Source organism: Actinomadura sp. 9N215 (genome assembly GCF_044326345.1).
Taxonomy (GTDB): domain Bacteria; phylum Actinomycetota; class Actinomycetes; order Streptosporangiales; family Streptosporangiaceae; genus Spirillospora.
Map to the genome: position 1 here is coordinate 1 of NZ_JBIRBA010000017.1, position 53,608 is coordinate 53,608.

66 protein-coding genes and 1 pseudogene (1 of these 67 cut by a window edge) are annotated in these 53,608 nt (G+C 70.3%); 13 read left to right on the forward strand and 54 right to left on the reverse strand.

Features of this window, described 5'->3' with window-relative positions:
* Positions 1-1,539: NAD(P)H-hydrate dehydratase (locus ACH34T_RS25905; protein ID WP_396023521.1), on the reverse strand; the 1,539-nt coding region annotated here is incomplete at its 3' end.
* 184 nt (positions 1,540-1,723) lie between these two features.
* On the opposite strand from ACH34T_RS25905, the gene ACH34T_RS25910 reads away from it, so the two are divergent.
* From ACH34T_RS25910 to ACH34T_RS25920, 3 genes are all read left to right on the forward strand, one after another.
* Entirely contained in the window at positions 1,724-2,626 is a 903-nt protein-coding gene (locus ACH34T_RS25910) for a helix-turn-helix domain-containing protein (protein ID WP_396023522.1), read from the forward strand.
* A complete protein-coding gene (locus ACH34T_RS25915; protein ID WP_396023523.1) occupies positions 2,517-2,888 on the forward strand; it encodes a DUF397 domain-containing protein in 372 nt (123 codons plus the stop codon). Before ACH34T_RS25910 ends, ACH34T_RS25915 begins: the two co-directional genes overlap by 110 nt.
* Positions 2,889-3,134: 246 nt before the next feature.
* A complete protein-coding gene (locus ACH34T_RS25920) occupies positions 3,135-3,341 on the forward strand; it encodes a DUF397 domain-containing protein (protein ID WP_396023524.1) in 207 nt (68 codons plus the stop codon).
* An 80-nt stretch (positions 3,342-3,421) separates the two neighbouring features.
* On the opposite strand, the gene ACH34T_RS25925 is transcribed toward ACH34T_RS25920, so the two are convergent.
* From ACH34T_RS25925 to glmS, 3 genes are all read right to left on the reverse strand, one after another.
* On the reverse strand, positions 3,422-4,447 hold the full coding sequence (locus ACH34T_RS25925; RefSeq protein WP_396023525.1) for an ABC transporter permease: 1,026 nt from the start codon (positions 4,445-4,447) through the stop codon (positions 3,422-3,424).
* 5 nt (positions 4,448-4,452) lie between these two features.
* Positions 4,453-5,460, reverse strand: coding sequence for an ABC transporter ATP-binding protein (locus ACH34T_RS25930; protein WP_396023526.1), 1,008 nt, complete (start codon positions 5,458-5,460; stop codon positions 4,453-4,455).
* Positions 5,461-5,548: 88 nt separating this feature from the next.
* Entirely contained in the window at positions 5,549-7,393 is a 1,845-nt protein-coding gene (gene glmS / locus ACH34T_RS25935; protein WP_396023527.1) for a glutamine--fructose-6-phosphate transaminase (isomerizing), read from the reverse strand.
* A gap of 122 nt (positions 7,394-7,515) precedes the next feature.
* Between glmS and coaA the strand changes: the two genes are divergently transcribed.
* Positions 7,516-8,457, forward strand: a complete 942-nt coding sequence (coaA, locus tag ACH34T_RS25940) for a type I pantothenate kinase (RefSeq protein ID WP_396023528.1) — start codon at positions 7,516-7,518, stop codon at positions 8,455-8,457.
* A gap of 6 nt (positions 8,458-8,463) precedes the next feature.
* On the opposite strand, the gene ACH34T_RS25945 is transcribed toward coaA, so the two are convergent.
* The 6 genes from ACH34T_RS25945 to ACH34T_RS25970 form a co-directional block, all read right to left on the reverse strand.
* Positions 8,464-9,840, reverse strand: a complete 1,377-nt coding sequence (locus ACH34T_RS25945; protein WP_396023529.1) for an alkaline phosphatase PhoX — start codon at positions 9,838-9,840, stop codon at positions 8,464-8,466.
* A 102-nt stretch (positions 9,841-9,942) separates the two neighbouring features.
* Entirely contained in the window at positions 9,943-10,659 is a 717-nt protein-coding gene (locus tag ACH34T_RS25950) for an ABC transporter permease (RefSeq protein WP_396023530.1), read from the reverse strand.
* Positions 10,656-11,567 carry an ABC transporter ATP-binding protein gene (locus ACH34T_RS25955; RefSeq protein ID WP_396023531.1) on the reverse strand — a complete coding sequence of 304 codons (912 nt, stop codon included), beginning with the start codon at positions 11,565-11,567 and terminating at the stop codon, positions 10,656-10,658. Before ACH34T_RS25955 ends, ACH34T_RS25950 begins: the two co-directional genes overlap by 4 nt.
* 52 nt (positions 11,568-11,619) lie before the next feature.
* Complete coding sequence (locus ACH34T_RS25960) at positions 11,620-12,498, reverse strand: ABC transporter permease (RefSeq protein ID WP_396023532.1); 879 nt, start codon at positions 12,496-12,498, stop codon at positions 11,620-11,622.
* Entirely contained in the window at positions 12,495-13,472 is a 978-nt protein-coding gene (locus ACH34T_RS25965; protein ID WP_396023533.1) for an ABC transporter ATP-binding protein, read from the reverse strand. The genes ACH34T_RS25960 and ACH34T_RS25965 overlap by 4 nt, the downstream gene beginning before the upstream one ends.
* Positions 13,473-13,558: 86 nt before the next feature.
* A complete protein-coding gene (locus ACH34T_RS25970; RefSeq protein WP_396023534.1) occupies positions 13,559-14,524 on the reverse strand; it encodes a DUF389 domain-containing protein in 966 nt (321 codons plus the stop codon).
* Positions 14,525-14,627: 103 nt separating this feature from the next.
* Here ACH34T_RS25970 and ACH34T_RS25975 point away from each other — a divergent pair, with 103 nt between their 5' ends.
* Complete coding sequence (locus tag ACH34T_RS25975) at positions 14,628-15,314, forward strand: HNH endonuclease family protein (protein ID WP_396023535.1); 687 nt, start codon at positions 14,628-14,630, stop codon at positions 15,312-15,314.
* Here ACH34T_RS25975 and glmM read toward each other — a convergent pair.
* The 4 genes from glmM to ACH34T_RS25995 form a co-directional block, all read right to left on the reverse strand.
* The gene (gene glmM / locus ACH34T_RS25980; protein ID WP_396023536.1) at positions 15,311-16,654 is read right to left on the reverse strand and encodes a phosphoglucosamine mutase; all 1,344 of its coding nucleotides are present in this window, start codon (positions 16,652-16,654) and stop codon (positions 15,311-15,313) included. The two genes, ACH34T_RS25975 and glmM, sit on opposite strands and share 4 nt — an antisense overlap.
* Before the next feature lie 496 nt (positions 16,655-17,150).
* Positions 17,151-17,654 (reverse strand): 30S ribosomal protein S9, encoded by a 504-nt coding sequence (gene rpsI, locus ACH34T_RS25985; protein WP_396023537.1) that lies wholly within the window; start codon positions 17,652-17,654, stop codon positions 17,151-17,153.
* 109 nt (positions 17,655-17,763) lie between these two features.
* Positions 17,764-18,216, reverse strand: a complete 453-nt coding sequence (rplM, locus tag ACH34T_RS25990; RefSeq protein ID WP_396023538.1) for a 50S ribosomal protein L13 — start codon at positions 18,214-18,216, stop codon at positions 17,764-17,766.
* Positions 18,217-18,602: 386 nt separating this feature from the next.
* On the reverse strand, positions 18,603-19,013 hold the full coding sequence (locus ACH34T_RS25995) for a hypothetical protein (protein ID WP_396023539.1): 411 nt from the start codon (positions 19,011-19,013) through the stop codon (positions 18,603-18,605).
* Between the two features lie 54 nt (positions 19,014-19,067).
* Here ACH34T_RS25995 and ACH34T_RS26000 point away from each other — a divergent pair, with 54 nt between their 5' ends.
* From ACH34T_RS26000 to ACH34T_RS26010, 3 genes are all read left to right on the forward strand, one after another.
* Positions 19,068-19,823 carry a CAP domain-containing protein gene (locus ACH34T_RS26000; protein ID WP_396023540.1) on the forward strand — a complete coding sequence of 252 codons (756 nt, stop codon included), beginning with the start codon at positions 19,068-19,070 and terminating at the stop codon, positions 19,821-19,823.
* Between the two features lie 128 nt (positions 19,824-19,951).
* Positions 19,952-21,154: a hypothetical protein gene (locus tag ACH34T_RS26005; protein ID WP_396023541.1), complete on the forward strand. Its 1,203-nt coding sequence runs from the start codon at positions 19,952-19,954 to the stop codon at positions 21,152-21,154.
* A 462-nt stretch (positions 21,155-21,616) separates the two neighbouring features.
* Positions 21,617-22,975, forward strand: a complete 1,359-nt coding sequence (locus ACH34T_RS26010) for a hypothetical protein (RefSeq protein WP_396023542.1) — start codon at positions 21,617-21,619, stop codon at positions 22,973-22,975.
* Between the two features lie 80 nt (positions 22,976-23,055).
* On the opposite strand, the gene truA is transcribed toward ACH34T_RS26010, so the two are convergent.
* The 8 genes from truA to infA all read right to left on the reverse strand — a co-directional run bounded on the left by truA (position 23,056) and on the right by infA (position 28,053).
* The gene (gene truA, locus ACH34T_RS26015; protein WP_396023543.1) at positions 23,056-23,994 is read right to left on the reverse strand and encodes a tRNA pseudouridine(38-40) synthase TruA; all 939 of its coding nucleotides are present in this window, start codon (positions 23,992-23,994) and stop codon (positions 23,056-23,058) included.
* A gap of 210 nt (positions 23,995-24,204) precedes the next feature.
* On the reverse strand, positions 24,205-24,756 hold the full coding sequence (rplQ, locus tag ACH34T_RS26020) for a 50S ribosomal protein L17 (protein WP_396023544.1): 552 nt from the start codon (positions 24,754-24,756) through the stop codon (positions 24,205-24,207).
* A 95-nt stretch (positions 24,757-24,851) separates the two neighbouring features.
* Positions 24,852-25,865 (reverse strand): DNA-directed RNA polymerase subunit alpha, encoded by a 1,014-nt coding sequence (locus ACH34T_RS26025; RefSeq protein WP_131963133.1) that lies wholly within the window; start codon positions 25,863-25,865, stop codon positions 24,852-24,854.
* A 112-nt stretch (positions 25,866-25,977) separates the two neighbouring features.
* Positions 25,978-26,604 (reverse strand): 30S ribosomal protein S4, encoded by a 627-nt coding sequence (rpsD, locus tag ACH34T_RS26030; protein ID WP_396023545.1) that lies wholly within the window; start codon positions 26,602-26,604, stop codon positions 25,978-25,980.
* Positions 26,605-26,624: 20 nt separating this feature from the next.
* Complete coding sequence (gene rpsK, locus ACH34T_RS26035) at positions 26,625-27,026, reverse strand: 30S ribosomal protein S11 (protein ID WP_021596710.1); 402 nt, start codon at positions 27,024-27,026, stop codon at positions 26,625-26,627.
* A 48-nt stretch (positions 27,027-27,074) separates the two neighbouring features.
* Entirely contained in the window at positions 27,075-27,455 is a 381-nt protein-coding gene (gene rpsM / locus ACH34T_RS26040) for a 30S ribosomal protein S13 (RefSeq protein WP_396023546.1), read from the reverse strand.
* 196 nt (positions 27,456-27,651) lie between these two features.
* Positions 27,652-27,765: a 50S ribosomal protein L36 gene (gene rpmJ, locus ACH34T_RS26045; protein WP_131963138.1), complete on the reverse strand. Its 114-nt coding sequence runs from the start codon at positions 27,763-27,765 to the stop codon at positions 27,652-27,654.
* Positions 27,766-27,831: 66 nt separating this feature from the next.
* The gene (gene infA / locus ACH34T_RS26050) at positions 27,832-28,053 is read right to left on the reverse strand and encodes a translation initiation factor IF-1 (protein WP_018657567.1); all 222 of its coding nucleotides are present in this window, start codon (positions 28,051-28,053) and stop codon (positions 27,832-27,834) included.
* Between the two features lie 261 nt (positions 28,054-28,314).
* Here infA and ACH34T_RS26055 point away from each other — a divergent pair, with 261 nt between their 5' ends.
* Positions 28,315-28,872 carry a hypothetical protein gene (locus ACH34T_RS26055; RefSeq protein WP_396023547.1) on the forward strand — a complete coding sequence of 186 codons (558 nt, stop codon included), beginning with the start codon at positions 28,315-28,317 and terminating at the stop codon, positions 28,870-28,872.
* A 244-nt stretch (positions 28,873-29,116) separates the two neighbouring features.
* The gene (locus tag ACH34T_RS26060) at positions 29,117-29,932 is read left to right on the forward strand and encodes a phosphodiesterase (RefSeq protein WP_396023548.1); all 816 of its coding nucleotides are present in this window, start codon (positions 29,117-29,119) and stop codon (positions 29,930-29,932) included.
* 129 nt (positions 29,933-30,061) lie between these two features.
* Here ACH34T_RS26060 and ACH34T_RS26065 read toward each other — a convergent pair whose 3' ends face one another.
* From ACH34T_RS26065 to ACH34T_RS26220, 32 genes and pseudogenes are all read right to left on the reverse strand, one after another.
* Positions 30,062-30,508 (reverse strand): DUF1707 domain-containing protein, encoded by a 447-nt coding sequence (locus ACH34T_RS26065; RefSeq protein ID WP_396023549.1) that lies wholly within the window; start codon positions 30,506-30,508, stop codon positions 30,062-30,064.
* A gap of 14 nt (positions 30,509-30,522) precedes the next feature.
* Positions 30,523-31,359, reverse strand: coding sequence for a type I methionyl aminopeptidase (map, locus tag ACH34T_RS26070; protein ID WP_396023550.1), 837 nt, complete (start codon positions 31,357-31,359; stop codon positions 30,523-30,525).
* A 39-nt stretch (positions 31,360-31,398) separates the two neighbouring features.
* Positions 31,399-32,049, reverse strand: a complete 651-nt coding sequence (locus tag ACH34T_RS26075; RefSeq protein WP_396023551.1) for an adenylate kinase — start codon at positions 32,047-32,049, stop codon at positions 31,399-31,401.
* On the reverse strand, positions 32,050-33,348 hold the full coding sequence (secY, locus tag ACH34T_RS26080; protein WP_396023552.1) for a preprotein translocase subunit SecY: 1,299 nt from the start codon (positions 33,346-33,348) through the stop codon (positions 32,050-32,052). It abuts the gene before it with no gap.
* A 227-nt stretch (positions 33,349-33,575) separates the two neighbouring features.
* A complete protein-coding gene (gene rplO, locus ACH34T_RS26085; protein WP_396023553.1) occupies positions 33,576-34,058 on the reverse strand; it encodes a 50S ribosomal protein L15 in 483 nt (160 codons plus the stop codon).
* 1 nt (position 34,059) lies between these two features.
* Positions 34,060-34,242 (reverse strand): 50S ribosomal protein L30, encoded by a 183-nt coding sequence (rpmD, locus tag ACH34T_RS26090; protein WP_328363200.1) that lies wholly within the window; start codon positions 34,240-34,242, stop codon positions 34,060-34,062.
* Positions 34,239-34,859, reverse strand: coding sequence for a 30S ribosomal protein S5 (gene rpsE, locus ACH34T_RS26095; RefSeq protein ID WP_396023554.1), 621 nt, complete (start codon positions 34,857-34,859; stop codon positions 34,239-34,241). Before rpsE ends, rpmD begins: the two co-directional genes overlap by 4 nt.
* Positions 34,860-34,890: 31 nt before the next feature.
* Positions 34,891-35,277: a 50S ribosomal protein L18 gene (gene rplR, locus ACH34T_RS26100; RefSeq protein ID WP_396023555.1), complete on the reverse strand. Its 387-nt coding sequence runs from the start codon at positions 35,275-35,277 to the stop codon at positions 34,891-34,893.
* 58 nt (positions 35,278-35,335) lie between these two features.
* Positions 35,336-35,872, reverse strand: a complete 537-nt coding sequence (rplF, locus tag ACH34T_RS26105) for a 50S ribosomal protein L6 (RefSeq protein ID WP_396023556.1) — start codon at positions 35,870-35,872, stop codon at positions 35,336-35,338.
* A 14-nt stretch (positions 35,873-35,886) separates the two neighbouring features.
* A complete protein-coding gene (gene rpsH / locus ACH34T_RS26110; RefSeq protein WP_067454634.1) occupies positions 35,887-36,285 on the reverse strand; it encodes a 30S ribosomal protein S8 in 399 nt (132 codons plus the stop codon).
* Positions 36,286-36,430: 145 nt separating this feature from the next.
* Positions 36,431-36,616 carry a type Z 30S ribosomal protein S14 gene (locus tag ACH34T_RS26115; protein WP_131963156.1) on the reverse strand — a complete coding sequence of 62 codons (186 nt, stop codon included), beginning with the start codon at positions 36,614-36,616 and terminating at the stop codon, positions 36,431-36,433.
* A gap of 4 nt (positions 36,617-36,620) precedes the next feature.
* A complete protein-coding gene (gene rplE, locus ACH34T_RS26120) occupies positions 36,621-37,211 on the reverse strand; it encodes a 50S ribosomal protein L5 (protein WP_396023557.1) in 591 nt (196 codons plus the stop codon).
* Positions 37,212-37,216: 5 nt separating this feature from the next.
* Complete coding sequence (rplX, locus tag ACH34T_RS26125) at positions 37,217-37,537, reverse strand: 50S ribosomal protein L24 (protein WP_396023558.1); 321 nt, start codon at positions 37,535-37,537, stop codon at positions 37,217-37,219.
* Positions 37,537-37,905 (reverse strand): 50S ribosomal protein L14, encoded by a 369-nt coding sequence (gene rplN / locus ACH34T_RS26130; protein WP_067629407.1) that lies wholly within the window; start codon positions 37,903-37,905, stop codon positions 37,537-37,539. The genes rplX and rplN overlap by 1 nt, the downstream gene beginning before the upstream one ends.
* Before the next feature lie 65 nt (positions 37,906-37,970).
* Complete coding sequence (gene rpsQ / locus ACH34T_RS26135) at positions 37,971-38,255, reverse strand: 30S ribosomal protein S17 (protein ID WP_138643273.1); 285 nt, start codon at positions 38,253-38,255, stop codon at positions 37,971-37,973.
* The gene (rpmC, locus tag ACH34T_RS26140) at positions 38,252-38,491 is read right to left on the reverse strand and encodes a 50S ribosomal protein L29 (protein ID WP_396023559.1); all 240 of its coding nucleotides are present in this window, start codon (positions 38,489-38,491) and stop codon (positions 38,252-38,254) included. Before rpmC ends, rpsQ begins: the two co-directional genes overlap by 4 nt.
* A complete protein-coding gene (gene rplP / locus ACH34T_RS26145; RefSeq protein ID WP_121433533.1) occupies positions 38,491-38,910 on the reverse strand; it encodes a 50S ribosomal protein L16 in 420 nt (139 codons plus the stop codon). Before rplP ends, rpmC begins: the two co-directional genes overlap by 1 nt.
* Positions 38,904-39,795: pseudogene (rpsC, locus tag ACH34T_RS26150) on the reverse strand (30S ribosomal protein S3). The gene rplP and the pseudogene rpsC overlap by 7 nt, the downstream one beginning before the upstream one ends.
* Complete coding sequence (gene rplV, locus ACH34T_RS26155) at positions 39,795-40,178, reverse strand: 50S ribosomal protein L22 (RefSeq protein WP_396023560.1); 384 nt, start codon at positions 40,176-40,178, stop codon at positions 39,795-39,797. Before rplV ends, rpsC begins: the two are co-directional and overlap by 1 nt.
* A 34-nt stretch (positions 40,179-40,212) precedes the next feature.
* The gene (gene rpsS, locus ACH34T_RS26160; protein ID WP_131963170.1) at positions 40,213-40,494 is read right to left on the reverse strand and encodes a 30S ribosomal protein S19; all 282 of its coding nucleotides are present in this window, start codon (positions 40,492-40,494) and stop codon (positions 40,213-40,215) included.
* 12 nt (positions 40,495-40,506) lie between these two features.
* Positions 40,507-41,340: a 50S ribosomal protein L2 gene (gene rplB, locus ACH34T_RS26165; RefSeq protein ID WP_138643279.1), complete on the reverse strand. Its 834-nt coding sequence runs from the start codon at positions 41,338-41,340 to the stop codon at positions 40,507-40,509.
* Positions 41,341-41,380: 40 nt separating this feature from the next.
* Positions 41,381-41,680, reverse strand: coding sequence for a 50S ribosomal protein L23 (gene rplW, locus ACH34T_RS26170; protein WP_396023561.1), 300 nt, complete (start codon positions 41,678-41,680; stop codon positions 41,381-41,383).
* Between the two features lie 12 nt (positions 41,681-41,692).
* Entirely contained in the window at positions 41,693-42,295 is a 603-nt protein-coding gene (gene rplD / locus ACH34T_RS26175; protein ID WP_396023562.1) for a 50S ribosomal protein L4, read from the reverse strand.
* Positions 42,292-42,942: a 50S ribosomal protein L3 gene (gene rplC / locus ACH34T_RS26180; RefSeq protein ID WP_396023563.1), complete on the reverse strand. Its 651-nt coding sequence runs from the start codon at positions 42,940-42,942 to the stop codon at positions 42,292-42,294. Before rplC ends, rplD begins: the two co-directional genes overlap by 4 nt.
* A 14-nt stretch (positions 42,943-42,956) precedes the next feature.
* Complete coding sequence (gene rpsJ / locus ACH34T_RS26185; protein WP_018657599.1) at positions 42,957-43,265, reverse strand: 30S ribosomal protein S10; 309 nt, start codon at positions 43,263-43,265, stop codon at positions 42,957-42,959.
* Between the two features lie 100 nt (positions 43,266-43,365).
* Positions 43,366-44,559, reverse strand: a complete 1,194-nt coding sequence (tuf, locus tag ACH34T_RS26190; RefSeq protein ID WP_396023564.1) for an elongation factor Tu — start codon at positions 44,557-44,559, stop codon at positions 43,366-43,368.
* A gap of 83 nt (positions 44,560-44,642) precedes the next feature.
* Complete coding sequence (gene fusA / locus ACH34T_RS26195; protein WP_396023565.1) at positions 44,643-46,754, reverse strand: elongation factor G; 2,112 nt, start codon at positions 46,752-46,754, stop codon at positions 44,643-44,645.
* A gap of 40 nt (positions 46,755-46,794) precedes the next feature.
* Entirely contained in the window at positions 46,795-47,265 is a 471-nt protein-coding gene (gene rpsG, locus ACH34T_RS26200) for a 30S ribosomal protein S7 (RefSeq protein WP_396023566.1), read from the reverse strand.
* On the reverse strand, positions 47,265-47,639 hold the full coding sequence (rpsL, locus tag ACH34T_RS26205) for a 30S ribosomal protein S12 (RefSeq protein WP_117398359.1): 375 nt from the start codon (positions 47,637-47,639) through the stop codon (positions 47,265-47,267). Before rpsL ends, rpsG begins: the two co-directional genes overlap by 1 nt.
* Positions 47,640-48,163: 524 nt before the next feature.
* Complete coding sequence (locus ACH34T_RS26210) at positions 48,164-49,813, reverse strand: hypothetical protein (RefSeq protein WP_396023567.1); 1,650 nt, start codon at positions 49,811-49,813, stop codon at positions 48,164-48,166.
* 241 nt (positions 49,814-50,054) lie between these two features.
* Positions 50,055-51,035, reverse strand: coding sequence for an aldo/keto reductase (locus ACH34T_RS26215; protein WP_396023568.1), 981 nt, complete (start codon positions 51,033-51,035; stop codon positions 50,055-50,057).
* 12 nt (positions 51,036-51,047) lie between these two features.
* Positions 51,048-51,878 (reverse strand): EamA family transporter, encoded by an 831-nt coding sequence (locus tag ACH34T_RS26220; RefSeq protein ID WP_396023569.1) that lies wholly within the window; start codon positions 51,876-51,878, stop codon positions 51,048-51,050.
* Between the two features lie 34 nt (positions 51,879-51,912).
* Between ACH34T_RS26220 and ACH34T_RS26225 the strand changes: the two genes are divergently transcribed.
* The 3 genes from ACH34T_RS26225 to ACH34T_RS26235 all read left to right on the forward strand — a co-directional run.
* The gene (locus tag ACH34T_RS26225) at positions 51,913-52,395 is read left to right on the forward strand and encodes an Lrp/AsnC family transcriptional regulator (RefSeq protein ID WP_396023570.1); all 483 of its coding nucleotides are present in this window, start codon (positions 51,913-51,915) and stop codon (positions 52,393-52,395) included.
* An 85-nt stretch (positions 52,396-52,480) separates the two neighbouring features.
* Positions 52,481-53,074, forward strand: a complete 594-nt coding sequence (locus ACH34T_RS26230) for an RNA polymerase sigma factor (protein WP_396023571.1) — start codon at positions 52,481-52,483, stop codon at positions 53,072-53,074.
* Positions 53,067-53,608, forward strand: the 5' end (the start) of a protein-coding gene (locus ACH34T_RS26235; RefSeq protein WP_396023572.1) for a CU044_5270 family protein. The gene runs 709 nt beyond the window's last position; 542 of the gene's 1,251 nt are visible here — the first part of the coding sequence; its start codon is at positions 53,067-53,069; its stop codon lies beyond the right edge, outside the window. Before ACH34T_RS26230 ends, ACH34T_RS26235 begins: the two co-directional genes overlap by 8 nt.

A 53,608-nucleotide genomic window follows, 5' to 3' on the forward strand; every position in this document is an offset into this window, starting at 1 on the left:
GGGGGTTCCAGGGGGTCGTCCCCCTGGGCCAACACAGCCCGGTAACGGGGGTTCCAGGGGGTCGCCCCCCAGGGCTAGAAAGGCGGCTGGGAGGGCGCTGATCACGTCGTCGGCCGTTATCGGGGATTCGGCGCCTGGGGCGGGGGCCGCGGCGAGGCGGGCGGCCAGGCCGTGGAGGTAGGCGCCGGCGGCGGCCGCGTCCATGGCGGGCAGGCCGCCGGCGAGGAGGGCGCCGATGAGGCCGGAGAGGACGTCGCCCGTCCCGGCGGTGGCGAGGCGCGGCGTGCCGGTCGGGTTGACGCGGACGGGACGGTCCTGCTCGGCGATCAGCGTGGTCGAGCCCTTGAGCAGGACGGTCGCGGACAGTTCGGCGGCGGCGCGGCGGACGTGTTCGAGCCGGGCGGCCTCGATGGCGTCGCGGTCGCCGCCGATGAGGCGGGCCAGCTCGCCCGCGTGGGGCGTGAGGACGGTCGGGGCCGCGCGGGCGAGGAGGTCGCGGCGGCGGGCCAGGACGGTGAGGCCGTCGGCGTCCACGAGGGCGGGCAGGTCGGTGGCGAGGACGGCCGCCAGCAGCGACTCGGCGGCGTCGCCGGTGCCGAGGCCGGGGCCGACGACCCAGGCCTGGACGCGTCCGACGCGTTCGAGGACCTTCGGCTCGTGCGGGCCGGGGTCGATGACCGTGGTGACGGCCTCGGGCCAGCGCTGCCGGACGAGCTCGACCGGCCGGGCGACGGAGGCGAAGCGGACCATCCCGGCGCCACCGCGCAGCGCGCCGCCCGCGCTGAGGACGGCCGCGCCGGTGAACGCGTCGCCGCCGGCGAGGACGCCGACGACGCCGCGCCGGTACTTGTCGGACTCGGGTCCCGGCTCGGGCGGCCGGACGTCCGCCGGGCGGGCGGCGACGACGTCCGGGTCGGGCAGGTCGGGGCCGAGGCCGATGTCGACCAGTTCGACCACGCCGCAGTGGGACGCGCCCGGATCGATCAGCAGGCCGGGCTTGTGCGTCCCGAAGGTGACGGTGACGTCGGCGTGGACGGCGGCTCCCGCCACCTGGCCGGTGCTCGCGTCGACGCCGCTCGGGACGTCGCAGGCCACGACGAGGCCGCCGGACTCGGCGGCGAGCGCGGCGTAGCGGGCGTGGGGGTCGCGGAGGGCGCCCGTCCCGCCGATGCCGGTCAGGCCGTCGACGATCAGGTCGGCGGCGGCGATGGCGACGGCGGCCTCGTCCTCGCCGAGCAGGCGGCCCCCGGCGGCGCGCAGGGACGCCAGCCCCCGCTCGTGGATCTTGGAACCGGCCTGGACGACCCGGACGCGGGCACCGCGCCGGGCGAGCCTGGCGCCGGCGTAGAGGGCGTCGCCGCCATTGTCGCCGCCGCCGACGAGGAGGACGACGCGCGACCCGTACACGGCGGGCAGGACGCGGGCGCACACCGAGGCCAGTCCGGCGGCGGCGCGCTGCATCAGGGCGCCGTCCGGGAGCCGGGCCATCAGGGCCCGCTCGGCGGCCCTGACCTTGCCGACCTCGTGCGCGTACCTCATCCGCGGCTCCCCACGTAGATCACATGCCTAGAGTGCCACGCGAAGGCTTTACACAACCCGGCCCTCGGGGCATTTGTAGGTTGCGCTGCAAGTTTCAGTGTCATGTGCGCCTAAGAATGATCGGCCGTAGAATCTTCATCATCCGGTCCGACGTATTCGCGCCGCCGCGCACCGGTGCGGCGGAATGCGCCCCGATCAGTCCGCAGCGACTGGAGAGGCCCGAGCAATGAGCACTTCCCGAGGTCCCTCCGTCCGGCAGCGGCGGCTGGCCGCGGAACTCCGCCGGCTCCGCGAGCGGCAGGGCCTCACCGGGGACGGCGTCGCCGAACGGCTGGCCTGGTCCACCGCCAAGGTCAGCCGGATCGAGAACGCGCGGACCGGGGCGAAGATCGACGATGTGCTGCGGCTCCTCGACCTGTACGAGATCGACGGCCCCCGCCGCGACGACCTCCTCTCGCTGGCGCACGACGCCGCGCGGCGCGGATGGTGGGAGGAATACCGCGACCTGCCGAGCCCGCTGGCCGACTTCATCGCCCTGGAGTCCGAGGCCACGGCCATGCGCGAATGGGGCAGCACGGTCTTCCCCGGACTGCTGCAGACCGAGAGCTACGCGCGGAATGTGATCGGCGGCTGGAGCGACCTCGCCACCCTGCCCCCGCAGGAACTGGAACGCCGGCTTGACGTGCGAATGCGCCGCCGGGAGGTGCTGTACCGGACGCGCCCGCTGGAACTGTCCGCGGTTCTCGACGAGGCGGTTCTGCAGCGCCGGATCGGAGACCAGAAGGTCATGCGGGAGCAGCTGGAACATCTGTGCCGGATGACCGAGCTTCCGAACGTGACCGTGCAGATCCTGCCTTTGAACACGGCACACTCGGTGTTGGCCGAGTCGTTTATCCTGCTGCAATTCTCACCGGTGCACGACATCGTTTTCCCTGATATCGTGCACACCGAATCCCTGACGATCAGCCACTTTGCGGATGAGGCTGTCACATATATGTACGGGCTGGCCTATTCAAGTCTGTCCGGCCAGGCCTTGGACACCACCGAATCACGGCGACGCATCGTTGCGGCCAGAGACGCCTGGTGAGGGGTCCGCAAAGCGGCTCAATCCTTGTGAAAGGCACCGAGTGTCCCGTTTCGCCACTCCTGCTCCGCAATGGAGGAGAAGCGCCCACTGCGGGGCGAGCAACACATGCGTCGAAGTCGCCTCATTGGTCGGTTCGTCCCATTCCATTGGGGCGCGCGACGCCAAGCACGGCACGCAGAGCCCGGTCCTGTCGTTCTCCCAGGGAGAGTGGCGGGAGTTCGTCGAACGAGCCAGGAAGGGCGAATTCGATTTGGGTCGATGACGTGCGGTTGAGCCCCGTCCGGCGCCTCACGAGGGCGCGGTAGGGGAGCGCAGCGAGCGAGCCGGGTCCGCACGGGGCTCGGCTCGTGGCCGCCACACCGGAAACTCTGCTCCTTCCTCAGCACTCTGGCCGCACAAGCACCGTCCTGACCGTGTGTGATCAGCAGTTTTTTGCGATCTTGTTACCTTGTGCTTGGCACCGGCAGCGCGGCCGCGGGCAAATGCAACTTTCGAGGCAGGAGCCGGAATGAGTTTCCAAGGATCACCGCCCGCCCGATGGAGGAGGAGCGCCCGATGCGGCGCCAGCAACGGGTGCGTCGAGGTCGCACGGCTCGACGACGAGGCGATATCCGTACGGGACACCGAGGACACCGCGACACGCCTCGCGTTCGGCCTCGGCGAATGGCGCGAGTTCGTCCGGGGCGTACGGGACGGCCGTTTCGACGGCCGCTGAAACCATCCCTGCAAATTTCACGCGACTGAGATTCTCAGAGTGCCGGAGAATTACGTCCAACGGTGTGCGCATTCCTCTTTTCACGCCACGCGAACGCCGCGTGGCACGCGGTAAAGGGGGGTTCGCAACCGGGACGTCGTAATGCCGACCGCACCGGCGGCGAGCGCCAGGTCGAAGAGCAGTCCGTACGGCCAGACGGCCTTCTCGTCGTCGTCGTTCCCGCCGTATCCGCCGGTGCCGCCGGGCCGGGCCGCGTCGTAGACCACGTTGGCCTCGTCCCCCTGGCGGATGTCGCGCACCTCGCGGCTGAGACCGCCGAGCGGGTCGTTCGACGGCGCCCGCTCGTACACGTGGCCGTTGACGACGTACCGGCGCTCGGGCAACCGCGGCGCCGCGTCGGCGAGGACGACCACGGGGTTGGGCGCCAGCAGCCACCAGACCCGCTCGGTGTGCTCGATCGACCTGCGATGGGAGCCGTACTCGGAGTCCACCCACCGGTGCTCCGCGGTGATCGGCACCGCGATCATGTAGAGCAGCGGCGTGCCCACCAGCAGCCCGAACACCGTCATGTACGACATCAGCACCGAGGTGACGCTGCGCGCGAGCACCGCCGACCACGCCTGCGACACCGCGCAGACCACGCCGATCAGCAGGCCGATGACCAGCAGGACGACCACGGCGTGGCCGGCGCCGACCGCGCCCTCGGCCACCGGCCACAGCACGCACGGGAGCGTGAGGACCAGCGTGAGCAGCCCGGTCCCCCAGGCCGCGGCGAGCTTGCCGAGCGCGATGTCGGCGGCCGTGAGCCGTGTGACCTGGAGCGTGGCGAGCGTCCCGCGCTCCCGGTCCCCGTTGATCGACTGGCCGCTCAGCGCCGGGGTGACCAGCAGCGTCAGCACGAGCACCCCGAACAGCACGCTGCCGAACATCGACACGCCAGGCTCGCCGAAGGTGGACGTGTCGTCGATCTCCAGCGCCAGCCGCAGCAGCAGCCCGAGCCCGTTCACGATCACGAACCAGACGGCGAGCAGCGCCTTCCAGCGGCCCGTCCGCAGCCGGGTTCTGATCTCCTGCCTGGCCACCAGGCCGATCCCGTGCGCGGTCATGGCCGTCACCTCCGGTTCTCGGTCATCGCCAGGTACGCCGATTCGAGCGCGCTGCCCGCGGGCGCGAGGCCGGAGACCGGCACGTCGGCGGCGACCAGCTCGGCGAGCAGCGCCGCCGCCTCCGCCTCGGTGAACGGGCCGACCTCCGCGCCGCCCGGCAGGTCGGCGGTGGGTTCCAGGCCCGTCCGCCCGTCGAGGACGCGCGGGAGGGCCGCGGTCAGCAGCCCGGCGTCGAGCGACCGGATCCGCCATCGGACGCGGGCCTCCACGCCGGTGAGGTCGGCCATCGCGTGGTCGCCGGCCGTCCGCCCGTGGTCGACCAGGACGACCCGGTCGGCGATCTCCTCAAGCTCGCTGAGGATGTGGCTCGACACCAGCACCGCGGCGCCGTCCGCCGCCAGCGACCGCAGCAGGTCGCGCAGCTCGATCCGGGAGCGCGGGTCGAGGCCGGACGCGGGCTCGTCCAGCAGCAGGACGCGCGGGCGGTGCACCAGCGCGCGGGCCATCCCGAGCCGCTGCTTCTGCCCGCGCGACAGCGCGTGGACGGGCTGCCCGAGCTTGTCCTCCAGATGGACGAGGCTCAGCAGCGCCCGCACCCGGTGCGGTCGCTCCTCCTTCGGCAGCCCGTAGGCGTCGGCGAAGAAACCCAGGTACTCGTCCACCGTGAGCTGGTCGTAGACGCCGAACGTGTCGGGCATCCAGCCGAGCGCGTCGCGGACCTCGGCCGGACGGCGGCGCACGTCGTGCCCGGCGATCCGGACCTCGCCCGCGTCGGGCGCGAGCAGCGTCGCGAGGATGAGCAGCAGCGTCGTCTTGCCCGCGCCGTTCGGCCCGACCAGCGCCGTGACCTGCCCGTACGGGACGGCGATGTCGAGCCCGTCGAGGGCCTGCACCGCGCCGAAGCGGCGCGTGACGCCGCGCGCCTCGATCCCGTACTCGCCGTGATCCCCGTGGTCGCCGGGGTGAGCGCGGTCGACGAGGTCGCCGTCCCCGCGGTCGCCGTGTCCTGTCACCCGTCGTCCTCCCGACACCGGCCGGTCCCGATCTTCTGGGACGCGACCCGGCGGCGGAAAGTTCCGGGCAATCCGCGCGATTCGCCCGCTACTCCACCGTGACGGACTTGGCGAGGTTGCGCGGCTGGTCGACGTCGTGGCCCTTCGCCGTCGCCAGCTCGCACGCGAACACCTGCAGCGGGACGGTCGTGACCAGCGGCTGCAGCAGCGTCGGGACGGCCGGGACGCCGATCAGCGTGTCCGCGTACGGCACCACCGACTCGTCGCCCTCCTCGGCGATCACGAGCGTCCTGGCGCCCCTGGCCCGGATCTCCTGGATGTTCGAGACGATCTTGTCGTGCAGGACGTCCCGCGCCCGCGGCGGCACGACCACCACGACCGGCAGGCCCTTCTCGATCAGCGCGATCGGGCCGTGCTTCAGCTCCCCGGCGGCGAAGCCCTCCGCGTGCATGTACGCGAGTTCCTTGAGCTTCAGCGCGCCCTCAAGCGCGACCGGGAATCCGACGTGACGGCCGAGGAACAGCACGCACCGCTCCCCCGCCAGCGACCTGGCCAGCTCCCGGACCGGCTCCATCGTCTCCAGGACCTTCGCGACCTTCTCCGGCATCCGCTCAAGCAGCTGCACCATGGCGAACACCTCGTCGCCCCACTTGGTGCCGCGCACCTGCGCGAGGTAGAGGGCGATGAGGTAGACGGCGACGAGCTGCGTCAGGAACGCCTTCGTCGACGCCACCGCGATCTCCGGCCCCGCGTGCGTGTAGAGGACGCCGTCGCACTCGCGCGGCAGCGTCGAGCCGTTGACGTTGCAGATGCCGAGCAGCTTCGCCTTCTGCTCGCGGGCGTGCCGGACGGCCATCAGCGCGTCCATCGTCTCGCCCGACTGGGAGATCGCGATGACCAGCGTCGCCGGGGACAGGATCGGGTCCCGGTAGCGGAACTCGCTGGCCAGCTCCACCTCGCACGGCAGCCCCGCCCAGTGCTCGATCGCGTACTTGGCGATCAGCCCGGCGTGGTAGGACGTCCCGCACGCCACGATGATGATCTTGTCGACCTCGCGGAGCTCGCGGTCGGGGATGCGCATCTCGTCCAGGCGGAGGCGGCCGTCCGTGCCGATCCGGCCGAGGAGCGTGTCGGCGACCGCCCGCGGCTGCTCGGCGATCTCCTTGAGCATGAAGTAGTCGTAACCGCCTTTTTCCGCGGCGGACACGTCCCAGTCGACGTGGTACTCCTGCACCTCGGCGGGACGCCCCTCGAAGTCGGTGACCTGCACCCCGCCGGCGCGCAGCTCGACGATCTGGTCCTGGCCGAGCTCGATCGCGTCGCGGGTGTGCGCGATGAACGCGGCGACGTCGCTGGCGAGGAAGTTCTCCCCGTCCCCGACCCCGACGACCAGCGGCGAGTTCCGGCGCGCGCCGACCACCAGGTCCGGGTCGCCGGTGTGCATCGCGACCAGCGTGAACGCGCCGTCCAGCCGGCGGCAGACGCGGCGCATCGCGTCGGCGAGGCCGCCGCCCGCCTTCAGCTCGTCCTCCAGCAGGTGCGCGACCGCCTCGGTGTCGGTGTCGGAGCCGAGCTTGTGCCCGGCGTCCTCCAGCTCCGCCCGCAGCCCGGCGAAGTTCTCGATGATCCCGTTGTGGATCACCGCGACGGAGCCGGTGCAGTCGACGTGCGGGTGCGCGTTCCGGTCGTTCGGCGGGCCGTGCGTCGCCCACCGCGTGTGCCCCATCCCGAGCGTCCCGGCGGGCGGGGGCTCCTCGTCCAGGGCGCCCCGCAGGTTCACGAGCTTGCCCGCGCGCTTCGCCGTCGCCAGCTTCCCGTCGGCCAGCACGGCCACCCCGGCCGAGTCGTAGCCGCGGTACTCCAGCCGCGCCAGGCCCTCCACCACCACGTCGAGCGCCGGCCGGCCTCCTACGTACCCCACGATTCCGCACATGGCGGCAACTCTATTCGGTGCCCCGACCAGGGCCTACCGCAAGTGGCGTAGACGGGTGGCGCTCACGTGGACGGCCGGTGAAAACGCCGTGACCGGCCAGGCCTCCCGGTTACTGTTCAGCCATGACGACCGGATGGGACAGCGTGCCGAGCCCCTACGTGCAACTCTCCCGGGACGCCTGGCGCGGGCTGCGCGAGAACACGCCGCTGCCCCTGACCCCCGGCGAGCTGGACGCCCTGCGCGGCCTCAAGGACCCGATCGACATCACCGAGGTCGAAGAGGTGTACCTGCCGCTGTCCCGGCTGCTGAACCTGTTCTTCCTCTCGGACGGACGGCTCCGCGACACCGTCAGCGGCTTCCTCGGCGGCGAGGTGCAGCCCACCCCGTTCATCATCGGCGTCGCGGGCAGCGTCGCCGTCGGCAAGTCCACGACGTCCCGGCTGCTGCGCACGCTGCTCGCCCGCTGGCCCGAGCACCCGAGCGTCGAGCTGGTCACCACCGACAGCTTCCTTCACCCGAACGCCGTCCTGTCCGAGCGCGGGATCATGGACCGCAAGGGCTTTCCCGAGTCGTACGACCGCCGCGCGCTCGTCCGGTTCGTCTCGTCCGTCAAGTCGGGCGCGGCGGAGGCGTCGATCCCGGTGTACTCGCACCTGGAGTACGACATCGTCCCGGACGCGGTGCAGACCGTCCGGCGGCCCGACATCCTGATCGTCGAGGGGCTGAACGTCCTCCAGGCGCCGCCGGCGGGCGCGCTCGGCGTGTCCGACTTCTTCGACTTCTCCATCTACGTCGACGCCCGCGTCGAGGACATCCGGCAGTGGTACATCGACCGCCTGTTCGCACTGCGCCGCACCGCGTTCACCGACCCGCGCTCCTACTTCCACAAGTACGCGAAGGAGCTGGACGAGGACGAGACCGCCGCGTTCGCCCAGCGCGTCTGGCGGGACGTCAACGAGATCAACCTCGTCTCCAACATCCTCCCGACCCGCGCCCGCGCCACCCTCGTCCTCCACAAGAACCGCAACCACGCCGTCCAACGCGTAAGGCTCCGCCGGATCTAGCGTCGGTCACCAGGGGCCGGTTATGGCGAAGGTCATGCCGGGGTCGTAGACGTTGACGAACATCGTGCGGTTGTCGGGGGAGAACGTGACGCCTGCGAACTCGCCCCATTCGGGCTTGTCGTCGGTGCCGATGTTCTGCCTGTTCCGGGCCATCGGGTAGATCTTGCGCCGGCGGGTCACGCCGAAGACGTGCTGGGCGCCGGCGCCGTCCTCGCAGACCATCAGGCCGCCCTGCGGGGCCAGGCAGATGTTGTCCGGCGAGTCGCCAGGGGTTTGGACGTCGGTGTCCGGGCCGAACACGATCACCAGGGTGAGGCGGCGGCGGGACGGCTCGTAGGACCACACCTGGCCGAAGTGGTCGGCGCGCGACCCCTCAGCCTTACGGGCGTAGCTCGACACGAAGTAGACGCGGTCGCCGCCCCAGTAGCAGCCCTCCAGCTTCTGCGCGTGCGTGATGCCGCGGGACCCGAAGTCCTGGAACCGGATCGGCGTCTCCTTGGCGAGCGGATCGGGGACCTTCGCCCACTCGACGTGGTCGAACACCGTGCCGGGCTTGCGCACGACCGACAGGTCGGGGACGTCGGGGACGCGGAGCGCCTCCAGGCGTCCGCCGGCGCGCAGGCTTCCGCGTCCGCCCTTCGGCTTGTCCGGGAGGAAGCGGTAGAACAGGCCGAACGGCTTCTCGAAGGCGTCCTCGGTCTCGTACACGACGCCGTCGCGCGGGTCGACGGCGACCGCCTCGTGCTGGAAGCGTCCCATCGCGGTCAGCGGCTCCGGGACGGTCCCGTCCCGCCGGTACGGGTCGACCTCGAAGATGAACCCGTGGTCCTTGGTGTAGCCGCCGGTGCCCGCCTTGTCCTCGGTCTCCTCGCAGGTCAGCCAGGTGCGCCAGGGGGTGGGGCCGCCCGCGCAGTTCACCGCCGTCCCGGCGATGGCGACGCGTTCGGCGCGGAGGCGTCCGGCTGGGTCGACCTCCAGCGCCGTGCAGCCGCCGAAGCCCCCGGGATCGTAGGTGACGCCCTTGACCGGCGGCACCCGGTGCTCGGCGTCCGGCCGGTTCTCGTGGTTGCGGACGAGCCAGGTCCGGCCGTTGGATCCGGGGAACGTCGACATGCCGTCGCAGTGGCTCGGCACCGGCCCCTCGCCCGAACGCAGCGGCTCGCCCTCGCGGGACAGGATCGTGTAGCGGAAGCCGCGCGGCAGGTCCAGCACGCCTTCCGGGTCGGGCAGCAGCGGCCCGTACCCGTCGCCGCCGCCGGTCGGCGCGGCGGCCGCGTCCCCGGCGAACAGCTGATCGACGGCTCCGCCGAAGGCGATCCCGGCCCCCGCGGCGCCCGTCGCGGCCAGGAGCCTGCGGCGCGAGACCGGCTCCGAGACTGACATCGCACACCCTCCGTGCTGGACGATCGAACCCTCCAGCCCGTTGTAACACGTCCGTCCCGGGCGGGTTCGCTCCGTCACGCGTGGCGGCGCGGCGCCCCGTGCTCAGTCGGCGCTGGCGACCGGGAGCGAGCGGAGGCGGAAGGTCGCCAGGAACGTCGCCAGAAGCGTGACCACCGCCAGCAGCACGATCGCCAGCGTCACGTTGACGGACGACTCGACCGGCGACGCGGTGGTGAGCGCGTCCGTGACCGACAGCGACCACTGCTGGATCGACGCCGACTTGGCGCCCGGCGCGAAGCTGCCGAGCAGCGACTCCCAGACCAGCGCGTACAGCAGGCCGATCGTGGCGGCGTTGCGGCTGGCGACCCCGAGCGCGACGAACACCGCGCTGTAGGTGACGCCGCCGACCAGGACGCCGACGGTGAACGCGGGCGTCACCCCCGCCGTGGTGCCGATCAGCACGAGGCCCGCGAGCAGCGTCGGGACGACCGCGAACACCGTCACCAGGATGATCGCGACGACCAGCTTGGTCAGCACGATCACCTCGCGCGGGATCGGCTTCGTCAGCACGTACATGATCTGGCCGTCGTCGATCTCCGGGCCGATCACGCCGGTGCCGGCGATCAGCGCGAGCAGCGGCAGCAGGGTCGCGAGGCCGAACTGCTGCAGGACGTCCGAGGAGACGTCCAGGTCGTTGTTGCCGGTCGCGCGCAGGATGACCGCCAGGACGAGCAGGATCAGCGGCAGTCCCAGCAGGAGCAGCGCACGCTTCCGGCCGAGCATCGACCGGAACGTGATCATCGCGATCGTGGAGTTCATCGGGCCACCAGGTAGGAGAAGACACTTTCCAGGGACTCGTCGGACGGGGAGACCTCCCACAGCCGCACGTCGGCGTCGCGGGAGACCTGCGGCAGCAGCCACGTGAAGCGCTGGAAGTCGACCGCCTCGATCTGCAGGCCCTTCTCGGTGAGCTGGACGCTGCGGGCCGAGCCGTCCGCGATGAGCGCGGCGGCGAGCCGCCGGTCGTCGGACGAGCGGACGAGGAAGATGTGCGGCCGGTCGGTCATCAGCCGCCGGATCTTGCGGAAGTCGCCGGACGCGGCGTGCCGCCCCGCGACGATCACCTCGATGTGGGTGGCGAGCCGCTCGACCTCCTCCAGGATGTGCGAGGAGAACAGGATCGTGCGGCCCTCGTCGGCCATCCGGCGGATGAGGTCCATGAGCTGGAGCCGCTGCCGCGGGTCCATGCCGTTGAACGGCTCGTCCAGCAGCAGGACGGGCGGGTCGTGGACCAGCGCGGACGCCATCTTGATCCGCTGCTTCATGCCCTTGGAGTAGTTGCCGATCTGCCGGTCGGCGGCGTAGTCCATCTCGACCAGGCCGATGGCGCGGCGCGCGGCGGCGTTCGCGTCGGGCAGCTTGTGCAGCTTCGCCATCGCGACGATGAACTGCTCGCCGGTGAGGAAGTCGTACGCCGCCTCACGCTCCGGGACGAGGCCGAGGTGGCGGTAGACGTCCGGGTTCTGCCACAGCGGCGTCCCGTCCAGCGTGACGGACCCGGACGACGCCGCCAGGAACCCGCCCATCATGTGGATGAGCGTCGACTTCCCGGCGCCGTTCGGCCCGAGCAGCCCGGTGACGCCGGGCCCGACCTTCATCGACACGCCGTTGACGGCGACGACGTTGCCGTACCACCGCGACACCTTGTCGAGGATCAACTCGCTCATGCTGTGCTCCCTCGTGGGGGGACGACCCCCCACACCCCCCGGATCGCTCCGCTCATGACAAGCCCGCCTTCCGGAAACGGCGGTACAGGACCGCGATCGAGCCGAGGACGATGACGGCGCACAGCGCCAGCGCGACCAGGCCGCCGGTGACGCCGGGCGCGATGCCGGGCGACGACGACTCCGCGCCGAGCAGCCTGACCTGGACGATGTCGACCAGGTTGAACGGTGCGAGCAGCCCCATCCAGCCCTGGAGGGTGAAGTTCGTGTTCGCCTCGGCGATCCCCTGGACGGCCGCCGCCACGGCGGTCGGGACCATGTAGGCCGCGATGACCGCGGCGACGCCGAAGCCGCGCCGCGGGGTGAACGCCGCGATCACCATCCCGATCGCGCCGAGGACGAGCGCGTACAGCACGCAGCCGACGAGGCCGCCGAGGTAGTCGAGGAGCTGCTGGTCCGAGTCGGGCGCCTTGCTGACCAGGCCGCCGACGTACAGGACGGTGACGGGCACCGCCATCAGCGTGAACAGCGCGGTGACCATCGCCGCGCCCTTGGCGAGGACGAAGTCGAGATGCCCGACCGGCCGGGAGAAGTACAGCGGGATGACGTGGAACCGCACCTCCCGCGACGCCAGCACCGGCGCCTGCGTCGCCAGGAAGATCGCCACGATGACCTGCATCAGGTTCGCGTAGGACGCGTACGGGATCAGCGCGTCCTCCTCGTTGGTGAACGCGAACGCGGCGACGGACCCGGCGGCCGGCAGCAGCATCAGGGCCGCCAGGATGAACGGCATGATCTTCGCCCGCGCGGGACGGCCGAGCCCGAACGCGGCGCGCAGGTTGTGGACGTACAGGGACCGCAGCACGTAGGAGCGCCCGTTGCGGCGCCCGTCGTAGTGCCGGTACCCGATGTCGTGGATGGTGCTCGTGCTCATCGGGTCACCTCCTGCGGGACGGTTCCGGCCGCGTGCGCTCCGGGCGGGCCGTCCGGGCCGGGCGGGCCGTCCGGCGCGGGCCCGGTCTGGAAGACCTCCTCGATGTGGTGGCGGCGCTGCTCCATCCGGATCAGCCGCAGCCCGAGGTCGGCGACGCCGTCGCGGATCAGGTCGTAGGTCGTCTCGCCGGCGATGTCGACGATGAGGAAACGGCCCTCCGGGTGGACGGCGGCGCCCTGGTCGTGCAGGCGCTGCCCGAGCTGGTCGCGTCCCTCGTCCACCTCGACGGTGAGGACGCCGCTCGCGGCCGTGTACGCCTCGACGGCCTGGGACCGCAGCAGCTTCCCGCCGTCGATGATGACGACGTGGTCGCACACCCGCTCCAGCTCGCCGAGCAGGTGCGACGTGACGAGGACGCTGATCCCGAACTCGGCGCCGATCCGGCGGATGAGGTCGAGCATCTCGTCGCGCCCGGCCGGGTCGAGGCCGTTGGTGGGCTCGTCCAGGAAGATGAGCTTCGGGTCGTGGACGAGGGCCTGCGCGAGCTTCACCCGCTGGCGCATCCCGGTGGAGTAGCCGCCGATGGGGCGGTAGCGCTCCTCGTACAGGCCGACGTGCCGGAGCGTGTCGGCGGCGCGTTCGCGGGCCGCGGTCGGCGGCAGCCCGCACATTCTGGCCATGTGGACGACGAACTCGGTCGCGGACACGTCCGGCGGGAGGCACTCGTACTCGGGCATGAACCCGACGCTCTCGCGGATCCGCAGGCCGTCGCGGGCGATGTCGAGGCCCAGCACGGTCGCGGTCCCCGCGGACGGGGGCAGCAGCCCGAGCAGGATCTTGATGAGCGTCGACTTGCCGGCGCCGTTGGCGCCGACCAGCCCGACGACGCCCGGCTCGACGGCCATGGAGAGGTCGTCCAGGGCGGTCACCCGGGGGAACCTCATCGTCAGGCCCTGGGTGGCGATGATCGGCATGTTCCCGAACCTAGTGGCTGGCGCGGCGCGTCACGTCAGCCTAAAGAGCGATGTGCGTCAGCCTTTCGGCCAGATTCCGGATCGACCTAAGTTCGCCTGCGGGCGACCCTTCCGCCCCTTCCCTCCTGCCCGCCCAGGACGGCGGCCCACAACGCCCGCTGGACGAGCAGCGTCAGCGTCCCCGCGATGATCATGCCGGCGAAGTTGACGGCGAGCTGCTCCAGCGACCCGGTGATCTCGCTGCCGTGCCGGAGCGCCATCGCGACCGCGAGGTTCCCGGCGGCGGGCACGGTGGTGACGGAGATGAACACCCCGACCAGCGCCGACGACTTGCCCGCGGTGAGCGACAGCACGCCGGCGGCCCCGGCGAGCAGCGCGACGATGAACGACCAGCGGTCCGGGCTGTAGATGAACGCGGTGAGCGGGCGCTCGTCGGGCAGCCGGTCCAGCTCGATCACGCCGATCCACCGGCTGACCAGCGCACAGACGTAGGTGATCACGATCGCGACGGCGAACCCGATGACCAGCGCCCGCACCGCGTGCGCGATCCGCCGCGGCTGGAGCCGGACGAGCCCGTAGCAGATCGCCGCGACCGCGGCGAACTCCGGCCCGAGCACCATCGCGCCGACCACCAGGATCGGCGAGTCGATCAGCGCCGCGATCCCGGCCAGCTGCGTGGCGAGCGCGAGGAACGCGACGAACGACCAGGTGAGGGCCGTGCCCTCGCTGACCTGACGGTCGAGTTCCTCCCACACGACGGCGTCGTCGCCGTGGCCCGGGGCGCGTTCCATCGCCTCCTCGGCCTTGTCGGAGAGCGTCAGGTCGACCTTGTCGAGCGCGATGGAGCCGTCCCGGTCGACGCCGAGCGCGCGCAGCGCGTCCAGGATCTCGTTGGCGGACTCGCGGGCGATGTCGCTGGTCACGAGGTCGCCGCGCGGGGACCTGGCGGCGTCCGGGAGGACGACGACGTTGGTGGCTCCGGGGCAGTCCGCCAGCGCCTCGCAGACCGCTTCGGTGCGGTCCGCCGGGACGATCGCTCTGAGATGCAGCACGAGGCACATGCTGCCGTATACCGCGGGGCGACGTGACAGGGACGCCGACCCGTACGCTTTGCTCGTCTACCGGCAAACTACGAAATATCAGGACGGTGAGGGTATGGCGCGGGCAGCCGGACGTACGGCCGTGGCGGCCCTCGCGCTCGCCGTCCCGGTCCCGCTGGCGGCGACCGCGGCCTGCGACGCCGACGTCGGCCTTTCGGAGACCGATCCCCCGCCTTCGAGCGGCGGCGCGTCCCCACCGGGCGGCCAGGGCCAGGCGCGCCGGGACCTGGCCGGGCTGCGGATCGCGTCCGAGAGCGACGGCGGCGGCTACGAGCGCGACAGGTTCGGGACGCGCTGGAAGGACGTCGACCGCAACGGCTGCGACCAGCGCAACGACGTCCTCGCCCGCGACCTGACGGACGTCGAGAAGAAGGGCCGGTGCGTCGTCCTGGCGGGCCGCCTCCGCGACCCCTACACCGGCAAGGAGATCGCCTTCGCCAAGCGGGACGCCGCCGAGGTGCAGATCGACCACGTCTACCCGCTGGCCCTCGCCTGGCGGATGGGCGCGTCCCGCTGGACCGAGGACCAGCGGGAACGGTTCGCCAACGACCACCGCAACCTGCTCGCCGTGTGGGGCGTCCCCAACCGGCAGAAGAGCGACTCCGGCCCCGGCGAATGGAAGCCGCGGAAGACGTTCCAGTGCACCTACGCGGTCACGTACATCGCCGTCGCCAAGAAGTACTCACTCCCCATAACCCGCGCCGACCACGACGCGCTCCAGAGCTTCCTGGCGCGCTGCTAGGCGAGGGCCGTCCGGACCACACCGGCCAGGTGCTCGGCGACCGACTGGGCCTGGGACTCCGAGGCCGCCTCGACCATCACGCGGACCATCGGCTCGGTGCCGCTCGGCCGGATCAGGACGCGCCCCGTGTCGCCGAGGTCGGCCTCGGCTGCGGAGACGGCCGCGGCCAGCTCGGGGGACGTCTTCGCGCGGTTCTTGTCGACGTCCCTGACGTTGATGAGCACCTGCGGCAGCCGCGTCATCACCTTCGCCAGCTCGTCCAGCGGGCGGCCGCTGCGGACCATCGCGGCGAGCAGGTGCAGGCCCGTCAGGACGCCGTCCCCGGTCGTCGCGTGCTCCAGCATGATCACGTGGCCGGACTGCTCGCCGCCGAAGCCGAACCCGCCCTCCTTCATCGCCTCCAGCACGTACCGGTCGCCGACCGCGGTCTCCACGACCGTGATCCCGGCGGCGCGCATCGCGAGCTTGAACCCGAGGTTCGACATCACGGTCGCGACGACGGTGTCGGCGGCCAGCGCGCCCGCCTCCCGCAGGTCGAGCGCCAGGATCGCCATGATCTGGTCGCCGTCCACGATCTCGCCGGACCCGGTCACCGCGAGGCAGCGGTCGGCGTCGCCGTCGTTCGCGATGCCCGCGTCCGCGCCGTGCTCCCGGACGGCCTTCTGCAACGCCTCCAGATGCGTGGAGCCGCAGCCCGCGTTGATGTTCAGCCCGTCCGGCGCCGTCCCGATCGTGATCACTTCCGCGCCGGCGCGGCGCAGCGCCTCGGGCGCCACGTCGCTGGACGCGCCGTTCGCGCAGTCGACCACGACGCGCAGGCCGTCCAGCGACACCGGGACGGTCGACAGCAGGTGCGCCACGTACTGCTCGACCGCGCCGTGCGCCTCGCGGACGCGCCCGACACCGGCGCCGGTCGGCGGGTCCCACACCTCGCCGAGCCGCGCCTCGATGCGGTCTTCGAGCTCGTCGGGGAGCTTGTGGCCGCTGCGGTCGAAGAACTTGATGCCGTTGTCGGGGGCCGGGTTGTGCGACGCCGACAGCATCACGCCGAGGTCGGCGTCCAGCTGGTGCGTCAGGTGCGCGACGGCGGGCGTCGGCAGGACGCCGAGGCGCAGCACGTCCACCCCGGAACTCGCGAGGCCCGCCACCACGGCCGCCTCCAGGAACTCGCCGGACGCCCGCGGATCGCGCCCGACCACCGCCAGCGGCCGATGCCCCTTGAACGCGCCCTGCTCGCCCAGCACCCGCGCCGCGGCGACGGACAGGTCCATGACGAGCGGGGCGGTCAGATCGCGGTTGGCGAGCCCTCGCACGCCATCAGTCCCGAAAAGACGAGCCACAGTCAACTCCCGAAAAGACGAAAGACCGCGCGGACGGGAGCCGGGACCCGCGCCCCGGCCCGCTCCGCGCGGTCAAATCTAGTGGCCACCGGCCCCGCGAACCCCCAACAACCGGCGTAGCCCGTCCACGACACCCGCCCTGGACGAGCCGACCACACCGTTTCTCGGACGAGCCACGAATCTTGGACGAGTCACGCACATCGTCCTCAGACCGGACCTCAGCCGGGGCCACGGGTCGTGCGGCCGGAGGCGCCCCGCGCCGGAGGTCGCACGACCCGCCGGTCGGAGGGCCGTTTCGCGAGACGCGCCAGCGGCTCGGGAAACGGCTCGCCGGCCGGTGACGGGGGTTCCAGGGGGTCGCCCCCCTGGGTTAGAAGCGCCGTTTCGCGAGACGCGCCAGCGGCTCGGGAAACGGTTCACCGGCCGGTAACGGGGGTTCCAGGGGGTCGCCCCCCTGGGCCAACACGCCCCCTGGGCCAACACAGCCCCCTGGGAATTACCTCTTGCTGTACTGCGGGGCCTTGCGGGCCTTCTTGAGGCCGGCCTTCTTGCGCTCCGGCACCCGCGCGTCGCGGGTGAGGAAGCCGGCCTTCTTCAGCGCCGGGCGGTGCTCGATGTTGCCGAACTGCAGCGCGCGGGAGATGCCGAGGCGCAGCGCGCCGGCCTGGCCGGTGGTGCCGCCGCCGTTCACGCGCGCGAGCACGTCGAACTGGCTCTCCAGGCCCAGCAGCACGAACGGCTCGTTCACGATCTGCTGGTGGACCTTGTTCGGGAAGTACTGGTCCAGGGTGCGGCCGTTGATCTTCCACTGGCCGCTGCCGGGGACGATGCGGACGCGCGCGATGGCCTGCTTGCGGCGGCCCGTGCCGGCCGCGGGGCCCGTCGCGACGGGCTGGCCCAGAAGGCCCTCGCCCGCGGTCTCGGGGGTCTCGGTGCTGTACTCGGACGGCGCGTCCTCGTACGAGTCGACCTCGGCGGCCGGCTCGGTGGTCTCGTCCACGGTTCTCCTTGGGGTGTTCTAGCCAGGGCGGCGGACCCGTTCTACGGGTGCCCCGGCGGCCTCGTGTTCCGGATGCGCACGCGCGCTCGACGCGGCGCGTGCGCGGGTGTCACTTCTGGATCTGGCTGATCTGGGTGATCTCGAACGGCACCGGCTTCTGCGCCCGGTGCGGGTGGTCCGGCCCGGCGTAGACCTTCACCTTGCCGAACATCTTCCGGCCGAGGGAGTTCTTGGGCAGCATGCCCTTGATCGCCTTCTCGACGGCCCGCTCGGGGTGCTTCGCCAGCAGGTCGGCGTAGGTCACCGAGCGGAGGCCGCCCGGGTAGCCGGAGTGCCGGTAGGCGCGCTTCTGCTCCAGCTTGTTGCCGGACAGCGCCACCTTCTCGGCGTTCACGATGACGACGAAGTCACCGGTGTCGAGGTGCGGCGCGTAGATCGGCTTGTGCTTACCCCGGAGCAGCTGCGCGACCTGACTGGCGAGACGGCCCAGCACGACATCGGTCGCGTCGATGACGTACCACTGACGCTGGACGTCAGCGGGCTTAGGGGTGTACGTGCGCACGGTCGTAGGCCTTCGTTTCTCGTCGACTTACAGGCGGTTTCGATCCTCGCGCGCCCTCACGGGCGAGCGCCGTCAGCGGAATCCTGCTCGCGCCGATCAGAGGATCGTCCGACCTGGCGCTCCGGGATGCCGGGGCCCGGACCGGCGCTCACGCCGACAGACGCGAACACTCCCTGGGACCACCGACACGTCGTCGCGTCGTCTCCAACCCGCCGCGAGCGGGCACCGACGCACACAACAAACACGCAGGATACTCGGCCACGCGCCCAAGGGTCAAAACGGGCCGCGACCGGCGGCCCTCCGGCCGCCCTCCGGTGCGCTCCATCGATCCAGGAGAGAACGGTCAGCGGCGGGCAAGTCACGCTTAGTAGTTCTCTTGATCTTTTTTAGGTGATCTTCGGAACAGGAGGTGCATACCGGGATATTGTGCCGGGCGACCGGTCCACGCCGGCTTTGCGCCGGCCCGCACCCGGGAGCCCCCGCTGTCCACTCCCCGCAGACCAGGCGATCCCGCCGGACGCCGCCAGCCCGGTTACACCGGGCCGTCCGGCGCCGCACCTCGTGACGCCGCCCCGCGCGGCAATTCCCCGTACGGCGACGCCCTCGTCGCCGGCGGCCCCCGGCACGGCACGTCCCGCACCGGCCCCCCGCCCGGCCCGTCCGGCAGCCCGCCCGGCGCTCGGCCCGACGATCGGCGCGGCGGCCAGCCGGGCGATCGGCGCGGCGGTCAGCCCGGCGGGCGGCAGCCGCAGCACGGACGTCGGCAGTCCCAGAGCGGTGGTCGCTCGCCACAGCACGGCGGTCGCCGTCCTGCGGGGCGGACGCGGCGCAAGGGCGCGACCAGCATCGTCGTGGCCGTCGCCGCGTCCAGCATCGCCATCGGCGTCGGCGTCGCGATCGACCGGCTGGTGCTGCCGGAGTTGCGGCAGGAGCGGACCACCGCGGCCGGGCCCGACGCGCGGCCGTCCGACATCGTCCTGCCCGGGCCGCAGAGCGACCCGTCGACCGGGACCAAGACCGGAGCCGGAGCCGGGACGGGAACCGGAAACGGCGGAAAGCCGTCCGCGGGCGGCGGCCCCGCGCCCACCACGGGCGCACCGGCCCCGCCGCTGAAGACGATGCGCGCGCCCGGAGGGTCGCCGGACAAGCCGTCCAAGCCCGGCGTGCCGCCCGACAACGGCAGGGCGCCGGGCGACGGCGCCCGTTCTCCTGGCGGCTCGTCGGGGTCGTCCGGTACGGAAGCGGCCGTGGTGTCGCTCACCAACTCCGAGCGCGCCAAGGCCGGCTGCAAGCCCCTGCACGTCGACCAGCGGCTCGTCACCGCGGCCCGCCGCCACTCCGCCGACATGGCGGCCAACAACTACTTCGACCACACGTCGCGCAACGGCGACAGCCCGTGGAAGCGGATGGAGGACGCCGGCTACCCGAGTCCCGGCGCGGAGAACATCGCGAAGGGCTACTCGACCGCCGCCGCCGTGATGAAGGGGTGGATGGACAGCCCGGGCCACCGCGCCAACATCCTGAACTGCGACCTGCGCGCCATCGGCGTCGGGAAGGCCTCAGGGTCCGGCGGCCCACTGTGGACACAGGACTTCGGCTGGAAGTGACCCTGGCTGGTCCAGGCCGGTCCAGGCCGCTGACCTTCGGCAAATCACCGGCGTCCGGTTCGCCCCCATGTCATGGTGGGTGTCTCGAAGGTCCAGTGCCCTGAACGAGGAACGGTAAGGTCCAAGCCATGGGTTACCCGGGCGATCAAGGCAAGCCCGGCGGCTGGCCCCCTCAACATCAGCCGCCGCACGCGCCGTACGGACCCGGAGCCGAAGCGCCGCCGTACGGCCACGACAACGACGAAGCCCCCTTCGCACCGCGCGAGGAGGGGCCCGGCGCGATGCCCTTCGGCAACGAGCCGTTCGGCAACGACTCCTTCGGCGGCGAGCCGTTCGGAGCGGAGCCGTTCGGCGGGCCGGCGGACCAGACCGCCGCGTGGGCCGACGAGCCCGTCGCCGGAAGCGCGCACGCCTCCTTCCCGCCAGACCAGTCCTTCCCGCCAGACCAGTCCTTCTCTTCCGCTTCCTCTTCCTCTTCGGACCGGTCCTTTCCACCGAACCAGTTCGACGGCGGCCAGGGCGCCGAGCAGCCCTACGGGGCCTACGAAGGCATGCCTCCCGGGCCGTCCGGGCCGTCCGGCGGCGGGCCGAATCCGCCCGAGCGGCGGCGCAACCTGCCGCTGGTCATCGGCGGCGCGGCGGTCGCCGGGCTCCTCCTCATCGGGGGCGGCGTCGCGCTGTCGTCGGCGCTGAAGGACGACTCCGACCCGGCCCCGTCCAAGACGGCCGCGTCCAAGCAGCCGCAGGCGACGCCGAGCCCGACGCAGCCCGTCTTGGCGCCGGTGAAGCTGCAGAGCCGCACGACCGACCCGAAGCCACTGACCCTCAAGGAAGTCTTCGGCAACGGGAAGTTCAAGTCGGGCAAGTACAGGTACGTGCGGACGGCCGTGGCCTCGACGAGGAACTGCACCGGCGTCGCCGGTGGCACGCAGCTGGACAAGGCCCTCAAGAAGGGCGGCTGCACGCAGGCGCTGCGGGCCACGTACGCGCTCAGCACCGGCTCGCTCATCGGCACCGTCGGCGTGTTCAACCTCGAGACCGAGGACGCGGTCAAGCTGGCCGTGAAGGCCGCCGCCGACAAGGACGCCTTCCTGCTGGCGCTGCCCGGCAAGGGCGTCTCCAAGAGCAACGGCAAGGGCGAAGCGCTCGGCACATCCCAGGCGCGTGGCCACTACCTCGTGATGACGTGGGTGCAGCGGCCGGACGGCAAGAAGATCGCCAGCAAGTACCATGCGGCCGTCCGTGTCTTCGGTACGCAGATGGTGAAGGGCAGCAACCTGGCGCTCGCCCTGCACTACAGGGAAACCGAAGGCAAACCCCTCCAAAAGTGACCTGTTTGAATACCCTCTCTGCCTATGTCTGGACCTAGAGACACCCGGGAGTCCGCCGAGCCGGCGGGGACGTCCGACGTCCCCGCCGACTCGGTGCCGCCCAGCTTCGGCGGCGCGGTGCCCCCGGCCGACGGGCCGTCCCCCGCCGGCGCGCCGTCCGCCGGCGCGCCGTCCGCGGAGACGCCGCGCGGCTCCCTCAGGCCGCCCGCGTTCGGTCTGGAGGCCCCCTGGTGGGCCGCCGAGTCCTCCGACGCCGCCCCGCCCGCCGGAGCCGGGAACACGCCCTCCGAGGCCGAGGACGCCCCACCAGCAGCGACGCCCGCCACAGAGCCCCCGGCCGCACAAGCCCCGGCCCCAGAGGCCCCGGGCCCAGCAGCTCCGGCCGTTGAGGCTCCTGTCGCAGAAGTTCCGGCCGTTGAGGCTCCTGTCGTTGTGGCTCCGGCCGTTGAGGTTCCTGTCGTTGTGGCTCCGGCCGTTGAGGTTCCTGTCGAGGGCGAGCGTTCCGGGCAGGAAGCACCGGCGAGCGAAGCCGAAGATGACGTCCAGGACGAAGAGGAGGAGGTCGTCTTCGGCGCCGCCCCCTCCGAAGAACGTCCGGCCGAACCAGAGACCATCGACGTCCCGCCCGGGACGCTCGTAGCCGGAGTCGGCGTCCCCAGCGTCGACTCCCGCCGCGCCGTGCCCGCCGAGCCGATCGTGAAGCGTCCGCCCGCGTACGGCGACACCGATCCCGACGGCTTCCCGCCCGTCCGCCCAGAGGACGGCGCCGCACCGGAGGAGACCGTTGTGAACGCTCCCGTGGAACAGCAGCCGACCGGGGAGGCCGCCACGGCCCCGCCCGGGGAGGACGCCGCGTTCGAGAAGGCCAAGCAGGCGGAGAACGCGTCGTCGGCGTCGCTCTCGCCCGTTCTCGTGCCGGACGCGATCCTCCCGCCCGGCGTCACGCCGCCCACCGGCAGCGGACCCTTCCCGAGCGCCGAGGCCGTCGAGGACGCCACGGCGACCCCCGCCCAGCCCCAGGTGATCACGCCGGTCTACCACGCCGAAGGCGGCGTGCCGATCGACGTCCCGCCGCCGCCCGGACGCACCCCGCGGCGCGGCGGAGGCGGGGGCAGGCGCAGGCCGCTGCTGATCGGCGGCGGCGCGGCCGCCGTCCTCGCCGCCACCGCCGCCCTGTTCGTCGTCGGCGGGACGGGCTCCAGCGGCGACGACGGGAAGAACGGCGGGCAGGCCGTCGAGTCCCCCGCCGCGACGCAGTCCAAGCCGGCGGGCACCCCGCAGGCCCCCGTCACGCCCACCCCCGTGGACATCACGAACGAGAAGACCGACACCCAGGACCTCGCGTTCCGCGACGTGTTCCCCACCGAGGTCATCAAGCTCGGCGGCGGGACGTTCACCCGCGAGCGCTGGTCCCTGAACCGCGAGGCGTCGTACGCGGCCAGGGGCGCGATGCTCAAGGCGCTGGAGCGGGAGCAGGTCCGCAAGATCGTCCGCGCCACGTACATCGATCGGGGACGCTCGCTCGCCGTCACGTCCGGCATCGCGGTGATGCCGACGAGGGAGGCCGCGCTCGCGATCAGCAAGGCCGGGAACCCCGCCAAGTACGAGTGGTTCCGCGGCATGGGCGGCAAGAACGCCCCGGGCCTCGACCGGGCCGGCGGGTACGCCGCCGCCACCGTCCGCGGCCGGTACGTCGCCTACGCCTACGTGCAGTGGGCGAACGGCAAGAAGGCCGAGCCCGGCGACGCGACGATCAAGCAGGCCGCCCAGCAGTTCCTGGACTACGACCTCCGCCCGATCGTCGCCCGCGCCGGTGGCTGACGCGCGACCCGCGCCCGCCGCCCCGCGTCCGCTGTCCGCTGTCCGCTGTCCGCTGTCCGCTGTCCGCTGTCCGCTGTCCGCTAGGACGGTTCCTGCTGGGGCGAGGCGTCGGAGCCGTCCGCGGGCGCCGTGTCCGCAGCCGCGGCTTCCGCGGCGGCCGCCTCCGCCGCTGCGGCCTCCGCGGCGGCGGCCGCGTTGAGGGTCCGGACGCGGCGGGTCTCCTGGGCGCGCCTGGCCAGGCTGTCGTCCTCCGGGTAGCGGATCTCCTCCAGCGACAGGCCGTGCGCCGGCGCCACGTTCACCCCGGAGTCGCGGACGCGCGCCGCGAGCACCTCGGCGGGCCATTCCACCTCGCGCCGCCCGTCCCCGACCATCAGCAGCGCCCCGACGAGCGCGCGGACCATCGAGTGGCAGAACGCGTCCGCCGCCACGGTGGCGACCGCCAGATGCGGGTCGCGGTCGTCGCGGGCCCAGTCGTAGCGGAGCAGTTCGCGGATGGTCGTCGCGCCCTCCCGCCGCCGGCAGTACGCGGCGAAGTCGTTCTCCCCGACCAGCCGGCGCGCGGCGTCGTTCATCCGGTCCAGGTTCAGCGGGCGCGGATGCCACAGCACGTCGTGGCGGCGCAGCGGCTCCACCCCGACGGGGTTGTCGCACACCCGGTACACGTAGCGGCGCGACAGCGCGGAGAACCGGGCGTCGAACCCCTCGGGCGCGACGGACACCCGCCACACCCGGACGTCCGGCGGCAGCAGCCCGGCGAGCCGGCGCGGCATCGTCCCGTTGATCGCCGAGTACGCGGCGACCGGCACCACCAGGTGCGCGACCTGGCCCCGCGCGTGGACGCCGGCGTCGGTGCGTCCGGCGACGGTGAGCATGGGCGGCGGGTCCAGGCGGAGCATGCGGGCCAGCGCGTCCTCGATGACGCCCTGGACCGTCCGCTGGTTCGGCTGCCTCGCCCAACCCGCGAAGTCCGACCCGTCATAGGAGATATCGAGCCGGAGCCGTACCAAAGCGGTCATGTCAGCCGGTTTGTCCTTCTGCACCGTCCGTCCGTTCCCCCCGATGAGCCGCGTTCATCGGGCACGCCCCTGACCTGCTCCCCAGCGAATCGTCGCCCCCCTGACATGACCATGGATCAAGTCTGGCAAAGATCAGGCCCACCGTCCCGCAGCGGAACGGTGGGCCCTCACGAATGTCGAGCAAACGCTCGGCCAGGGTCGTGCGACGAATTACGCCTTGTCGCCCTCGTCCTCGCCGTTTTCGCCCTTGGTGTCCTCGGCCTTGGCGTCCTCCGCGGCCTCGGCGTCGGCCTCGGGCTCGGCCTTGCTGAGCGTCACGTCGCCCTCGTCCGGAAGGTCGACGTCCTCGCTCGGCTTCGCCGCCTTCGCGGCGGGCGCGGCCTTGGCGGTCGAGACGGACGGCATCTGCTCCTGCACCAGCTCGATCACGGCCATCGGCGCGTTGTCGCCCTTGCGGGGGCCGATCTTGGTGATGCGGGTGTAGCCGCCGGGACGGTTCTCGAAGCGCGGCGCGATCTCGGTGAAGAGCTCGTGCACGACGCCCTTGTCGCGGATCGTCCGGGCCACGAGGCGGCGGTTGTGCAGGTCGCCCTTCTTGGCCTTGGTGATCAGCTTTTCGGCCAGCGGACGCACCCGGCGGGCCTTGGCCTCGGTCGTGGTGATGCGGCCGTGCTCGAACAGCGCCGTCGCCAGGTTCGCCAGGATCAGGCGCTGGTGGGCGGGGCTGCCGCCGAAGCGGGCGCCCTTGGTGGGCTTGGGCATTGTGCTTCCTTCCTGCACCGGCCGTGTCAGGTACCGGTGTCAGCTGGTCCGCGAACGGCCGGGGGACGCGCCCCCGGCCGCCGCGGATCGGGTTTCTAGTACTGCTCGGTCTCGGCGTAGCTCTGGTCGTCGTCGCTGTAGCTGTCGGCCGCCGCGCTCGGGTCGAACCCGGGCGGGGAGTCCTTCAGCGACAGGCCCATGTCGTTGAGCTTCTGCTTGACCTCTTCGATCGACTTGGCGCCGAAGTTCCTTATGTCGAGCAGGTCCTGCTCGGAGCGGGCGACGAGCTCGCCCACCGAGTGGATGCCCTCGCGCTTCAGGCAGTTGTAGGAGCGGACGGTGAGGTTCAGCTCCTCGATCGGCAGGGCCAGGTCGGCGGCGAGCGCCGCGTCCGTCGGGGACGGGCCCATGTCGATGCCCTCGGCCTCGACGTTGAGCTCCCGGGCCAGCCCGAACAGCTCGACGAGGGTCTTGCCGGCGGACGCGACCGCGTCGCGCGGCAGCATCGCCTGCTTGGTCTCGACGTCCAGGATGAGGCGGTCGAAGTCGGTGCGCTGCTCGACGCGGGTCGCCTCGACCTTGTAGGTGACCTTCAGCACGGGCGAGTAGATGGAGTCGATCGGGATCCGGCCGATCTCCTGGCCCGGCTGCTTGTTCTGCGCGGCGGAGACGTAGCCGCGGCCGCGCTCGACCGTCAGCTCCATCTCCAGCTTGGCCTTGTTGTTCAGCGTGGCGATGTGCAGGTCGGGGTTGTGGACCTCGACGCCCGCGGGCGGCGCGATGTCGGCCGCGGTGACCTCGCCCGGGCCCTGCTTGCGCAGGTACATGACCACGGGCTCGTCGTGCTCGGACGAGACGACGAGCTCCTTGAGGTTCAGGATGATGTCGGTGACGTCCTCCTTCACCCCCGGGACGGTGGAGAACTCGTGGAGGACGCCCTCGATGCGGATGCTGGTGACGGCCGCACCGGGGATCGAGGAGAGCAGGGTGCGACGCAGCGAGTTGCCGATCGTGTAGCCGAAGCCCGGCTCCAGCGGCTCGATGGTGAACCGCGACCGGTACTCGTCGACCTGCTCTTCGGTGAGAGTCGGACGCTGAGCGATGAGCATGGTGGTGCCTTCTTTCCGCGGTGCCCGCTATTTGACTACCGCGTCTGTGAGTGTTCCCCGATTCGCCGGGATCCCACGGGCGAACCCGCGGAACCCCGGCGAAGCAAAGCTCCTACTTCGAGTAGTACTCGACGATGAGCTGCTCCTGAATGGGAGCGTCGATCTGCTGACGGACCGGCATCGAGTGCACGAGGATCCGCATCTTCTCGCCGTCCACCCCGAGCCACGCCGGGACGGGACGGTCGCCGACCTCTGCCTTGGCGACCTGGAACGGGACCATCTCCAGCGACTTGGGCTTGACGTCGACGATGTCGGCCTCCGTCACCAGCGCCGACGGGATGTTGACCTTCCCGCCGTTGACCCTGATGTGGCCGTGCCGGATGAGCTGGCGGGCCATGTCGCGGGACTTGGCGAAGCCCGCGCGGTAGACGACGTTGTCGAGCCGGCGCTCCAGGAGGGTGAGCATGTTCTCGCCCGTCTTGCCCTGCTGGCGGTTCGCCTCGACGTAGTAGTTGTGGAACTGGCGCTCCAGCACGCCGTAGATGCGCCGCGCCTTCTGCTTCTCGCGAAGCTGCAGCAGGTACTCGGTCTCCTTCGGCCGGCCGCGTCCGTGCTCACCCGGCGGGTAGGGACGGATCTCGATCGGGCACTTCGGGCCCTCGCACTTGCTGCCCTTGAGGAACAGCTTCATCTTCTCGCGGCGGCAGAGCTTGCAGTCCGCACCGGTGTAACGAGCCATTGTTCTAGATCTCCCCTGCCTCAGACCCGACGACGCTTGGGTGGGCGGCAGCCGTTGTGCGGAACGGGCGTGACGTCCTGGATCGAGCCCACCTCGAGGCCGGTCGCCTGCAGCGACCGGATGGCGGTCTCGCGGCCCGAACCCGGGCCCTTCACGAAGACGTCGACCTTGCGCATCCCGTGCTCCATCGCGCGCCTGGCGGCGGCCTCGGCGGCCTGCTGCGCGGCGAACGGCGTGGACTTGCGGGAGCCCTTGAAGCCGACGTGGCCGGACGAGGCCCAGGAGATCACGTTGCCGTTGGGGTCGGTGATCGAGACGATCGTGTTGTTGAACGTGCTCTTGATGTGGGCGTGCCCGTGAGCGACGTTCTTCTTTTCCTTGCGGCGCACCTTCTTCGCGCCTACACGGCTTTTTGGAGGCATCTGCTCTCTCTACTCTTGAGGTCATCGATCCGGAGGACCGACTCCGGACTACTTCTTGCCGGCCTTCTTCTTGCCGGCCACGGTCTTCTTCTTGCCCTTGCGGGTGCGCGCGTTGGTCTGCGTGCGCTGACCGTGCACGGGGAGCCCGCGGCGGTGCCGGATGCCCTGGTAGCACCCGATCTCGATCTTGCGGCGAATGTCCGCCTGGACCTCGCGACGAAGATCACCCTCGATCTTGTAGTTCGTCTCGATCCAGTCGCGGAGCTTCACCATCTCGTCGTCGCCGAGCTGGTGCACCCGCAGGTCGCCGCTGATTTCGGTGCCCGCGAGGGTCTCCAGCGCACGCGTCCGGCCGATGCCGAAGATGTAGGTGAGAGCGACCTCCAGGCGCTTTTCGCGCGGGAGGTCGACGCCGAGGAGGCGTGCCATGTGGGCAGTTCCCTTTCGTTACGCGGAGGTATGGACGCGTCGCGTCCGCGAACACCCTGCCCGGGTGGCGGCCCCGGCCTCCGACGATCCGGGGGTGGCCTTCACACGCCGGTGCCGCACGAACCCGAATCGGCTCGTACGGCTGGCTGTGCGAAGGTTGCGACGCGCTTGCGTGTGGTGCGGCGCCCGGCCTGTGTCAGCCCTGGCGCTGCTTGTGGCGCGGGTCAGAGCAGATGACCATGACCCGGCCGTGCCGCCGGATGATCCGGCAGTTCTTGCAGATCTTCTTGACGCTCGGCTTGACCTTCACTGGGTCTCCTAGGGATCAGGGTCACCCCCGCGCCGCCACGCACGGGGAAGGCAACCCCAGTGGGATTCACTTGTAGCGGTAGACGATCCGACCGCGCGTGAGGTCGTAGGGGCTCAGCTCCACAACGACGCGGTCGTCCGGCAGAATCCGGATGTAGTGCATCCGCATCTTGCCGCTGATGTGGGCGAGCACCTTGTGCCCGTTGTCGAGCTCCACCCGGAACATGGCGTTCGGGAGGGACTCGATGACGGTGCCCTCGATCTCGATGGCCCCTTCTTTCTTGGGCATGTCCTCCGCGCTTCGCTAGATCGGCTCATTGGACGCGGCCCGGCTCCCGGAGGAGAATCGACCGCAGTCCACACCGCGACGCGGAAGGCGTCAGGAAGGGGAATCAGGCGGTCGGCGACGGACCGACATAGGAGTCTACGTCAACCGGCCGTCCAATGCGAAATCAGCGCATGACACGGGTCCGGAGACTCCTCCCGACCCAAGCATACATCGCGCCCGCGTTGTACCTTTCCAGGAGAGATACGTTCGAGGAGGATCAGCATGCCGAGCTATGACTTCGCGCTGATCCTCAGCCGTCCCCTCTATGAGGACGAGCTGGACCCGCTGTTCGGCCGCACGCACGGCGCCGTCACGGTGTCGATCATCAGCGAGCCCCAGCACGCCGACCGTCCGGGCAACGCGTCCTGCACCTGGCAGGCCCCCACCCTCGCCGCGGCGATCATGGAGGTGGTGGAGCACGTCGAGGTCAGCGCGCCCGGCGTGCACGTCCTGCAGGTCGAGGCCGACCCGCTGCTGACGATCCGCGACATCGCCGAACGGGTCGGACGCTCCCTCGACTCCGTCCGGCACGCGATCACCGGCTCCCGCGGCGCGGGCGGGTTCCCCTCGTCGGAGATGTCGACGGCCGGGCACCGGCTGTGGCGCTGGTCCAAGGTGGCCGCCTACTACGGGCTGGACGACCCGCAGCTCGTCGAGGCGAAGCCGACCGTCCAGGCGATCAACGGCTGGCTCGCCCTCCGCGACGTCGTCCCCGACGTGGCCCCCGCCGCCGAAGAGGTCACCTCGGCCCTCTCCCTGGTGATCCCGCACGTCGCCTGAAGGCCTTGCGAAGGCCTTGCCGAGGCCTTGCCGCGCGGGTCGCCAAAAGCGCGAACACCGCGTCGTCCTTGCCCTGAGTCGGGACGGCGCTCCGCTGCGTGACGCGCCGGGCAATCGGACGGGCGGCCGGTGGCGCCCCGAGTCGACAGTGCGGGCGGGCGGGGGCGAAGATCGTCCCGGTGCCGTGCCGGGGGGCGCCTGAACCGAGGGTCCGTGATGTGCTTGGGCAAGGGGGAGAGGATCGATGGCGATCATCGCGCAGCTGAGCGATATCCACCTGGCGGCCGGACGGGACGGCGAGGTGGACGACGGCTCAGGACCGGTGCGCGCGCTGCGCGCCGCCGTGTCGAGCCTGCTCTCGCTGCCCGCCCGGCCTGACGCCGTCGTCATCACCGGTGACCTCGTCGACGGCGGCAGACCGGCGGAGTACGCCCGGCTGCACGCGCTGCTGTCGCCGCTGCCGATGGCCGTCTACCCGATGTGCGGCAACCACGACGACCGCGACGAGATGCGGAAGGTGTTCGACGACCATCCCGAGGTGGCGGAGACGGGGACCTTTCCGCAGGCGCCCGTGCAGTACGCCGTGGACGTCGCGGGCGTACGGCTCGTCTGCTGCGACACCACCGTGGACGGTCACGCCCACGGGCACCTGAGCGAGGAGCGGCTCGCCTGGCTCGACGTGACGCTCCGCGCCGCCGCCGACACCCCGACGATCATCGCCACGCATCATCCGCCGTATCCGATCGGGATGCGGTTCATCGACGACCTGCGGTTCGTCGACCCGGCCGGGTTCGCGGCGGTGATCTCACGGCATCCGCAGGTGGTGCGGGTGATCTCGGGGCACGTCCACCGGGCGTCGGTCGGGTCGCTGGCGGGGACCGTCAGCACCACGTGCCCGAGCACGTACCGGCAGCTGTTCCTGGACCTCACGTCGCAGGGGCGCGCGGCCGTCACCGGGGAGCCCGCCGGGTTCGCCATCCACCTCGTCGGCGCGGACGGCTCGGCGACCACGCATTTCGCTCCGACGGGCAACTACCGCCCGCTCATGGACGTCGAGTGACCGGCCGGGACGCGAACTGACCAGGCGGGACGCGAACTGACCGGGCGCGGCGGGATCTGACCGGGCGGAGCGGGGGGCTGGCCGGGCGGAGCGGGGGGCTGGCCGGGCGGGGCGGGACCTGGGCGGGCGTCAGTCGTTGCGGTTGCCGAGGACGGTGCGGAGGAGCAGGAGCGCCCCCCACGGGCCCGCCACCCAGATCCACCACGGGTAGACCGAGCCGGACCCCTGCACCGTCAGGATCAGCCAGATGGTGAGGTTGATGCCGCTGACGAGCCCCCACGCGCCCCACATCGCCCGCAGCCGCTGCAGTTCGAGGCCCGCCGACGAGGAGCGGACGGCGGGCGACGCGGTGCTCTTCGGCTGCGCCGCCGGGACGGGAAGCTGGTGGAGGTCCTCCTCCGGCAGGTCGGAGGTGACCTCCTGGAGCTGCCCGAGGGTCTTGGCCGCGTACACGGCGTCAAGCCGCTCCTGCAGCTCGTCCATGGTGATGCGGCCTTCGGCGCAGTGCTCGCGCAGGCTTGCCGCCGTCCGGTCGCGATCGGCGTCCGAGGCCCGGAGATCAGGATTCGGCGCCATGCTTCCTCCACTCCTCAGGACGAGGTCTCAGTTCCATTCTGGACGACGCCGAGCCGCGTGAACCAATCTTCGCCCTCATCCAATGCCGTGAGTACGCGCGGGCCGTCCGGCGTCACCGCGAACGTGTGCTCGAAGTGCGCGGACGAGCGGCCGTCGAGGGTGACGACCGTCCAGCCGTCGTCCAGCTCCGCGGTCTCCTTCGTGCCGAGGTTCACCATCGGCTCGACCGCGAAGCACATGCCGGGCTCCAGGACGGGCCCGTGCCCGGCCGGCCCGTGGTTCGGGATGAGCGGGTCCATGTGCATCTCGGTCCCGATGCCGTGCCCGCCGTAGCCCTCGACGATGCCGTAGGCGCCCTGAGAGCGGATGTGAGCCTCGATCGCGTGCGACATGTCCGAGAGGTGGGCCCCGGCCTTCCCGGCCGCGAGGCCGTGCCACAGGGACGCCTCGGTCACCTCCAGGAGCCGCCGCCGCTCCGCGGTGATCTCGCCGACGGGGACGGTGATCGCCGCGTCGCCGTGCCAGCCCTCGACGATCGCGCCGCAGTCGATGGAGACGACGTCGCCGTCCGCGAGGACCTTCCCGGCCCGCGGGATGCCGTGCACGATCTCCTCGTTGACGGACGCGCAGATCGTCCCGGTGAAGCCGTGGTAGCCCTTGAACGACGGGACGCCGCCGTTGTCGCGGATGTGCCGCTCGGCGAGCGCGTCCAGGTCGAGGGTGGTGACCCCGGGCCGCACGGCGTCGCGCAGCAGCTCCAGCGTCCGGCCGACCAGGAGCCCGGCCGCGCGCATCAGCTCGATCTGCTCCGCGGTCTTCAGCTGGATCTCGGGCCTACGCCGTTTGAACATCTCTCCCCCTGCGTACCAGCGGGCCCTCCTGCGGGACCGTCACTTCTCCAAGGGGCGCAGCGCGGTCAGGGCGCGCTTGGTGACCTCCTCGACCGGGCCCGTCGCGTCGATGCCGACGAGGATGTGCTCGTCGGCGTAGAACTGCACGAGCGGGGCCGTGTCGTGCTTGTAGACCTCCAGGCGGTGCATGACGACCTCTTCCTTGTCGTCGTCGCGCTGGAAGAGGTGCCCGCCGCAGTCGTCGCAGATGTCGTCCTGCTTGTCGTCGAAGTCGACGTGCCAGATCCGCCCGCACTTGTCGCAGGTGCGGCGGCCCGACAGCCGCCGGACGACCTCGTCCTCGTCGACGACCAGCTCCAGCACGATGTCGAGCCGCGCGTCCCACTCGGCGAGGATCTTCTTCAGCGTCTCCGCCTGCGGGACGTTGCGCGGGAACCCGTCCAGCAGGAAGCCGTCGCGGGCGTCGTCCTCGGCGAGCCGGTCGCGCACCATCGCGATCGTGACCTCGTCGGGCACCAGGTCGCCGCGGTCCATGTACTGCTTGGCCGCCCGGCCGAGCTCGGTACCGCCGCTCACGTTGGCGCGGAAGATGTCACCTGTCGAGATCTTCGGGATGGACAGATGCGATGCGATGAACTGGGCCTGCGTCCCCTTGCCCGCACCCGGGGGGCCCACCAGGACGATACGCATCTACCGGAGGAAGCCCTCGTAGTTGCGTTGCTGGAGCTGACTCTCGATCTGCTTCACGGTATCCAGTCCGACGCCGACGATGATGAGGATGCTCGCGCCGCCGAAGGGGAAGTCCTGGGTCGCGTTCAGGAGTGCGAACGCCACCATCGGGATCAGTGACACGAGCCCCAGGTAGAGCGCACCGGGTGTGGTGATCCGAGTCAGCACGAAGTCGAGGTATTCGGCGGTCGGCCGACCAGGACGGATACCTGGGATGAATCCACCATACTTCTTCATGTTGTCGGCCACTTCAGTGGGGTTGAAGGTGATCGCCACGTAGAAGTAGGTGAAGAAGATGATGAAGACGAAGAAGATCGCCATGTGCCAGGCGTTGTCCTGTTGCAGGTACGGCTGGACCTTCTGCAGCCACTTGGTGTTCGGCCAGAGCTGCGTCGCGAGGACCGGCAGGTAGAGCAGCGACGACGCGAAGATGATCGGGATGATGCCGGCCTGGTTCACCTTCAGCGGGATGTAGGTGGACGTCCCGCCGTACATGCGGCGGCCGACCATGCGCTTGGCGTACTGGACGGGGATCCGCCGCTGCGCCTGCTCCACGAACACGACCCCGGCCATGATCGCCAGGCCGACGAGCAGCACCACCGCGAACACGAAGCCGTTCTTGGCCTTGTAGATGCTCCAGAACTGGGCCGGGAAGACCGCGACGACCTGCGTGAAGATCAGCAGCGACATGCCGTTGCCGACGCCGCGGTCGGTGATCAGCTCGCCCAGCCACATGATCACCGAGGTGCCGGCCACCATGCAGACGACCATCGTGATGATCGGGAACAGGCCCGTCTCGTACAGGATGTCGTCACTGCCGGAGATGCCCGAGAACAGCTGCCCGGTGCTCGCCATCGCGACGATGCCGGTGGCCTGCAGGATCGCCAGCCCGACCGTCAGGTAGCGGGTGTACTGGGTGATCTTCGTTGTGCCGGCCTGGCCCTCCTTCTTCAGGGCCTCAAGCCGCGGGATCACCACCGTCAGCAGCTGCAGGATGATGCTCGCCGTGATGTACGGCATGATGCCCAACGCGAAGATCGACAGCTTCAGCAACGCACCGCCGCTGAACAGGTCGACGAGGCCGTAGAGGTTGTTGGCCTCCTTGGCGTCGTCCGCCGTCTTCTTCAGCACCTCAACGTTCACGTTCGGCGTCGGGATGATCGACCCCAGCCGGAACACCACGATGATGAACAACGTGAACAACAGCTTTTTACGCAGGTCAGGCGTACGGAAAGCCCGAGCGAAAGCGGTCAGCACCATTCCTCCTGCGTGACTGGCGAATTCATGGCCGCCGAGGGGCCGGTTACAGGTCCATGACGTCGGGCGGAGAATACCGGGTGAGGCGCGGGAGTGTGCAATCTCACGCGGAACGCCGCCGCCGGAGTGACTCTAACAGCAGATGCGACCGGGGCCGTCCCGCCAGTCCCGGCGGCCTCGCGGCCCCGGGCGCTGTGCGAGAGCGGCCCCGGCATGTGACGTGGTCCTTCTTACAGCTCGTCGGCGGTTCCGCCGGCCGCGGCGATCTTTTCCTTCGCGGTGCCGGAGAAGGCGTGCGCCTTCACCTGAACCGCGACGGAGATCTCGCCGGTGCCGAGGACCTTGACCGGACGGCCGCGGCGCACCGCGCCCCTGGCCGCCAGGTCGTCCGCGGTGACCTCGCCGCCCTCGGGGTAGAGCGCGGCGAGCTTGTCCAGGTTCACGACCTGGTACTCGACCCGGTTCGGGTTCTTGAAGCCCTTCAGCTTCGGCACCCGGCGGATCAGCGGCATCTGGCCGCCCTCGAAACCGACGGGGACGGTGCCGCGGGCCTTCGTGCCCTTGGTGCCGCGGCCCGCCGTCTTGCCCTTGGACGCCTCGCCGCGGCCCTTGCGGACCTTGCGGCGGTTCGCACCCGGGGCCGGACGCAGGTCGTGCACCTTCAGCGGAGTGCCCTCCGCCGCCGGGGCGTCGTCCTTGGAGAGATCAGCCATCTCAGTCGACCTCCTCGACGGTGACCAGGTGCGCCACCGTCCGGATCATGCCGAGCACCTCGGGGCGGTCCTCGCGGACCACGCTCTGCCCGATCTTCTTCAGGCCGAGGGTGCGCAGCGTCTCACGCTGGTTCCGCTTCTCGCTGATCACCGACTTCGTCTGCGTGATCTTGAGCTGGCTCATGAGGCCGCGGCCTCCGTCCTGGGCTCGCTGCCGGCGGCGCGCGCCCGCAGCATCGCGGCCGGGGCGACGTCCTCGATCGGCAGGCCGCGCTTGGCCGCGATCTCCTCCGGACGCTTCAGCGCCTTCAGGCCCGCGATCGTCGCGTGCACGATGTTGATCGCGTTGTCGCTGCCCAGCGACTTGCTCAGCACGTCGTGGATGCCGGCGCACTCCAGCACCGCGCGGACCGGGCCACCCGCGATCACACCGGTACCGGGGCTCGCCGGACGCAGCAGGACCTCGCCCGCCGCGTCCCGCGCCTGCACCAGGTGCGGGATGGTGCCCTGGATCCGCGGCACCTTGAAGAAGTGCTTCTTGGCCTCCTCGACGCCCTTGGCGATCGCCGCGGGCACCTCCTTGGCCTTGCCGTAGCCGACGCCGACGGTGCCGTTGCCGTCACCGACGATCACCAGGGCGGTGAAGCTGAAGCGACGCCCGCCCTTGACGACCTTGGCGACACGGTTGATCGCCACGACCTTCTCGATGTACGACTGGCCCTTGTCGGCGCCACCGCGGCGGTCGTCGCGGCGATCGCGACGGTCGCCACCCTGACCGCCGCCACGCCTCTGCGCTGCCATCAGTGGTTCCTCTCGTTCTGGTTCAGGGCCGTCACAGCTCTAGGCCCCCTTCGCGCGCGCCGTCCGCGACGGCGGCGATGCGGCCGTGGTACTTGCTGCCGCCGCGGTCGAACACGACGGCGGAGACGCCGGCGTCCTGCGCCCGGCGGGCGACGAGCTCGCCCACCTTGCGGGACTTGGCGGTCTTGTCGCCGGTGTCGGCGCGCAGGTCCGCCTCCATCGTGGACGCGCTGGCCAGCGTGTGGCCCTTGTCGTCGTCGATGACCTGGACGAACACGTGCCGGCTTGAGCGGGTCACGACCAGGCGAGGCCGCGCGGCGGTGCCGAGGACCTTCTTCCGGACCCGGATGTGCCGGCGCCTGCGGGCCTTGGCCCGCGCCGACGTGGCCTTTCCGGCCAGGGTCTTGGTGCCTGCCATGCCTACTTACCAGCCTTTCCGACATTCGGAAGCGCAGCGGCGGATCTGCTCGCCCCCATCACTTGCCAGCCTTTCCGACCTTGCGGCGGATCTGCTCGCCCTCGTACCGCACGCCCTTGCCCTTGTACGGGTCGGGCTTGCGCAGCTTGCGGATGTTGGCGGCGACCTCGCCGACCTTCTGCTTGTCGATGCCCTCGACGATCAGCTGGGTCGGGCGCTCCACCGTGAAGGAGATGCCCTCCGGCGGCTCCACGGTGATCGGGTGGCTGTACCCGAGCGAGAACTCCAGGTTCTTGCCCTTCGCCACCACGCGGTAGCCGACGCCCTGGATGACCAGGGTCTTCTTGTAGCCGTCCGTCACCCCGACGACCATGTTGTTGATCAGCGTCCGGGTGAGCCCGTGCAGCCCGCGCACCTTGTTGACGTCGTTCGGCCGGGAGACGACGATCTTGCCGTCCTCCTGCTTGACCTCGATGGGCTCGGCGACCGTGTGCGACAGCGTGCCCTTCGGCCCCTTGACGGTGACCTCCCGGCCGTCGAGCTTGACCTCGACGTTGCCGGGCACGGCGATGGGGCTGCGTCCGATTCGAGACATTGGTCAGAACCCCCTCACCACACGTAGGCGAGGACTTCCCCGCCCACGCCGCGCTTGCCCGCCTGCCGGTCGGTCATCAGGCCGGACGACGTCGAGATGATCGCGACGCCCAGTCCGCCGAGGACCTTCGGCAGGTTGTCCTTCTTCGCGTACACGCGCAGACCCGGCTTCGAGACGCGCTTGATGCCGGCGATCGAACGCTCCCGGGTCGGGCCGAACTTCAGCTCGATGTTGAGCTTCTTGCCGACCTCGGCGTCCTCCACGCTCCAGCCCGAGATGTAGCCCTCCTGCTGGAGGATCTCGGCGATGTGCGCCTTGATCTTCGAGTACGGCATCGCCACCTGGTCGTGGTACGCCGAATTCGCGTTCCGCAGACGCGTCAGCATGTCTGCGATCGGGTCGGTCATCGTCATGGCCTACTGGCCCTCCCTCGCCACGGTTTCCTCAGACTGGTGCGCCTGTGGACCTTTGGCGCGGTCGTGGACGTCCTCGCGGACGCCCGGTCGGTCATTATCAGGCCGGTTCCCGTCCGTCCCGGGGCCGCGCCCCGGGACGCGGTCACCAGCTGGACTTCGTGATGCCGGGCAGCTCGCCGCGGTGGGCCATCTCCCGGAAGCACACGCGGCACAGGCCGAACTTCCGGTAGACGGAGCGCGGACGCCCGCAGCGCGAGCATCGAGTGTACGCGCGGACGCCGAACTTCGGCTTCCGCGCCGCCTTGGCGATCATCGACTTCTTCGCCATGTGCTCAGTTCTCCTTGAACGGGAAGCCGAGGAGCTTGAGCAGCGCCCGGCCCTCGTCGTCGGTCTTCGCGGTCGTGACGACCGTGATGTCCATGCCCCGCTGCCGGTCGACCTTGTCCGGGTCGACCTCGTGGAACATGACCTGCTCGGTCAGCCCGAACGTGTAGTTGCCGTTGCCGTCGAACTGCCGCGGCGACAGGCCGCGGAAGTCGCGGATGCGGGGCAGCGCCGTGGCGAGCAGCCGGTCCAGGAACTCCCACATGCGGTCGCCGCGCAGCGTGGCGTGCGCGCCGATCGGCATGCCCTCGCGCAGCTTGAACTGCGCGATGGACTTGCGGGCCCGGTTCACGGCCGGCTTCTGGCCGGTGATCAGCGCCAGGTCGCGGATCGCGCCCTCGATCAGCTTGGCGTCCTTGGCCGCGTCGCCGACCCCCATGTTCACCACGATCTTGGTGAGCGAGGGGATCTGCATGACGTTGGCGTAGCCGAACTGCTCCCGCATCTTCCCCGCGATCTCCTCGCGGTAGCGGAGCTTCAGCCGCGGCGGCGGGACGGGCCGCGCGTCGGTCTGCGTCTCGGTGACGGTGTCGGTCATCGGTCTCAGATCTCCTTACCGCTGCGCCGCGAGATCCGGACCTTGGTCGTGGTGCCGTCGTCGTTCTCGTCGATGCGGTATCCGACCCGGACCGGCTTGCCGTCCTCCACGATCGCGACGTTGCTGACGTGCAGCGGCGCCTCGACCGTCACGCGGCCGCTCTCCTTGCCGGCCCGCTGCGCGTCGGCCTTGATGTTCTTGGTGATGAGGTTGACGCCCTCGACGACAACCCGCTCCTCGCGGGGGATGGTGCGCAGGACCTTGCCCGTCGCGCCCTTGTCCTTGCCGGCGAGGACGATCACCTCGTCGCCCTTGCGGATCTTCATCAGAGCACCTCCGGCGCGAGCGAGATGATGCGCATGAACTTCTTCTCGCGCAGTTCGCGGCCCACCGGGCCGAAGATTCGGGTGCCGCGGGGGTCGCCGCCGTCCCGAATGAGCACGGCCGCGTTCTCGTCGAAGCGGATGTAGGAGCCGTCCGGGCGCCGGCGCTCCTTGCGGGTACGCACGACGACCGCCTTGACGACGTCGCCCTTCTTCACGCCCGCGCCGGGAAGGGCGTCCTTCACCGTCGCGACGATGATGTCGCCGACTCCCGCGTAGCGCCGACCCGAGCCGCCGAGAACCCGGATGCAAAGTATCTCCTTCGCACCCGTGTTGTCGGCGACCTTGAGTCGCGACTCCTGCTGGATCACGTCAACTCCTGTTCGTCACACCGGTTCTGCCGCGCGTCTCGGCGGCAGCCTGGTGGAACCAGTAATTACTTGGCCTTCTCGAGGATCTCCACCACACGCCACCGCTTGGTGGCGGAAAGCGGGCGGGTCTCCATGAGACGGACGCGGTCGCCGACGCCACACTCGTTGGCCTCGTCGTGCGCCTTGTAGTTCTTCGTGCGGCGGATCACCTTGTGGTACTTGGCGTGCTTCACGCGGTCCTCGACGGACACGACCACGGTCTTGTCCATCTTGTCGCTGACCACGAGGCCCTCAAGGATCTTGCGGCTGTTCCGCTGGCCGGCCGTCGGCTCGGTCTGCTGCTCGGTCATTCGTTCTCCTCCGCGGCGTCCTCGACCGTGACGATGCCGAGCTCGCGCTCCCGCATCACGGTGTAGATGCGGGCGATCTCGCGCTTCACCTCGCGGAGCCGTCCGTGGCTCTCAAGCTGGCCGGTCGCGGCCTGGAAGCGGAGGTTGAACAGCTCCTCCTTGGCCTCCTTGAGCTTGGTGACCAGGACGTCCTCGGGCTCGGTCCGCAGATCGTCGGCGGTAAGACCCTTGGCCATCAGGACTCACCCACCTCTCGCTTCACGATCTTGCATTTCATTGGCAATTTGTGGATCGCGCGGGTGAGGGCCTCCCGAGCGATCTGCTCGTTCGGGTAGGAGATCTCGAACAGCACGCGGCCCGGCTTCACGTTGGCGACCCACCACTCCACGGAGCCCTTGCCGGAGCCCATGCGGGTCTCGGCGGGCTTCTTGGTGAGCGGACGGTCCGGGAAGATGTTGATCCAGACCTTGCCGCCGCGCTTGATGTGCCGGGTCATCGCGATACGCGCGGCCTCGATCTGCCGGTTCGTCACGTACGCGGGCTCGACGGCCTGGATGCCGTACTCGCCGAACGCCACCCTCGTGCCGCCCTTGGCCATGCCGCGGCGCTTCGGGTGGTGCTGCTTGCGGTGCTTGACCTTGCGAGGGATCAGCATCGGTTGTCAGCTCCCCTCACCCTGCGGAGCAGCCTCGGCCGTCTGCGCGGGCTGCTCGGAACTCTGCTGCTGCTTGGGCGCGCCACCGCGGTCGCCGCCACCGGCGCCGCCACGCTCGCCGCCGCCGCCACCGCCACCGCCGCCGGCGCGTCCGCCACGACCGCCGCGGCCACCGCCACGACGCTCGCCGCGGCGCTCACGGCCGCCACCGCCGCCGGCGGCGCGCTGCTGCGCGGCCTGCTGCTCGCGCTCGGCGCGCGTCGACGCGGCCTCGCCCTTGTAGATCCACACCTTGACGCCGATGCGGCCGAACGTCGTCCGGGCCTCGTAGAAGCCGTAGTCGATGTCGGCGCGCAGCGTGTGCAGCGGGACCTGGCCCTCGCGGTAGAACTCCGACCGCGACATCTCGGCGCCGCCGAGACGGCCGCCGCACTGCACCTTGATGCCCTTGGCGCCCGACTTCATCGCGGACTGGATCGCCTTGCGCATGGCGCGGCGGAACGCGACCCGGCTGGACAGCTGCTCGGCCACGCCCTGCGCGACGAGCTGCGCGTCGATCTCGGGGTTCTTGACCTCGAGGATGTTCAGCCGGACCTGCTTGCCGGTCAGCTTCTCCAGGTCGCCGCGCAGGCGCTCGGCCTCCGCGCCGCGCCGGCCGATGACGATGCCCGGCCGGGCCGTGTGGATGTTGACCTCGACGCGGTCACGGGTCCGCTCGATCTCCACCTTGGAGATGCCCGCCCGGTCCATGCCCTTCTGCAGCATGCGCCGGATCTGGACGTCTTCCTTGACGTAGTCCTTGTAGAGCTTGTCGGCGAACCACACGCTCTTGTGGTCGGTGGTGATGCCGAGCCGGAACCCGTGCGGGTTGATCTTCTGACCCACTACCGGGCCCTCCTCGTCTTCTTACCGCCGCCGGACCCGGACGTGACTTCGTCCCGCGACTCCACGACCACGGTGATGTGGCTCGTGCGCTTGTTGATGCGGTAAGCCCGGCCCTGGGCGCGGGGACGGAAACGCTTCAGCGTCGGCCCCTCGTCCACGTACGCCCGGCTCACGACGAGCGTGTCGGTGTCGAGCTTGAAGTTGTGCTCGGCGTTGGCGATGGCGCTCGCCAGCACCTTGCCCACCGGCTCACTCGCAGCCTGGGGGGCGAACCGCAGCACCGCCTGAGCCTCCGCGGCCGGCAGGCCGCGGATGAGGTCCACCACGCGGCGGGCCTTCCTGGGCGTGACGCGGATGAACCGCGCCTGGGCCCTGGCTTCCATCGCTGTCCCTCTCTCCTACGATCCCTGCGGCCGCTCAGCCACGGCGGCTACGGCGGTCTTCCTTGACATGGCTGCGGAACGTGCGCGTCGGCGCGAACTCGCCGAGCTTGTGCCCCACCATGGAGTCGGTGATGAACACCGGGACGTGCTTGCGGCCGTCGTGCACGGCGATCGTGTGACCGATCATGTCCGGCACGATCATGGAGCGCCGCGACCACGTCTTGATGACGTTCTTGGTGCCCTTCTCGTTCTGGTCGTCCACCTTCTTCATGAGGTGGTCGTCCACGAAGGGGCCCTTCTTAAGGCTACGTGGCATGACGAGCGACTCCTACCGCTTCTTCTTGCTGCGACGACGGACGATCAGCCGGTCGCTCGACTTGTTCGCCTGGCGAGTGCGGCCTTCCTTCTTACCGGCCGGGTTCACCGGGTGCCGGCCACCGGAGGTCTTGCCCTCACCACCACCGTGCGGGTGGTCGATCGGGTTCATGGCCACGCCGCGGACGGTCGGGCGCTTGCCCTTCCACCGCATGCGTCCGGCCTTGCCCCAGTTGATGTTCGACTGCTCGGCGTTGCCGACCTCGCCGACCGTCGCGCGGCAGCGCACGTCCACCATCCGCATCTCGCCGGACGGCATGCGCAGCGTCGCGTACTTGCCCTCCTTGGCCAGCAGCTGGACGCCCGCGCCCGCGCTGCGGGCGATCTTGGCGCCGCCGCCGGGGCGGAGCTCGATGGCGTGGATGACGGTACCGGTCGGGATGTTGCGCAGCGGGAGGCAGTTGCCCGGCTTGATGTCGGCGCCAGGCCCGTTCTCGACCCGGTCGCCCTGCTTCAGGCCGCGCGGGGCGAGGATGTAGCGCTTCTCGCCGTCCACGTAGTGCAGCAGCGCGATCCGGGCGGTGCGGTTCGGGTCGTACTCGATGTGCGCGACCTTCGCCGGGACGCCGTCCTTGTCGTGCCGCCGGAAGTCGATGACCCGGTAGGCGCGCTTGTGCCCGCCGCCCTGGTGCCTGGTGGTGATGCGGCCGTGGTTGTTGCGGCCGCCCTTCTTGGGGAGCGGACGCAGCAGCGACTTCTCGGGCTCGGTGCGCGTGATCTCGACGAAGTCGGCCACGCTGGAGCCGCGACGACCCGGAGTCGTCGGCTTGTAGTTACGGATGCCCATCTTATTCGTTCATCCCTTGTCTGCTTCGGGCCCCGGCCGGTTAGGCCGGGCCGCCGAAGATGTCGATCCGCTCGCCCTCGGCCAGGCTGACGATGGCGCGCTTGGTGTCCTTGCGCTTGCCGTAGCCGAACCGGGTGCGCTTGCGCTTGCCCTGCCGGTTGAGCGTGTTCACGTTCGTCACCTTGACGCCGAACACCGCCTCGACCGCCTGCTTGATCTGGGTCTTGTTGGCGTCCGTCCGGACGACGAACGTGTACTTGTTCTCGTCCAGCAGCCCGTAGCTCTTCTCCGAGACGACCGGCGCGATGATGACGTCGCGGGGGTCGGCGATCTTGTTCATGTGCGACCCTCCTTACTTCTTCGCCGCACGCGAGATGAACTCGTCGTACGCCGCCTTCGTGAAGACGACGTCGTCGTTCACCAGCACGTCGTAGGTGTTGAGCTGGTCGGAGACGAGCACGTGCACGGCCGGCTCGTTGCGCAGGCTCTTCCAGGTCAGCTCGTCCTCGCGGTCCACGACCACCAGGACGCGCTTGGCCTGGGTGACCTCGCGCAGCGCCTTCAGCGCCGTCTTCGTCTTCGGGGTGTCGCCCTCGACGAGGCCGTCGACCACGTGCACCCGGTCGTACCGGGCGCGGTCGGACAGGGCGCCGCGCAGCGCCGCCGCCTTCATCTTCTTGGGCGTCTTCTGCGTGTAGTCGCGCGGCTGGGGGCCGTGCACGACGCCGCCGCCGGCGAACTGGGGCGCGCGGGTCGAGCCCTGGCGGGCGCGTCCGGTGCCCTTCTGCCGGTACGGCTTGCGTCCGCCGCCGCGCACGTCGCCGCGCGTCTTGGTGGAGTGCGTGCCCTGCCGCGCCGCCGCCTGCTGCGCCACCACGACCTGGTGGATCAGCGGGATGCTGGTCTTCGCGTCGAAGACCTCCGCGGGCAGGTCGATGTCGAGCTTGGAAGTCACTTGCCCGCTCCCTTCGTCGCGTCGCGGACCAGCACCACGCCGCCGTTGGGACCGGGAACCGCGCCCTTGATCAGCAGCAGGTTCTTCTCCGCGTCGATGGCGTGGACGGTCAGGTTCTGCACGGTGGTGCGGGTGTTCCCGTGCCGTCCCGCCATGCGGAGGCCCTTGAACACGCGACCGGGGGTCGCGCAGCCGCCGATCGAACCCGGCGAGCGGTGCTTGCGCTGGGTGCCGTGCGAGGCGCCGAGGCCCTTGAACCCGTGGCGCTTCATGACACCGGCGGTGCCCTTGCCCTTGCTCGTGCCGGTCACGTCGATCTTCTGGCCGGCCTCGAAGACGTCGGCGGTGATCTCCTGGCCGAGCTCGTACCCGGTGGTGTCGTCCGCGCGCAGCTCGACGAGGTAGCGGCGCGGCGTGACGCCGGCCTTCTCGAAGTGACCCCCGCGCGGCTTGTTCACCTTGCGCGGGTCGATCTGCCCGAACCCGATCTGGACGGCGGCGTACCCGTCCTGCTCCTGGGTCTTGAGCTGCGTGACGACACACGGCCCGGCCTGGACGACGGTCACCGGAACGATCCGGCCCTCATCGTCGAAGACCTGGGTCATGCCGAGCTTCTCGCCCAGGACGCCCTTCCTCTGCGTACTCATTGTCGGTGCGTCCCTCAGAGCTTGATCTCGATGTCGACGCCGGCCGGAAGGTCGAGCCGCATGAGCGAGTCGACGGTCTTGGGCGTCGGGTCGATGATGTCGATCAACCGCTTGTGCGTGCGCATCTCGAAGTGCTCGCGGCTGTCCTTGTACTTGTGCGGCGAGCGGATGACGCAGTACACGTTCTTCTCGGTCGGCAGCGGCACCGGGCCCGCGACCTTGGCGCCCGTCCGCGTCACCGTCTCAACGATCTTCTTCGCGGAGGTGTCGATGACCTCGTGGTCGTAGGCCTTGAGCCGGATGCGGATCTTCTGTCCCGCCATGGTGGCCTCGGTGTCCTTTGCTGTAGTGCCGCTGGTTACGTCGGTTCGTGGAAGCGGCGGCCCTGCCTTGGCGGCGGGGCCGCCGCTGCTACGACGGGTGTTACTTGATGACCTTGATGACGCGACCCGAGCCGACCGTCCGGCCGCCCTCGCGGATGGCGAACTTGAGGCCCTCCTCCATGGCGACGGGCTGGATCAGCTCGACGCGCATCTCGGTGTTGTCGCTCGGCATGACCATCTCGGTGCCCTCGGGGAGGTTCACCACGCCGGTCACGTCCGTGGTCCGGAAGTAGAACTGCGGACGGTAGTTGTTGAAGAACGGCGTGTGGCGGCCGCCCTCGTCCTTGGACAGGATGTAGACCTGCGCCTCGAACTCGGTGTGCGGGGTCGTGGTGCCCGGCTTGATGACGCACTGGCCGCGCTCGACGTCCTCGCGCTTCACACCGCGCAGGAGCAGGCCGACGTTGTCGCCCGCCTGGCCCTGGTCGAGGAGCTTGCGGAACATCTCGACGCCGGTGACGGTCGTCGTGGTCTTCTCGTTCTTGATGCCGATGATGTCGACGGTCTCGTTGACGTTCACGACACCGCGCTCGACGCGGCCGGTCACGACGGTGCCGCGGCCGGTGATCGAGAAGACGTCCTCGATCGGCATCAGGAACGGCTTCTCGACGTCGCGGACCGGCTCCGGCACGTTCTCGTCGACGGCGTTCATGAGCTCGCCGATCGACGCAGACCACTTCTCGTCGCCCTGCAGGGCCTGGTAGGCCGAGACGCGGATGACCGGAAGGTCGTCGCCCGGGAACTCGTACTCGGTGAGCAGCTCGCGGACCTCGAGCTCGACGAGCTCCAGGATCTCCTCGTCGTCCACCATGTCGCACTTGTTCAGCGCGACGACGATGTACGGGACGCCGACCTGGCGGGCCAGGAGCACGTGCTCCTTGGTCTGCGGCATCGGGCCGTCGGTCGCCGCGACCACCAGGATGGCGCCGTCCATCTGCGCCGCACCGGTGATCATGTTCTTGATGTAGTCGGCGTGACCGGGGCAGTCCACGTGCGCGTAGTGCCGGGCCTCGGTCTGGTACTCGACGTGCGCGATCGAGATCGTGATGCCGCGCTCGCGCTCCTCCGGCGCCTTGTCGATGTCCTCGAACGGCGTGAAGGGGTTGAGGTCCGGGTACTTGTCGTGGAGCACCTTGGTGATCGCCGCGGTAAGCGTGGTCTTACCGTGGTCGATGTGTCCGATGGTGCCGATGTTCACGTGCGGCTTCGTCCGCTCGAACTTAGCCTTCGCCACTGGTTGCTCCTTGCTTGCGATCCTCGGCCGCCTCGACGACCGTTTCGATGTGCGTTCTGGTGATCTGGTGGGCAGGCCGGGTGCTACTCACCCCGTGCCTTGGCGATGATCTCCTGGCCGACGTTCGTCGGAACCTCGGCGTAGGAGTCGAACTGCATCGTGAAGACAGCCCGGCCCTGGGTCTTGCTGCGCAGATCACCCACGTAGCCGAACATCTCGGACAGCGGCACCAGCGCCTTGATGACGCGCATGCCGTGCCGCTCGTCCATGGACTGGACCTGACCGCGGCGGCTGTTGAGGTCGCCGATCACGTCGCCCATGTTGTCCTCGGGCGTGGTGACCTCGACCGCCATCATCGGCTCCAGCAGCGTCGGGGACGCCTTGCGGGCCGCCTCCTTGAACGCCATGGAGCCGGCGACCTTGAACGCCATCTCCGAGGAGTCGACCTCGTGGTAGGCGCCGTCCTGCAGGGTGACCTTGACGCCCACCATCGGGTAGCCGGCGAGGACGCCGAACTCCGCCGCCTCCTGGCAGCCCGCGTCGACCGACGGGATGTACTCCCGCGGGATGCGGCCGCCGGTGACCTTGTTCACGAACTCGTAGCCGTCGGACCCGCCGCCGAGCGGCTCCAGGTCGATGATCACGCGGCCGAACTGGCCCGAGCCGCCCGTCTGCTTCTTGTGGGTGTACTCGACCTTCTCGACCTTGCGGGTGATCGTCTCGCGGTAGGCGACCTGCGGCTTGCCGACGTTGGCGTCGACCTTGAACTCGCGCTTCATCCGGTCGACGAGGATCTCCAGGTGGAGCTCGCCCATGCCGGAGATCACGGTCTGGCCGGTGTCCTCGTCGGTGCGGACCGTGAAGGACGGGTCCTCCTCGGCCAGCCGCTGGATGGCGGTGCCCAGCTTCTGCTGGTCGGCCTTGGTCTTCGGCTCGATCGCGACGTGGATGACCGGCGCCGGGAAGTTCATCGACTCCAGCACGATCGGGTTCTTGTCGTCGCAGAGCGTCTCGCCGGTGGTGGTCTGCTTGAGGCCCATCACCGCGACGATGTCGCCGGCGCCCGCGCGCTCGATCTCGGTGCGCTTGTTGGCGTGCATCCGGTAGATCTTGCCGATGCGCTCCTTGCGCTCCTTGACGGAGTTCATCACGTTCGCGCCGGACTCCATGACGCCGGAGTAGACGCGCACGAACGTGAGCTTGCCCAGGTGCGGGTCGCTCATGATCTTGAATGCGAGCGCGGAGAACGGCTCCTCCTCGCTCGGCTGCCGGGTGAGCGCCTTCTCCTCGTCCCGGACGGCGTGGCCCTCGATGGCCTCGACGTCCAGCGGGGAGGGCAGGTACCGGACGATCGCGTCCAGCAGCGGCTGCACGCCCTTGTTCTTGAAGGCCGTGCCGCACAGCACCGGGGTGAGCTTCGCGGCGATCGTCGCCCGGCGGATGCCGGCGTAGAGCTGCTCGACCGTGGGCTCCTCGCCCTCCAGGTACAGCTCCATGATGTCGTCGTCGTTCTCGGCGAGCGTCTCGACCAGCTTGTCGTGCCACTCGCGCGACGTCTCGACGTGCGTGTCGGGGATGTCGACGACGTCGTACATCTCGCCGAGCTTGGCCTCCTCGTTCCAGACGAGGGCCTTCATCGTCACGAGGTCGATGACGCCCTTGAAGTCGGCCTCGGCGCCGATCGGCAGCTGCAGCACCAGCGGAGTCGCGTTGAGACGGCTCTCGATCATGTCGACGCAGCGGTGGAACTCCGCGCCGACGCGGTCGAGCTTGTTGACGAAGCACATGCGGGGCACGCCGTACCGGTCGGCCTGGCGCCACACGGTCTCGGACTGGGGCTCCACGCCCGCGACGCCGTCGAACACCGCGACCGCACCGTCGAGCACCCGCAGGTTGCGCTCCACCTCGACGGTGAAGTCGACGTGTCCCGGGGTGTCGATGATGTTGATGGTGTGCTTGACGTCGTCGACCGGCCACTCGCAGGTGGTGGCGGCGGAGGTGATGGTGATCCCCCGCTCCTGCTCCTGCTCCATCCAGTCCATGGTGGCGGCGCCGTCGTGGACCTCGCCGATCTTGTAGCTCATCCCCGTGTAGTAGAGGATGCGCTCGGTCGTCGTGGTCTTGCCCGCGTCGATATGGGCCATGATCCCGATGTTGCGGACCTTGGCCAGGTCTACACCGGTTTTGGTAGCCACTGTCGTCCTTCGCGTCGTCTCGTCGTTACTGTTGCCGGGGTTACCAGCGGTAGTGGGCGAAGGCCTTGTTCGACTCCGCCATCTTGTGGGTGTCCTCGCGCTTCTTGACGGAGGCACCGAGGCCGTTGCTCGCGTCGAGCAGCTCGTTCATCAGCCGCTCGGTCATGGTCTTCTCGCGGCGCTGCCGGGCGTACACCACCAGCCAGCGGAGGGCGAGGGTGGTGCTGCGGGCCGGGCGCACCTCGACGGGGACCTGGTAGGTCGCGCCGCCGACGCGGCGGCTGCGGACCTCCAGGGTGGGCTTGACGTTGTCGAGGGCGCGCTTCAGCGTGACGACCGGGTCGTTGCCGGTCTTGTCGCGGGCGCCCTCCAGGGCGTCGTAGACGATGTTCTGCGCGATCGACCGCTTGCCGTCGAGGAGGATCTTGTTGATGAGCGCGGTGACCAGCGGCGAGTTGTACACCGGGTCAGCGATGAGCTGGCGCTTGCCAGCGGGGCCCTTGCGCGGCATCAGCTCTTCTCCTTCTTCGCGCCGTAGTGGCTGCGGCCTTGCTTGCGGTTCCGGACGCCCTGCGTGTCCAGCGTGCCGCGAATGATCTTGTACCGAACGCCGGGGAGGTCCTTCACACGGCCGCCGCGCACGAGCACGATCGAGTGCTCCTGCAGGTTGTGACCGACGCCGGGGATGTAGGCCGTGACCTCGATCCCGCTCGACAGCCGGACACGGGCGACCTTGCGAAGCGCCGAATTGGGCTTCTTGGGCGTCGTCGTGTAGACGCGCGTGCAGACACCCCGGCGCTGGGGGCTGCCCTTGAGCGCGGGCGTCTTGTTCTTGGTCACCTTGTCCTGGCGGCCCTTGCGGACCAGCTGCTGGATCGTGGGCACCGCGTCTCCGTCTTCCTCGTACCGAGCCGGTAAGTCCTATTGCTGCAATCACCACCTCAGGCGAGGCTGTGACCTGCCGGTTTCCCGACCTCTCCGACCCACGCGGTCGGGCGTGTCGCCGCCACACGGAAATACAGCCGCGCGAAACCGACACAGACCGCCCGGCCCGTATCTGGGCCGAATCAAGCCGGGGAGTGAGCCTCCACCATCCGGCGCGCCCGGGCGGCCCTAGACCACCGAGCCCACCAAGGATGAGAGAGCCTCATGTGATGCGGCGCTGGGGCTGGCCTGCCGGCCTCTCCGACGCGCACGCACAGCGGCCCGCACTGCGGGCACAAGGAAAGAGGTTACCGAGAGCCGCGCCAAAGTGCAAAGTGAAACCCGCTTGCCTACGGCGGTTCGATCGCTACAGGTCGGTGACGGCTGAGGACGACCTCTGGAGCATTGTGTCCCACGTCCCTGTCGTTAGGGAAGGCGGGGAACAAGTTTTACGTCGTCCTCAGCCGTCCGACCAGCGGAGCGTCCTAGCGGAGGAAGGCCAGGTAGACCACGGCGAGAACCACCACGACGGCGACGATGCCGCCGACGACGAGCAGGAGCGTGTTCTTGCCGCCCTTGCCCTCGTCGGCGCCGTAGCCGGGCTGCGGCTGGCCGTACTGCCCCTGGCCTTGCCCGTGTTGCTGACCGTACTGGCCCTGCTGGCCGGGCTGCCCGTACTGGCCGGGTTGACCAGGCTGGCCGTGCTGACCCGGCTGGCCGTGCTGGCCGTATGGCTGGCCTGGGGCTCCGGGGGCCTGGGCCATCTGCTCGCCTGGCTGGCCGTACTGCTGGCCGTAACCCTGCTGCTGCCCGTAGGGCTGCTGTTGCCCGTATTCCTGCTGGCCGTACTGCTGCTGTTCGCCTTGTTGGCCGTACTGCTGTTCGCTCTGCTGGCCGTATTGCTGGCCGTAGCCCTGTTGCTGGGGCTGTTGCAGCTGGCCCCACTGCTGCTGGCCGATGTCCATGCGGGTGTGGTCGGCCAGGCCCTGCGGCTCGGCGGGCTGGCCGCCCTGGGCGCCGGGCGGGTGGAAGGCCTCGGTCGCGGGCGCGTCCTCCATGGCGCTCTCGCTGTGGGCGCGGTACGGGTCCTCCTGCGGGGCGGACGGCTGCGCACCGGCCCCGAAGCCGGAGTCGGGGGGCGGGACCATCATCGTCCGCTCGGTGTCCAGGCCCTGCTGCCCGGGCGGCCCCTGCTGTCCGGGCTGGCCGCCGCCGGGCTGGGACGACTCCGGCGACCAGGGCTCGGGCGTCGACGGCGGCGTCGGCGCCTGCCACGGCTCGGCTTGGGGCTCCTGCCTGCGCTCGGGACCCGTGGCGACCGGGATGTCGGTGCCGGGCGACCAGTGCAGCGTCGCCTGGTCGTCGATCACGGGGCGCTGCGGCTCGGGCTCCGGCGCCTCGGCGGACGGCCCGGGGACGATCATCGTCCGGTCGGTCAGGGAGTCCTGCGGCTGCTCGCCCTGCTGCTGCTCGCCTGCGGGCTGCGTGGCGCCCGGGTCGGGTGCGGAGAACGCGCCGCCCTGGCCGCCGAAGGGCTGCTGCCCGTACTGCGGCAGCGGCTCCTGTGCCGTTTCCTGGGGCGCGCCGTGCATCGGCTGCTGCGGGTATGGGGGCGGCTGCTGGCCGTACTGCTGCTGGTCTGGTTGCTGGCCGTAGGGCTGCTCTGGTTGTTGGCCGTACTGCGGCTGCTCTGGCTGGCCGTAGCCGGGCTGCGGCTGGCCGTACTGCTGCTCTTGCGGCGGCGGGAATCCGCCGGGGCCGGGGGGCGCGCCGTAGGGCAGGTGCCCGGCGGGCGGCTGACCGTACGGGGCCTGCTGCTCCTGCGGGCCGCCGAACGGCGACTGGGGCGGCGGCGGGGGCTGCTCGCCGAACTGCTGCACGGGCTGCTCGACCATCGTCGGCGGAGGCGGCGCCGGCCGGTCCTCGTCGCGGGGCTCCTGCGGCTGCCGCTGTTCAGGCTGAGCGGGCGGCGCGGGCTGGGCCGCTCCGGTTCCGCCCAGCTGCGGCGCCCCGAACACGACGGTGCGGTCGCCCAGCGGCCGGGCGGGAGGCTCCTGCGCCTCCGGCGGCGTGGGCTGCCCCTCGTCCTCCGGCAACGGCCGCTGCGGTCCCTGCGTGCCGTCATTCTCGGTCATCGTCGGGCTCCTTCAGCGCCGTCATTCCGGGTTCCTCGGCTCCCGGAGGTTCCGAAGCGCGCGGCGCATAACGCGGCTTCCGAACCTTGTCACCCATGTCCCCACGTGGCGCTCCTGCCATGCGTGGGCGTTCTGGCCCCCAGCCTGCCCCGATCGCCCGTGGTATCGCAAATCACCACCCTGGATAGACGCCGAACGCCCCCGGACCGTTCCGACCAGGGGCGTCCGGCGGCCTGCTATGTCAGGAATGCCCGAGGATCGGGTGCGGCCTGTACGGCGCCTCCAGCCTCTCGACCTCCTTCTCGTCCAGCTCCAGGCGCTCGGCGGCGATGGCGTCCTCCATGTGGGTGAGTTTCGTCGCTCCGAAGATCGGCGCCGTCACCCCGGGACGGCCGATCAGCCAGGCGAGCGCGACCTGGGCCGCGGGGACGCCCCGCTCCCCCGCGACCTCCCGGACGACGTCGACGACGGCGAAGTCGTCGTCCGTGTACAGGCTGTCCCCGTAGGCGTCGTTCCTGGACCGGACGGTCTTGCGCTCGCCGCCCCGCTCCCGGTTCCCGGCCAGCATCCCGCGGGCCAGCGGGCTCCACGGGATGAGGCCCACGCCCTGGTCGAGGCACAGCGGGATCATCTCCCGCTCCTCCTCGCGGTAGATGAGGTTGTAGTGGTTCTGCATGGTGACGAACTTCGTCCAGCCGTGCGTCTCCGCGACGTGCTGCGCCTTGGCGAACTGCCACGCGTACATGCTGGACGCGCCGATGTACCGGGCCTTGCCCGATTTCACGACGTCGTGCAGGGCCTCCATGGTCTCTTCAATGGGCGTCTCGTAGTCCCATCGGTGAATCTGGTAGAGGTCGACATAGTCGGCGCCGAGCCTCCGCAGCGAGTCGTCGATGCTCGCCGTCACGTGCTTGCGCGACAGGCCCCGGTCGTTCGGTCCCGGCCCCATGGGGAGGCAGGCCTTCGTGGCCAGGACGTAGTCGTCCCGCCGGGCGAAGAACTTCGGCAGCAGACGGCCGGTGAGTTCCTCGCTCGTGCCTTCCGCGTACACGTTTGCGGTGTCGAAGAACGTCACACCCGCTTCAACGGCCCGCCGGACGATGGGCTCCGCTCCGTCCTCGTCGAGGATCCACTCCCGCTTGGACGGGTCGCCGTAGCTCATCATCCCGAGGCAGATACGGGAGACCTTCGTTCCCGTCGTGCCGAGACGTACCTGTTCCATGAACGGCTCCTTTCAACGTTCTCCACGGTGCAACGACACACCGGCGATCACCAACCCGATTCCGGCGAGTTCCGTGGGCACCGGTACCTGCCGCAGGACGACAAGCCCTACCACGGTCGCCGTCGCGGGCAACAGCGCGACCATCAGCGCGTAGGTGGCGCGGCTGAGGCGTGCCATCGCCAGCTGGTCGCACACGTAGGGGATGACGGATGACGAGATTCCCACGCCGATGCCCGCGGCGAGCGCGACCGGGTCGGTGAGGACCGGCACCGCCTGGACGCCCCCGATCGGCAAGACGAACACAGTCGCGACCAGCATCGCCATGGCCAGCCCGTCGATGCCACCGGCGTCCGACTGCGCGGCCCGGTGCGCGACCACCACGTACAGGGCGAACAGGCCCGCGTTCGCGAAGGCGAAGACGAAGCCCAGCGGCTCACCTTCCAGGCGGACGTCCGTCAGCAGGTATACGCCGGCGACGGCCGCGGCGAGCGCGGTGAGGTTGCGGGGCGTCCGCATCCCCAGCGCAGCGAGGCCGATGACGGGCAGGAACTCGATCGCCGCCACGGTCGCGAGCGGGAGCCGCGCTATCGCCAGGTAGAACGACGCGTTCATGAGGGCGAGGACGGCGCCCCAGAGCGTGATCGTCCGCCAGGTGCCGCGGTTGAACGTCCGCCATGGGCGGCGCCAGCGGCGCCAGAGGAGGAACACCAGGACGGCGCTCCAGATCCGCAGCCCTGCGACGCCCAGGGGCGCGACGCGGGAGAACAGCAGGACGGCGAACGACGGCCCCAGATAGTGGAAGACCGCGCTCCCGACGAAGTACGACCAGGGCGGAAACGTCATGGCCGTATCGTCGGCGGGTTCGTAGGTTGGAGGAATGGCGAACCGAAGGGGCCGGCCGGGCCGCGCCTACGAACCCAAGCCGCTCGACGCGATCGACCTTAAGATCCTCACCGAGCTGCAGCGGGACGGCCGCGCCACCCTCGCCGACCTGGGCCGACGCGTCGCGCTCTCCGCCCCGGCCGTCGCCGAGCGCGTCCAGCGGCTGGAGGAGACGGGCGTCATCACCGGCTACCACGCCACCGTCGACCCGGTCGCCCTCGGCTTCCCGATCACGATCCTCGTGCGCGTCAATCCGAGCCCGCGCGAGCTGAGCCGCGTCCCCAAGATCGCCGACGAGATCCCGCAGATCGTCGAATGCCACCGCATCACGGGCGACGACTGCTTCTTCTTCATCGCCCACCTGCGGACGGTCGAGGAGCTGGAGCCGATCCTCGACCGGTTCACCCCGTTCGCGCGGACGACGACGTCGATCCTGCAGTCGGCGCCCGTCCCGCGCCGTCCACTCCCCCTCGACTGACTCGCGCAACCGGTTTGGGGGCTTCGGGATAGAGGGGGTGTCACTGACTCCTAGCCACGGAGAGCGCCTCCATGAGGAGACACCCATGGCGATCGTGAGCCATGCCAGGGACGAGCTGGACGATTCGCGGATCGTCGCCGCCTCCCTCGAAGACCCCGACGCCTTCGGTGAGCTGTTCCGCCGCCACGGGCCGCGGCTGCACGCGTACATCAGGCGGCGGCTGGGGCCCGTCCTGGCCGACGATCTCGTGTCGGAGTCGTTCGCGACCGCGTTCCGGCAGCGGGAGCGGTTCGACGGGCGGGCGGACTTCGGCGCCTGGCTCTGGGGCATCGCCGCCAACCTGATCGCCAGGCACCACCGGCAGGAGACCCGCATGTACCGGGCGTTCGCCCGGACCGGCGTGGACCCGGCCGAGGACGGCGTCGCCGACCTGGCCAGCGACCGCGCGACGGCCGCGGCGCTCGGCCCGGGGCTGGCGAGGGCGCTGGCGTCGTTGGACGCGCAGGAACGCAGCGCCGTCCTGCTGCTGGCGTGGGCGGACATGTCCTACGCCGAGATCGCGACGACGCTCGATCTGCCGCTCGGCACCGTCAAGGCCAAGATCCACCGAAGCCGGGCCAAGCTGCGCAAGGCCATGTCAGAGGACAAGGCCATGTCTGAGGAGAAGACCGATGGATGAACTCGACGCGCTGCGGCTGATGCGGACCGGCCTGGCCCTGGAGGAGCCGCCGGAGCGGCTCGCCCAGCGAATCGACTGGCGGGACGAGCGGGATGCGCGGGATGCGCGGGACGACGGCGCCAAGGAACGGCCTCGCCGCGGGCTCAGGCTCCGTCTCAGGCCCAGGGTGCCGCTGCTGACCCTGGCCGCGGCCACCGTCGCCGCCACGGTGGCCATCGCCTTGGTCGCCGCGCAGGACGACGAGGGCCCGGCCCCCGGTCCCGGCGGCGAGAACGGGCCCCGGCCCGGCAATGTCCTTCTGGCCGCCGCCGTCAGCGCGCAGAAGGCGCCGAGCGGGAAGTACTGGCACGTCAAGACCGTCAGCGGAGAGGTCTACGCGGTCGGCAAGAGCGCCTCGAAGCACTACAAGGTCGATTCGAGGCAGGGGAACGAGATGTGGACCGACCGGAACGGGTTGAGACGGACGGCCCACATCGAGCTGCCCGACATCCCGCTCACCGCGGCGGACAGGCGGAAGTGGCAGGCCGCGGGTTC

Excerpts from the sequence above, each read along its gene's own strand:
- rplB (WP_138643279.1), bottom strand. The coding sequence starts at position 41,340 with ATGGGCATCCGTAACTACAAGCCGACGACTCCGGGTCGTCGCGGCTCC.
- ACH34T_RS26025 (WP_131963133.1), bottom strand. The coding sequence starts at position 25,865 with ATGCTCATCGCTCAGCGTCCGACTCTCACCGAAGAGCAGGTCGACGAG.
- ACH34T_RS25925 (WP_396023525.1), bottom strand. The coding sequence starts at position 4,447 with ATGACCGCGCACGGGATCGGCCTGGTGGCCAGGCAGGAGATCAGAACC.
- rplW (WP_396023561.1), bottom strand. The coding sequence starts at position 41,680 with ATGAACAAGATCGCCGACCCCCGCGACGTCATCATCGCGCCGGTCGTC.
- ACH34T_RS25920 (WP_396023524.1), top strand. The coding sequence starts at position 3,135 with ATGAGTTTCCAAGGATCACCGCCCGCCCGATGGAGGAGGAGCGCCCGA.
- ACH34T_RS26210 (WP_396023567.1), bottom strand. The coding sequence starts at position 49,813 with ATGACCGAGAATGACGGCACGCAGGGACCGCAGCGGCCGTTGCCGGAG.
- rplX (WP_396023558.1), bottom strand. The coding sequence starts at position 37,537 with ATGAAGATCCGCAAGGGCGACGAGGTGATCGTCCTCGCCGGCAAGGAC.
- rplV (WP_396023560.1), bottom strand. The coding sequence starts at position 40,178 with ATGGAAGCCAGGGCCCAGGCGCGGTTCATCCGCGTCACGCCCAGGAAG.
- infA (WP_018657567.1), bottom strand. The coding sequence starts at position 28,053 with ATGCCCAAGAAAGAAGGGGCCATCGAGATCGAGGGCACCGTCATCGAG.
- ACH34T_RS26225 (WP_396023570.1), top strand. The coding sequence starts at position 51,913 with ATGGCGAACCGAAGGGGCCGGCCGGGCCGCGCCTACGAACCCAAGCCG.
- ACH34T_RS25910 (WP_396023522.1), top strand. The coding sequence starts at position 1,724 with ATGCGCCCCGATCAGTCCGCAGCGACTGGAGAGGCCCGAGCAATGAGC.
- ACH34T_RS26065 (WP_396023549.1), bottom strand. The coding sequence starts at position 30,508 with ATGGCGCCGAATCCTGATCTCCGGGCCTCGGACGCCGATCGCGACCGG.
- rpsJ (WP_018657599.1), bottom strand. The coding sequence starts at position 43,265 with ATGGCGGGACAGAAGATCCGCATCCGGCTCAAGGCCTACGACCACGAG.
- ACH34T_RS25955 (WP_396023531.1), bottom strand. The coding sequence starts at position 11,567 with ATGAGCGAGTTGATCCTCGACAAGGTGTCGCGGTGGTACGGCAACGTC.
- rpsQ (WP_138643273.1), bottom strand. The coding sequence starts at position 38,255 with ATGACCGAGCAGCAGACCGAGCCGACGGCCGGCCAGCGGAACAGCCGC.
- ACH34T_RS25915 (WP_396023523.1), top strand. The coding sequence starts at position 2,517 with ATGAGGCTGTCACATATATGTACGGGCTGGCCTATTCAAGTCTGTCCG.
- rpsS (WP_131963170.1), bottom strand. The coding sequence starts at position 40,494 with ATGCCACGTAGCCTTAAGAAGGGCCCCTTCGTGGACGACCACCTCATG.
- rpsK (WP_021596710.1), bottom strand. The coding sequence starts at position 27,026 with ATGCCTCCAAAAAGCCGTGTAGGCGCGAAGAAGGTGCGCCGCAAGGAA.
- rpsG (WP_396023566.1), bottom strand. The coding sequence starts at position 47,265 with ATGCCGCGCAAGGGCCCCGCTGGCAAGCGCCAGCTCATCGCTGACCCG.
- rpsH (WP_067454634.1), bottom strand. The coding sequence starts at position 36,285 with ATGACGATGACCGACCCGATCGCAGACATGCTGACGCGTCTGCGGAAC.
- rplQ (WP_396023544.1), bottom strand. The coding sequence starts at position 24,756 with ATGCCCAAGCCCACCAAGGGCGCCCGCTTCGGCGGCAGCCCCGCCCAC.
- ACH34T_RS25950 (WP_396023530.1), bottom strand. The coding sequence starts at position 10,659 with ATGAACTCCACGATCGCGATGATCACGTTCCGGTCGATGCTCGGCCGG.
- coaA (WP_396023528.1), top strand. The coding sequence starts at position 7,516 with ATGACGACCGGATGGGACAGCGTGCCGAGCCCCTACGTGCAACTCTCC.
- rplO (WP_396023553.1), bottom strand. The coding sequence starts at position 34,058 with ATGGCTGATCTCTCCAAGGACGACGCCCCGGCGGCGGAGGGCACTCCG.
- rpsE (WP_396023554.1), bottom strand. The coding sequence starts at position 34,859 with ATGGCAGCGCAGAGGCGTGGCGGCGGTCAGGGTGGCGACCGTCGCGAT.
- map (WP_396023550.1), bottom strand. The coding sequence starts at position 31,359 with ATGTTCAAACGGCGTAGGCCCGAGATCCAGCTGAAGACCGCGGAGCAG.
- ACH34T_RS26230 (WP_396023571.1), top strand. The coding sequence starts at position 52,481 with ATGGCGATCGTGAGCCATGCCAGGGACGAGCTGGACGATTCGCGGATC.
- ACH34T_RS26215 (WP_396023568.1), bottom strand. The coding sequence starts at position 51,035 with ATGGAACAGGTACGTCTCGGCACGACGGGAACGAAGGTCTCCCGTATC.
- glmS (WP_396023527.1), bottom strand. The coding sequence starts at position 7,393 with ATGTGCGGAATCGTGGGGTACGTAGGAGGCCGGCCGGCGCTCGACGTG.
- truA (WP_396023543.1), bottom strand. The coding sequence starts at position 23,994 with ATGACCGCTTTGGTACGGCTCCGGCTCGATATCTCCTATGACGGGTCG.
- secY (WP_396023552.1), bottom strand. The coding sequence starts at position 33,348 with ATGGTGCTGACCGCTTTCGCTCGGGCTTTCCGTACGCCTGACCTGCGT.
- ACH34T_RS26220 (WP_396023569.1), bottom strand. The coding sequence starts at position 51,878 with ATGACGTTTCCGCCCTGGTCGTACTTCGTCGGGAGCGCGGTCTTCCAC.
- ACH34T_RS25965 (WP_396023533.1), bottom strand. The coding sequence starts at position 13,472 with ATGCCGATCATCGCCACCCAGGGCCTGACGATGAGGTTCCCCCGGGTG.
- rplF (WP_396023556.1), bottom strand. The coding sequence starts at position 35,872 with ATGTCTCGAATCGGACGCAGCCCCATCGCCGTGCCCGGCAACGTCGAG.
- ACH34T_RS26060 (WP_396023548.1), top strand. The coding sequence starts at position 29,117 with ATGGCGATCATCGCGCAGCTGAGCGATATCCACCTGGCGGCCGGACGG.
- ACH34T_RS25945 (WP_396023529.1), bottom strand. The coding sequence starts at position 9,840 with ATGTCAGTCTCGGAGCCGGTCTCGCGCCGCAGGCTCCTGGCCGCGACG.
- rpmD (WP_328363200.1), bottom strand. The coding sequence starts at position 34,242 with ATGAGCCAGCTCAAGATCACGCAGACGAAGTCGGTGATCAGCGAGAAG.
- ACH34T_RS26055 (WP_396023547.1), top strand. The coding sequence starts at position 28,315 with ATGCCGAGCTATGACTTCGCGCTGATCCTCAGCCGTCCCCTCTATGAG.
- rpmC (WP_396023559.1), bottom strand. The coding sequence starts at position 38,491 with ATGGCCAAGGGTCTTACCGCCGACGATCTGCGGACCGAGCCCGAGGAC.
- ACH34T_RS26115 (WP_131963156.1), bottom strand. The coding sequence starts at position 36,616 with ATGGCGAAGAAGTCGATGATCGCCAAGGCGGCGCGGAAGCCGAAGTTC.
- ACH34T_RS26075 (WP_396023551.1), bottom strand. The coding sequence starts at position 32,049 with ATGCGTATCGTCCTGGTGGGCCCCCCGGGTGCGGGCAAGGGGACGCAG.
- rpsM (WP_396023546.1), bottom strand. The coding sequence starts at position 27,455 with ATGGCACGCCTCCTCGGCGTCGACCTCCCGCGCGAAAAGCGCCTGGAG.
- ACH34T_RS25960 (WP_396023532.1), bottom strand. The coding sequence starts at position 12,498 with ATGAGCACGAGCACCATCCACGACATCGGGTACCGGCACTACGACGGG.
- ACH34T_RS25975 (WP_396023535.1), top strand. The coding sequence starts at position 14,628 with ATGGCGCGGGCAGCCGGACGTACGGCCGTGGCGGCCCTCGCGCTCGCC.
- rpsD (WP_396023545.1), bottom strand. The coding sequence starts at position 26,604 with ATGGCTCGTTACACCGGTGCGGACTGCAAGCTCTGCCGCCGCGAGAAG.
- rplC (WP_396023563.1), bottom strand. The coding sequence starts at position 42,942 with ATGAGTACGCAGAGGAAGGGCGTCCTGGGCGAGAAGCTCGGCATGACC.
- rplR (WP_396023555.1), bottom strand. The coding sequence starts at position 35,277 with ATGGCAGGCACCAAGACCCTGGCCGGAAAGGCCACGTCGGCGCGGGCC.
- rplE (WP_396023557.1), bottom strand. The coding sequence starts at position 37,211 with ATGACCGACACCGTCACCGAGACGCAGACCGACGCGCGGCCCGTCCCG.
- rplP (WP_121433533.1), bottom strand. The coding sequence starts at position 38,910 with ATGCTGATCCCTCGCAAGGTCAAGCACCGCAAGCAGCACCACCCGAAG.
- ACH34T_RS26005 (WP_396023541.1), top strand. The coding sequence starts at position 19,952 with ATGGGTTACCCGGGCGATCAAGGCAAGCCCGGCGGCTGGCCCCCTCAA.